The 53,855-nt window shown below is 67.3% G+C and carries 58 protein-coding genes (2 of these 58 cut by a window edge); 29 read left to right on the top strand and 29 right to left on the bottom strand.

Going from position 1 to position 53,855, the window contains the following annotated elements; all coding sequences use genetic code 11:
- Positions 1-863 carry the 5' portion of a TauD/TfdA family dioxygenase gene (locus tag AC1DF3_RS09865; protein ID WP_286531122.1) on the bottom strand. Its footprint begins 265 nt before the window's first position, so only the first 863 of its 1,128 coding nucleotides appear in the window; it begins with the start codon at positions 861-863; its stop codon lies beyond the left edge, outside the window.
- A gap of 127 nt (positions 864-990) precedes the next feature.
- Here AC1DF3_RS09865 and AC1DF3_RS09870 point away from each other — a divergent pair, with 127 nt between their 5' ends.
- Positions 991-1,854: a LysR family transcriptional regulator gene (locus AC1DF3_RS09870; RefSeq protein WP_286531124.1), complete on the top strand. Its 864-nt coding sequence runs from the start codon at positions 991-993 to the stop codon at positions 1,852-1,854.
- Positions 1,855-1,916: 62 nt separating this feature from the next.
- On the opposite strand, the gene AC1DF3_RS09875 is transcribed toward AC1DF3_RS09870, so the two are convergent.
- Entirely contained in the window at positions 1,917-2,222 is a 306-nt protein-coding gene (locus tag AC1DF3_RS09875; protein ID WP_478139524.1) for a hypothetical protein, read from the bottom strand.
- Positions 2,223-2,562: 340 nt separating this feature from the next.
- Between AC1DF3_RS09875 and AC1DF3_RS09880 the strand changes: the two genes are divergently transcribed.
- The gene (locus AC1DF3_RS09880) at positions 2,563-3,147 is read left to right on the top strand and encodes a hypothetical protein (protein ID WP_478139525.1); all 585 of its coding nucleotides are present in this window, start codon (positions 2,563-2,565) and stop codon (positions 3,145-3,147) included.
- 42 nt (positions 3,148-3,189) lie between these two features.
- Here the strand turns inward: AC1DF3_RS09880 and AC1DF3_RS09885 are convergent, their stop codons facing one another.
- Positions 3,190-3,525, bottom strand: coding sequence for a c-type cytochrome (locus tag AC1DF3_RS09885; RefSeq protein WP_286531131.1), 336 nt, complete (start codon positions 3,523-3,525; stop codon positions 3,190-3,192).
- 169 nt (positions 3,526-3,694) lie between these two features.
- Between AC1DF3_RS09885 and AC1DF3_RS09890 the strand changes: the two genes are divergently transcribed.
- Entirely contained in the window at positions 3,695-4,063 is a 369-nt protein-coding gene (locus AC1DF3_RS09890) for a response regulator transcription factor (protein WP_286531133.1), read from the top strand.
- A 21-nt stretch (positions 4,064-4,084) separates the two neighbouring features.
- Here the strand turns inward: AC1DF3_RS09890 and AC1DF3_RS09895 are convergent, their stop codons facing one another.
- From AC1DF3_RS09895 to AC1DF3_RS09905, 3 genes are all read right to left on the bottom strand, one after another.
- Complete coding sequence (locus tag AC1DF3_RS09895) at positions 4,085-5,227, bottom strand: autotransporter outer membrane beta-barrel domain-containing protein (protein ID WP_478139526.1); 1,143 nt, start codon at positions 5,225-5,227, stop codon at positions 4,085-4,087.
- A 158-nt stretch (positions 5,228-5,385) separates the two neighbouring features.
- Positions 5,386-5,829 carry a hypothetical protein gene (locus AC1DF3_RS09900; RefSeq protein ID WP_286531136.1) on the bottom strand — a complete coding sequence of 148 codons (444 nt, stop codon included), beginning with the start codon at positions 5,827-5,829 and terminating at the stop codon, positions 5,386-5,388.
- 64 nt (positions 5,830-5,893) lie between these two features.
- On the bottom strand, positions 5,894-6,484 hold the full coding sequence (locus AC1DF3_RS09905; RefSeq protein ID WP_478139527.1) for an N-acetyltransferase family protein: 591 nt from the start codon (positions 6,482-6,484) through the stop codon (positions 5,894-5,896).
- Positions 6,485-6,700: 216 nt separating this feature from the next.
- Here AC1DF3_RS09905 and AC1DF3_RS09910 point away from each other — a divergent pair, with 216 nt between their 5' ends.
- The 5 genes from AC1DF3_RS09910 to AC1DF3_RS09930 are packed head-to-tail and all read left to right on the top strand — an operon-like array spanning position 6,701 to position 11,333.
- Positions 6,701-7,411 carry a flavin reductase family protein gene (locus tag AC1DF3_RS09910; RefSeq protein WP_478139528.1) on the top strand — a complete coding sequence of 237 codons (711 nt, stop codon included), beginning with the start codon at positions 6,701-6,703 and terminating at the stop codon, positions 7,409-7,411.
- A gap of 29 nt (positions 7,412-7,440) precedes the next feature.
- Positions 7,441-8,643: an alpha/beta fold hydrolase gene (locus AC1DF3_RS09915; RefSeq protein ID WP_478139529.1), complete on the top strand. Its 1,203-nt coding sequence runs from the start codon at positions 7,441-7,443 to the stop codon at positions 8,641-8,643.
- 13 nt (positions 8,644-8,656) lie between these two features.
- A complete protein-coding gene (locus AC1DF3_RS09920) occupies positions 8,657-9,550 on the top strand; it encodes an alpha/beta hydrolase (RefSeq protein ID WP_478139530.1) in 894 nt (297 codons plus the stop codon).
- A 31-nt stretch (positions 9,551-9,581) separates the two neighbouring features.
- Entirely contained in the window at positions 9,582-10,370 is a 789-nt protein-coding gene (locus tag AC1DF3_RS09925; protein WP_301810367.1) for an enoyl-CoA hydratase/isomerase family protein, read from the top strand.
- 51 nt (positions 10,371-10,421) lie between these two features.
- On the top strand, positions 10,422-11,333 hold the full coding sequence (locus tag AC1DF3_RS09930; RefSeq protein ID WP_286531146.1) for a LysR family transcriptional regulator: 912 nt from the start codon (positions 10,422-10,424) through the stop codon (positions 11,331-11,333).
- A gap of 2 nt (positions 11,334-11,335) precedes the next feature.
- On the opposite strand, the gene AC1DF3_RS09935 is transcribed toward AC1DF3_RS09930, so the two are convergent.
- A complete protein-coding gene (locus AC1DF3_RS09935) occupies positions 11,336-12,040 on the bottom strand; it encodes a gamma-glutamylcyclotransferase (protein ID WP_478139531.1) in 705 nt (234 codons plus the stop codon).
- A 109-nt stretch (positions 12,041-12,149) separates the two neighbouring features.
- Entirely contained in the window at positions 12,150-13,109 is a 960-nt protein-coding gene (locus tag AC1DF3_RS09940; protein ID WP_478139532.1) for a GlxA family transcriptional regulator, read from the bottom strand.
- Positions 13,110-13,202: 93 nt separating this feature from the next.
- On the opposite strand from AC1DF3_RS09940, the gene AC1DF3_RS09945 reads away from it, so the two are divergent.
- Entirely contained in the window at positions 13,203-14,030 is an 828-nt protein-coding gene (locus AC1DF3_RS09945) for an SDR family NAD(P)-dependent oxidoreductase (protein ID WP_478139533.1), read from the top strand.
- Between the two features lie 91 nt (positions 14,031-14,121).
- Here AC1DF3_RS09945 and AC1DF3_RS09950 read toward each other — a convergent pair whose 3' ends face one another.
- The 3 genes from AC1DF3_RS09950 to AC1DF3_RS09960 form a co-directional block, all read right to left on the bottom strand.
- Positions 14,122-14,502 carry a helicase SNF2 gene (locus AC1DF3_RS09950; protein WP_478139534.1) on the bottom strand — a complete coding sequence of 127 codons (381 nt, stop codon included), beginning with the start codon at positions 14,500-14,502 and terminating at the stop codon, positions 14,122-14,124.
- Positions 14,503-14,654: 152 nt separating this feature from the next.
- Complete coding sequence (locus tag AC1DF3_RS09955; RefSeq protein ID WP_286531155.1) at positions 14,655-14,783, bottom strand: hypothetical protein; 129 nt, start codon at positions 14,781-14,783, stop codon at positions 14,655-14,657.
- Between the two features lie 163 nt (positions 14,784-14,946).
- Positions 14,947-15,711, bottom strand: coding sequence for a sulfite exporter TauE/SafE family protein (locus AC1DF3_RS09960; protein WP_478139535.1), 765 nt, complete (start codon positions 15,709-15,711; stop codon positions 14,947-14,949).
- A 104-nt stretch (positions 15,712-15,815) separates the two neighbouring features.
- On the opposite strand from AC1DF3_RS09960, the gene pdxR reads away from it, so the two are divergent.
- Both pdxR and AC1DF3_RS09970 read left to right on the top strand, forming a co-directional pair.
- A complete protein-coding gene (gene pdxR, locus AC1DF3_RS09965; protein ID WP_478139536.1) occupies positions 15,816-17,309 on the top strand; it encodes a MocR-like pyridoxine biosynthesis transcription factor PdxR in 1,494 nt (497 codons plus the stop codon).
- A gap of 119 nt (positions 17,310-17,428) precedes the next feature.
- Positions 17,429-17,836: a hypothetical protein gene (locus AC1DF3_RS09970; RefSeq protein ID WP_478139537.1), complete on the top strand. Its 408-nt coding sequence runs from the start codon at positions 17,429-17,431 to the stop codon at positions 17,834-17,836.
- A gap of 38 nt (positions 17,837-17,874) precedes the next feature.
- Here AC1DF3_RS09970 and AC1DF3_RS09975 read toward each other — a convergent pair whose 3' ends face one another.
- Entirely contained in the window at positions 17,875-18,762 is an 888-nt protein-coding gene (locus AC1DF3_RS09975) for a DUF3616 domain-containing protein (protein ID WP_286531164.1), read from the bottom strand.
- Positions 18,763-19,049: 287 nt separating this feature from the next.
- Here AC1DF3_RS09975 and AC1DF3_RS09980 point away from each other — a divergent pair, with 287 nt between their 5' ends.
- The 3 genes from AC1DF3_RS09980 to AC1DF3_RS09990 all read left to right on the top strand — a co-directional run bounded on the left by AC1DF3_RS09980 (position 19,050) and on the right by AC1DF3_RS09990 (position 21,692).
- Entirely contained in the window at positions 19,050-19,469 is a 420-nt protein-coding gene (locus AC1DF3_RS09980; RefSeq protein WP_286531166.1) for an organic hydroperoxide resistance protein, read from the top strand.
- A 10-nt stretch (positions 19,470-19,479) separates the two neighbouring features.
- Positions 19,480-20,286, top strand: a complete 807-nt coding sequence (locus tag AC1DF3_RS09985) for an alpha/beta fold hydrolase (protein ID WP_478139538.1) — start codon at positions 19,480-19,482, stop codon at positions 20,284-20,286.
- A 68-nt stretch (positions 20,287-20,354) separates the two neighbouring features.
- Complete coding sequence (locus AC1DF3_RS09990; protein ID WP_478139539.1) at positions 20,355-21,692, top strand: epoxide hydrolase family protein; 1,338 nt, start codon at positions 20,355-20,357, stop codon at positions 21,690-21,692.
- Between the two features lie 11 nt (positions 21,693-21,703).
- Here the strand turns inward: AC1DF3_RS09990 and AC1DF3_RS09995 are convergent, their stop codons facing one another.
- The 7 genes from AC1DF3_RS09995 to AC1DF3_RS10025 form a co-directional block, all read right to left on the bottom strand.
- A complete protein-coding gene (locus AC1DF3_RS09995; RefSeq protein WP_286531169.1) occupies positions 21,704-22,423 on the bottom strand; it encodes a hypothetical protein in 720 nt (239 codons plus the stop codon).
- A 29-nt stretch (positions 22,424-22,452) separates the two neighbouring features.
- Positions 22,453-23,490 (bottom strand): alpha/beta fold hydrolase, encoded by a 1,038-nt coding sequence (locus tag AC1DF3_RS10000; RefSeq protein WP_478139540.1) that lies wholly within the window; start codon positions 23,488-23,490, stop codon positions 22,453-22,455.
- A 74-nt stretch (positions 23,491-23,564) separates the two neighbouring features.
- Positions 23,565-24,548, bottom strand: a complete 984-nt coding sequence (locus AC1DF3_RS10005; protein WP_478139587.1) for a GlxA family transcriptional regulator — start codon at positions 24,546-24,548, stop codon at positions 23,565-23,567.
- A gap of 42 nt (positions 24,549-24,590) precedes the next feature.
- Positions 24,591-26,006, bottom strand: a complete 1,416-nt coding sequence (locus AC1DF3_RS10010) for a TolC family protein (protein ID WP_478139541.1) — start codon at positions 26,004-26,006, stop codon at positions 24,591-24,593.
- A gap of 19 nt (positions 26,007-26,025) precedes the next feature.
- Positions 26,026-26,928 (bottom strand): efflux RND transporter periplasmic adaptor subunit, encoded by a 903-nt coding sequence (locus AC1DF3_RS10015; RefSeq protein ID WP_301810401.1) that lies wholly within the window; start codon positions 26,926-26,928, stop codon positions 26,026-26,028.
- 7 nt (positions 26,929-26,935) lie between these two features.
- Complete coding sequence (locus AC1DF3_RS10020; protein WP_478139542.1) at positions 26,936-27,166, bottom strand: DUF1656 domain-containing protein; 231 nt, start codon at positions 27,164-27,166, stop codon at positions 26,936-26,938.
- Positions 27,160-29,208 carry an FUSC family protein gene (locus AC1DF3_RS10025; RefSeq protein ID WP_478139543.1) on the bottom strand — a complete coding sequence of 683 codons (2,049 nt, stop codon included), beginning with the start codon at positions 29,206-29,208 and terminating at the stop codon, positions 27,160-27,162. The genes AC1DF3_RS10020 and AC1DF3_RS10025 overlap by 7 nt, the downstream gene beginning before the upstream one ends.
- A gap of 165 nt (positions 29,209-29,373) precedes the next feature.
- Between AC1DF3_RS10025 and AC1DF3_RS10030 the strand changes: the two genes are divergently transcribed.
- Both AC1DF3_RS10030 and AC1DF3_RS10035 read left to right on the top strand, forming a co-directional pair.
- A complete protein-coding gene (locus AC1DF3_RS10030; protein ID WP_478139544.1) occupies positions 29,374-29,706 on the top strand; it encodes a hypothetical protein in 333 nt (110 codons plus the stop codon).
- A 53-nt stretch (positions 29,707-29,759) separates the two neighbouring features.
- A complete protein-coding gene (locus tag AC1DF3_RS10035; protein WP_478139588.1) occupies positions 29,760-30,539 on the top strand; it encodes an enoyl-CoA hydratase-related protein in 780 nt (259 codons plus the stop codon).
- 54 nt (positions 30,540-30,593) lie between these two features.
- Here AC1DF3_RS10035 and AC1DF3_RS10040 read toward each other — a convergent pair whose 3' ends face one another.
- From AC1DF3_RS10040 to AC1DF3_RS10055, 4 genes are all read right to left on the bottom strand, one after another.
- Positions 30,594-31,364 carry an MgtC/SapB family protein gene (locus tag AC1DF3_RS10040; protein WP_478139545.1) on the bottom strand — a complete coding sequence of 257 codons (771 nt, stop codon included), beginning with the start codon at positions 31,362-31,364 and terminating at the stop codon, positions 30,594-30,596.
- Positions 31,365-31,524: 160 nt separating this feature from the next.
- Positions 31,525-32,043, bottom strand: coding sequence for a low affinity iron permease family protein (locus AC1DF3_RS10045; protein ID WP_286531330.1), 519 nt, complete (start codon positions 32,041-32,043; stop codon positions 31,525-31,527).
- Between the two features lie 181 nt (positions 32,044-32,224).
- The gene (locus AC1DF3_RS10050; RefSeq protein WP_478139546.1) at positions 32,225-34,885 is read right to left on the bottom strand and encodes an excinuclease ABC subunit UvrA; all 2,661 of its coding nucleotides are present in this window, start codon (positions 34,883-34,885) and stop codon (positions 32,225-32,227) included.
- A gap of 33 nt (positions 34,886-34,918) precedes the next feature.
- Positions 34,919-35,710 (bottom strand): DUF72 domain-containing protein, encoded by a 792-nt coding sequence (locus tag AC1DF3_RS10055; protein ID WP_478139547.1) that lies wholly within the window; start codon positions 35,708-35,710, stop codon positions 34,919-34,921.
- Positions 35,711-35,823: 113 nt separating this feature from the next.
- Here AC1DF3_RS10055 and AC1DF3_RS10060 point away from each other — a divergent pair, with 113 nt between their 5' ends.
- Positions 35,824-36,777: an extracellular catalytic domain type 1 short-chain-length polyhydroxyalkanoate depolymerase gene (locus AC1DF3_RS10060; RefSeq protein ID WP_478139548.1), complete on the top strand. Its 954-nt coding sequence runs from the start codon at positions 35,824-35,826 to the stop codon at positions 36,775-36,777.
- 52 nt (positions 36,778-36,829) lie between these two features.
- Here the strand turns inward: AC1DF3_RS10060 and AC1DF3_RS10065 are convergent, their stop codons facing one another.
- Positions 36,830-37,324, bottom strand: coding sequence for a hemerythrin domain-containing protein (locus tag AC1DF3_RS10065; RefSeq protein WP_286531193.1), 495 nt, complete (start codon positions 37,322-37,324; stop codon positions 36,830-36,832).
- 221 nt (positions 37,325-37,545) lie between these two features.
- Between AC1DF3_RS10065 and ku the strand changes: the two genes are divergently transcribed.
- A complete protein-coding gene (gene ku / locus AC1DF3_RS10070) occupies positions 37,546-38,448 on the top strand; it encodes a non-homologous end joining protein Ku (RefSeq protein WP_478139549.1) in 903 nt (300 codons plus the stop codon).
- A gap of 12 nt (positions 38,449-38,460) precedes the next feature.
- Here ku and AC1DF3_RS10075 read toward each other — a convergent pair whose 3' ends face one another.
- Both AC1DF3_RS10075 and AC1DF3_RS10080 read right to left on the bottom strand, forming a co-directional pair.
- Positions 38,461-38,661 (bottom strand): hypothetical protein, encoded by a 201-nt coding sequence (locus AC1DF3_RS10075; RefSeq protein ID WP_301810422.1) that lies wholly within the window; start codon positions 38,659-38,661, stop codon positions 38,461-38,463.
- Between the two features lie 180 nt (positions 38,662-38,841).
- Positions 38,842-39,210 carry a hypothetical protein gene (locus AC1DF3_RS10080; RefSeq protein WP_478139550.1) on the bottom strand — a complete coding sequence of 123 codons (369 nt, stop codon included), beginning with the start codon at positions 39,208-39,210 and terminating at the stop codon, positions 38,842-38,844.
- A gap of 241 nt (positions 39,211-39,451) precedes the next feature.
- On the opposite strand from AC1DF3_RS10080, the gene AC1DF3_RS10085 reads away from it, so the two are divergent.
- The 3 genes from AC1DF3_RS10085 (at position 39,452) to AC1DF3_RS10095 (ending at position 43,194) form a co-directional block, all read left to right on the top strand.
- A complete protein-coding gene (locus AC1DF3_RS10085; RefSeq protein WP_478139551.1) occupies positions 39,452-40,879 on the top strand; it encodes a serine/threonine protein kinase in 1,428 nt (475 codons plus the stop codon).
- The gene (locus AC1DF3_RS10090; protein ID WP_478139552.1) at positions 40,870-42,069 is read left to right on the top strand and encodes an OmpA family protein; all 1,200 of its coding nucleotides are present in this window, start codon (positions 40,870-40,872) and stop codon (positions 42,067-42,069) included. The genes AC1DF3_RS10085 and AC1DF3_RS10090 overlap by 10 nt, the downstream gene beginning before the upstream one ends.
- 147 nt (positions 42,070-42,216) lie before the next feature.
- Positions 42,217-43,194 (top strand): ferritin-like domain-containing protein, encoded by a 978-nt coding sequence (locus tag AC1DF3_RS10095; RefSeq protein ID WP_478139553.1) that lies wholly within the window; start codon positions 42,217-42,219, stop codon positions 43,192-43,194.
- 37 nt (positions 43,195-43,231) lie between these two features.
- Here AC1DF3_RS10095 and AC1DF3_RS10100 read toward each other — a convergent pair whose 3' ends face one another.
- Positions 43,232-44,146, bottom strand: coding sequence for a LysR family transcriptional regulator (locus AC1DF3_RS10100; RefSeq protein WP_478139554.1), 915 nt, complete (start codon positions 44,144-44,146; stop codon positions 43,232-43,234).
- 136 nt (positions 44,147-44,282) lie between these two features.
- Between AC1DF3_RS10100 and AC1DF3_RS10105 the strand changes: the two genes are divergently transcribed.
- The 7 genes from AC1DF3_RS10105 to AC1DF3_RS10135 are packed head-to-tail and all read left to right on the top strand — an operon-like array spanning position 44,283 to position 50,908.
- Positions 44,283-45,317, top strand: coding sequence for an SMP-30/gluconolactonase/LRE family protein (locus AC1DF3_RS10105; RefSeq protein WP_478139555.1), 1,035 nt, complete (start codon positions 44,283-44,285; stop codon positions 45,315-45,317).
- Positions 45,314-46,303, top strand: a complete 990-nt coding sequence (locus tag AC1DF3_RS10110) for a fumarylacetoacetate hydrolase family protein (RefSeq protein ID WP_301810441.1) — start codon at positions 45,314-45,316, stop codon at positions 46,301-46,303. The genes AC1DF3_RS10105 and AC1DF3_RS10110 overlap by 4 nt, the downstream gene beginning before the upstream one ends.
- A 12-nt stretch (positions 46,304-46,315) precedes the next feature.
- Entirely contained in the window at positions 46,316-47,101 is a 786-nt protein-coding gene (locus tag AC1DF3_RS10115; RefSeq protein ID WP_286531210.1) for a cyclase family protein, read from the top strand.
- A 3-nt stretch (positions 47,102-47,104) separates the two neighbouring features.
- On the top strand, positions 47,105-47,776 hold the full coding sequence (locus AC1DF3_RS10120; RefSeq protein ID WP_478139556.1) for an NAD-dependent epimerase/dehydratase family protein: 672 nt from the start codon (positions 47,105-47,107) through the stop codon (positions 47,774-47,776).
- A complete protein-coding gene (locus AC1DF3_RS10125; protein ID WP_478139557.1) occupies positions 47,686-48,900 on the top strand; it encodes an alpha/beta hydrolase family protein in 1,215 nt (404 codons plus the stop codon). Before AC1DF3_RS10120 ends, AC1DF3_RS10125 begins: the two co-directional genes overlap by 91 nt.
- Positions 48,897-49,877 (top strand): Bug family tripartite tricarboxylate transporter substrate binding protein, encoded by a 981-nt coding sequence (locus AC1DF3_RS10130; protein WP_478139558.1) that lies wholly within the window; start codon positions 48,897-48,899, stop codon positions 49,875-49,877. Before AC1DF3_RS10125 ends, AC1DF3_RS10130 begins: the two co-directional genes overlap by 4 nt.
- 53 nt (positions 49,878-49,930) lie before the next feature.
- Positions 49,931-50,908, top strand: a complete 978-nt coding sequence (locus AC1DF3_RS10135) for a Bug family tripartite tricarboxylate transporter substrate binding protein (protein WP_286531216.1) — start codon at positions 49,931-49,933, stop codon at positions 50,906-50,908.
- 108 nt (positions 50,909-51,016) lie between these two features.
- Here the strand turns inward: AC1DF3_RS10135 and AC1DF3_RS10140 are convergent, their stop codons facing one another.
- Together AC1DF3_RS10140 and AC1DF3_RS10145 are read right to left on the bottom strand one after the other, a co-directional pair.
- Complete coding sequence (locus AC1DF3_RS10140; protein ID WP_478139559.1) at positions 51,017-53,116, bottom strand: ATP-binding protein; 2,100 nt, start codon at positions 53,114-53,116, stop codon at positions 51,017-51,019.
- Between the two features lie 4 nt (positions 53,117-53,120).
- Entirely contained in the window at positions 53,121-53,480 is a 360-nt protein-coding gene (locus tag AC1DF3_RS10145; protein ID WP_478139560.1) for a hypothetical protein, read from the bottom strand.
- A gap of 158 nt (positions 53,481-53,638) precedes the next feature.
- On the opposite strand from AC1DF3_RS10145, the gene AC1DF3_RS10150 reads away from it, so the two are divergent.
- On the top strand, positions 53,639-53,855 hold the beginning of the coding sequence (locus tag AC1DF3_RS10150) for a response regulator (protein WP_286531222.1). Its footprint extends 518 nt past the window's final position; only the first 217 of its 735 coding nucleotides appear in the window; it begins with the start codon at positions 53,639-53,641; its stop codon lies beyond the right edge, outside the window.

The following is a 53,855-nucleotide window of genomic DNA, read 5'->3' on the forward strand; positions in this document are numbered from 1 at the left end:
TTGGTGCGCGAATGGAGGGTGACGTAGTTGTTCAAGAGTTGCAGGTCGCCGCGTTCCAGTTCCATCGAATAGCAGAGCCTGTCGCTTGGCATGAGTTCGTCGAGCAGGTCCAGGGCCTCGATCTGTGCCTGCGTCAGGCGTGGCACTTCCTCGAAGTCGCGCTGGGCCGCATCGGAGTTCTTGCGGTTGGTGCGGGCGCAGAAATGGATCGGGTCGTCACCGAAGATCGGACAGCTGTAGAAGGGCAGCTGCGCCGGGTCCTGCGTGCCCTGGTAGCTGTGGAACCAGGGTTGCTGCAGCACCGGAATCAGGTCGGGGCGTAGCCGCTGCACTTCGTCGCGCAGCGCGATCGAGCTGATCACCTTGCTGGTGCCCCCGCTCTTGGCGGTGCGACGGCACAGCAGCGCGACCACGTCGCAGGAGTCCTGGTGGAAATCCAGGCCGGCATTGGTGTTGTAGCCGCGCCCCCCCTTGATCTTGTAATTGCCGCCTGCGTCGCGCACGTCATTGATGATCTCGCTGGCGCGGTTCTGCGTGCGGCCCACGCCCATATACAGCCCCATGCCCCAGTAGGCCAGGCGAGTCTGCGCCTCGGTCCACCGCTGTACCGGAAATCCCTTGAGCAGGCACATGCCCCAGCGTTCCTGGGTCGTGTCGATGGCGCGCTTGAGAACTGCCCGCGACGCATCGGGCAAGGGGAAATCTTCCTGATTCATTTCCAGCAGGCCCTTGCCGGTGCCCTGGGCGTGGGCCAGCGCTGCATCGAAGCCCGCCACTTCCTCGGCGGTCATGCGGATGATCCATGACGTGTCGTGGCGAACGTCCTCGGCCAGCCATGGCCGGACTTGGAAGGGGGTGCTCATTGCGCTTCTGTCCTTTCGGGTTGGTGCAGAGCCGGCGCGACGCGCGGCCACTCGATGAAGATCAGTCTAGGCTTGCAAGCGATCAATAAAAAGCGATGATCCTTGAATCCCAACGTCAGAAACTTTGATGAAGATCGAGACTTTCTCAACGCTGGACGCCGTGATCCGCAGTGGCAGCTTTGCGGGCGCAGCCGTGCAGATGAACCTCACGCCCAGCGCGGTGAGCATGCAGATGAAACAGTTGGAGCAGTACTTGGGCGTCGCACTTTTCGACCGGTCGGGCGCACAGGTGCGCCCGCTGGTCACCGCCTTCGACGTGGCATCGGCAATGCGCGAAGGGCTGCTGCGGCTCGAGGAACTGCGGCGCCGTCCGTCCATGGCCATCGAAGGTGTGGTGCGGCTGGGCATCATCGAGTCGCTGCTGCCTTCCCTGCTGCCCGGCACGCTGTCTTCGTTGCGGGGGCGGCACCCGCGTCTTGCGGTGCGACCGCAGCGTGGCCGAAGTGCGTCGCTGATTGCCGACGTCAAGGCAGGGCAGCTCGATGCGGCTGTGGTGGCCATGCCTGCCAAGGGCGGCAGCGATCGCCTGAGATGGTGGCCGCTGGCGCGCCGCGACCTGATACTGATAGCGCCACCCGATTCCACCGAGTCCAGCCCGACGGCATTGCTGCGCCGCTACGACTGGATCCGATATGACAGAAACACGGTCACCGGCGCCATGGCGGCACGGCACGTTCTTTCGCTCGTGCCGGACAAGCGCGGCGCGCTGGAACTGGATTCGGCGCCCGCCATCATCGCGATGGTCAGCGGCGGGCTGGGCGTGGCGATCATCCACATGCTCGACGAATCCCTGCGCAAGGCCTACCCCGTGCGGCAGGTGTCGCTGGGAAGAAGCGCCCCGAGCCTGATCCTTACTTTGGTGAGCCGCAAGTCGAGCGAGGACGACAGGGCCTTGGTGGCGCTGCGCGAGGCGCTGGCAGAGCAGTTGTGACGCGCCGTCGGGCGCTCAAGCAGACGAGTGGGTCCTGACGACGAGAGATGACGCCCGCACGTCTACGGTCCTGCCCGCCTGTAGGTCCCACGAGGCAGGCATGGGCTGGAGCCGGTCACCACCAGCTTCGTGAAGCCGAAGTCCGACCGGACCGTGTAGTCCTTGCCCTTGTGCGCATCGCCCGGCTGCGTGCGGTGGCTGAACTTCTTGCCCGGACATCGGCTGGACAGGAACTCGTTGCCCGAGTGCCCTCCGGCGCGCCACGTGATCGTGGTGCTGCCGTTGACATAGGTGCCCTCGAAGTCATCGAAGGCCACGGCACAGGAACTCCAGCCGCCCGCGAGGACCATCGCGGCAAGGATCGGCATCTTCCGGCGCAAGCGGTACGTTGACATAGGGCGCGTGGTGAGTGGGTTGAATTCTATGGCGGGCCCCGCCCAGTTCGCGGGACTGTGACCCTGCCATCAACACGTACGTGGTTCTAGGTGGCCGCAGGGATGGCGGGGCGGGTGCTCTTTCCAAAATTGACCTGTCGCGATGCTGCCGCGCAGGAGATTCCCATGCGCCTCATGTCTCCGGTCCTCGGTACCGCCACTGTTGTGCTCTCCGCCATGGCGACGCCCCTGCCGGCCCAGAACCTGCCCGCCATTCCAGCGCCGCAGACGCAAGGCCCTGCAACCTTCAGCCCGGAAGGACTATCCCCTGTCCTTGCTGTTCGCCACCGCCAGCGGTGAGTACATGCCTTTGGTCAACCTCGCGATCAAGGATGCCAAGGGCGCCAGCGCACTGACGGTTCCGTCGACCGGGCCGATCTGCCTGATCTCTAGGGCCGGCCGGATAGCGGCATCGCGCCGCGGGGCCGAGGTCCGCACAACCGATTGCCCCGGAGGGCAATTCGCCTTGCACCAAGGTGCAATATCGCGATGCGATCTTCGCGTGGAAGATGGAAAAAAATGGTCCTGTTGCGGTCGGATCCCGGACGCAATCCCTTTCTCGATGGCATCCGCGAGGCTCTTGGAAGCATTGGAAGATCTGGCCGCCTGCCTGCGGGTGGCGGCCCGCTGCTCGCCCGCTGATTTCCCGAAATGGAGCGATGCTCCCCCGAATCACTTTGCGGAGATCGAAAGATTGTGGTCCGACATCCGGCCACGGCTGCGGCGCGACCTGGCGGCAGCCGACGAGGTGAACGAAGGTCTCGGCGCGATGATTTCGGCTTTCGAGACCGGCGATGCGGTCAGGGTGCGAGAAATCGCCGAGGCGATGTCCCGCATGGATCTGGTCGGGCTGCGATGACGAGGAATCGCGAGACGGCAGGCGATGGGTCCGCCCGGGACCTCACTTGCGGCTGAGGATCCACGTCGCGAGCGTGCGGGCGTCCGCCTCGGAGATCTGGGGATTCGCGGGCATCGGCACCGGACCCCATACGCCTGAGCCGCCTTTTTGAATGACCGCGATCAGCGCATCCACCGCTTTCGGGTTGTCGCCCCCGTATTTGGCAGCGATGGCATCGAAGGAGGGACCCACCAGCTTCTGGGTCTGGGAATGACAGGACATGCAGGCGAATTTGCTCGCGAGGGCCTGTTCCGCAGGCCCCGCACGAGCGGGTGCCGGCCGCAGTCCGCCGGTCAAGGCAATCGAGATGGCGATCGCAAGGGCAGGTGCCTGATTCATGCTTCACATTGGATCGCGGAATCGCCGCCAATGGTGCGTGTCCGTCCACGTACGTGGTCCTGCGTGCTCGCCGGGATGGTCGCTTCGCCTGGATGGCGGCACCATCGGACACCGGTTCGGTGCAAGCCCGGAACCGGCACCCTCAATGCCTCGGGGAGACGCCGAAGCCATGTCCACCACCGTCCACGTCCTCGGATTCAAGCAGGATGAGCGCGCGTGGATCGAATCGGCACTGGCACGCATCGCCGATGCGGTGGAGTTCGTGGACGACGGCGAGGAGTTCCTCGCCCGGCCGCCCAGTGGTCCGGGGCGGTGCCTGATCGCGTCGGCCGATGTCGACGAGGCCGCGACGCTCGGGCTGGTGCGCGCACTGAGGCAACGCGGTGTGGATTTGCCCGTGATCGTCCTGGGTCCGCACTCCGCGTTCCGCACGGCCGTCGACATCGCGCGGCTGGAGGCGACGGACTTTCTGGAGCGGCCGGTCAGCGTGCGCGAGTTGCGGGCCGCCGTGCGCCGCATGCGATCGGACACCTCCTAGCGCACAGTTCGTCAACCCCACTCACCACGCGTACTTCATGCCCCCGCGCACTGTCCATGCCTGGTAGGACTGGTTGCCCCACTGCCATCCGACGTCGCCCCAGCCGGCCCAGCCCGGCTTGAAATCGACATTGACGCCCGCCTTGACCTCATAGCGGCTGCCCGGGTACATGTCGCGCACCGAGAACTGGTTGACCGTGAGCTCTTCGCCGGTGTTGTCGTACCACCAGTTGAACGCCGCATAGGGCCGCACGCCCCAGCCCCAATCGGGGGAGGAGGTGCTGCGCAGCCGCAGTCCGAGCCTGGACGTGTAGGCGCTGCGATGGGAGCCCTTGACGGCGAGGCCAGTCGGTTCGAGGGCGACATACGAATGGTTGTGCAGATAGATGATCTGGCCCTGTGGTTCGAGCACCCAGTTGCCGGATGCTCCCAATGGCATGGCATAGCCGCCTTCGGCAGAGAACATGCTGATGTGCGAGTCGTAGCCCGTGCGGTCGAAGGGAAGGCCGGTATCGACCGTGTTGCTGAAGCCGGCGTACTGGCCCCACACGTCCGTGTACCAGCCGAGCCGGCTCCGGTCGTTCTGGTACCAGGTGCCGTACATGCCGATCGCGCCGCCTGAGAAGTCGCCGCGCGCCTGGATCGGATTGCCGAGGGCGTTGGCGTCCGTGCGCCCGCTGGCATAGCCGGCCATGGCGCCGAGGTGCAGGCGGTCCGCACCGCCGAAAAGCGACCATTTCGCGACGTCCGCGCCACCCTGCAGGACCCAGCCCCTGCTGTCGGTGTCGAACCGGCCGTCGGCGCTGGTCGAACTCATCCCCTGGCCACCGGCGCGGATCCAGGCGTTGCCCGGGCTGAGTTGCAGCGGGTCGCCCCACCGATCCTGCAGGCTGTGCACGAAGGCGAAGCTCGTCATTCGCTGAATGCCCATGTAGGCGCCGGTTTGCGGCCGAGCGAGGGCGGCGATGCTGGCGCCGGGATTGCAGAGGGTCGTGGCGCCGGCAGGTGCCGGGCTGCATTGGGCGAAGGCGCCGCAACTGCCTGCACAGAGGGCGGCGGCGGCCGATATGCGTGTGCAGGCCCGGGCAAGGTGCGTCCCCGGCCCACCAGCCGGCCGCCGGGCCGGAGCGCCTCTGCCGGGCACTCGTCGAGACGCACATCCCATGGCCGAACCCTCCTTCGGACAGGCCCGGCGATCTGGATTGCCGGACGGCTCGAGGGATTGTGCGCGGGTCTGCCGGAGCCGTCACTTACCGGCAAGCGGAATGTGGCGTTCCGTCAACTATTGCTGGTTTTGAGGTTTCGACCGCAGGCCGTCACCCTTCACCGAGGCGCGCTCTTTTGAGCCTCCGCCCGCACCTGGGCTGCATTGGGCAGGGTCGACACGACCTTGCTGTTCACCCGCGACCCGCTGGTCACGTTCTGATCGGGGGCGGCGGCAGCGGCCTCGGCCTGGGCCCGAACCACGGCGGGGTCGGCCGTCGAGGTGAAGGGATCGGCGCCGCGCGAGCCGCGTGTCACGTTCTGATTGGGCGCGCGCGCGGTGTCGACGGCCTGCTGCTGCACCGCCGCGGGATCGGCCACCGAGTTGAACGGTTCGGCGCCGCGCGACCCGCGGGTGACGTTCTGGTTGGGCGCGTGGGCGGCAGCGATCGCCTCGGCTTGCACGTCGGCGCGGCTGCGGCCGGCCTGGGCATGCACCGAGCTTGCGAGCATCCACGCAATGGCCGTGGTCGAGACGATCTTGATGATGGGCGAGGCTTTCATGTGTCGATTTCCTTGGATCGTTGCAGCGGCTGATGTGCCGGCTTCGACCGCGATGCTATGGGCCTCACATTGCGCGACGATGACGAACCGGCCCTGCCTGCAGATCCAGGCGCAAGTTGGTGATGATCGCGAGCCCGGGCTCCTTGGAGAGCGTGAAGCCGAATCGCCGGGCGAGCGCCAGCATGCCCCTGTTCTCCGACAAGGTGCTCCCGACCAGCCGCCTGATGCCCGACTGCCGGGCCAGATCGATCAATGCCGTGAGCAGACGCCCGCCGAGCCCCTGGCCCTGCCAGTCGTCGGCGATCACGATGGCGATCTCGGCCTCTTCGTCGGCGCCCTCGATGACGTAGCGCGCAACCCCCACCTGCCGTTCCAGGCCATCGACGAAGACCGTCGCGACCATGGCTCCCTCACGCGATCGATCGATGTCGGTCCAGCGCCGGAGCTCTTCGTCCGACGGCTTTCTCGCCGACATCAGGCGTTGGTAGGCAGTGCGTGGTGAGAGCCCATCCACGAATGCGCGTTCGCGTTCGAAATCTTCCGGCTCGATCGGCCGGACATGGATGCCGCGCCACCCTTCGATGGCTCCCGCATGGAAGCCGGGAAGCCGGGACTCGATACGGGCGCCGGATGCGAGAGGACTCAGGGGGGACATGGTGGCTTGCTCCGATGGGCTGGGGTGTCTCGAATCTAGTCGTCGGGTTCTTTCAGAAAAAGGCGGTCCGGGGCAATGCGGTTTTGCGGTGGCTGAAAAAGTCGCCTCGCGTTCCTGCGCTCTATTGACGCGGCTGAAAAAGCGTTTTGTGCCGCGTGGCCTTACCGATCCGCAGCCGGCTTTCTACAGTCACGCCTCCTCAACCGGGAAGCCCTCATGATCATCGACGCCTCGACCCTCGACCCGACCTCGGCCTACAAGCTGCTGATCGGCTCCATCCTGCCCCGCGCGATCGGCTGGGTCAGCACGCAATCCCGCGAGGGCGTGGCGAATCTCGCCCCGATCTCCTTCTTCACCGCCGTCGGCCGCAAGCCGCCGATGGTCTCGCTGTCGCTCCAGCCGCGCTCGGACGGCGTGACGCTCAAGGACACCTTCTTCAACATTCGGGACACCGGCGAGTTCGTGGTCAACATGGTCACGCTGCCGCAGGCGCACGCCATGCACAGGTCGGCCTTCGAATTCGACTCGAACACCGACGAGTTCGCTGCGGTCGGACTGGAGAAGGAAGCCTCCGTGGCGGTCAGGCCGCCGCGCGTCAAGGGCGCACCCATCGCACTGGAATGCAGGCTCGACCGGCTCATCCCGATGGGCGACCTGGGGGACCACGTGGTCTTCGGCGAGGTGGTCCGCTTCCACATCCGCGACGACGTCTATCTCAAGGGCGGACGCATCGATACCGGCGCGCTGCAGGCCGTGGGCCGCCTGGCGGCCGAGTACACGCTGGTGCACAACGCCTTCACGACCCCGCTCGACGAACAGCTGCTGGCGTCGCTTCGCGGGCAGCGGGCAGGGCGCCTCGACGGCCATGCCGACGGCTATTCGCCGATCGACAGCAAGGAATGGTCCGCCTCCGGCGCGACGCGCTGAAACCCGAACAGATGACACAGGAGAATCGAATGACCGCATCCCATCCCTCTCTTCCAGACGAAGCTCGCGCCGGCGCGCCGGGTCCGACACTGGTCTTCGTGCACGGATTCCTCGACGGCGCCGCCGCCTGGGACGAGGTGGTCGCCGAACTCGGCGAGCGCGCGGCAGATGCGCTGTGTGTCGAGCTTCCGGGCATGGGCCTGCGGGTGGCCGAGTCCGGACCGTACAGCCTCGACGGTTTCGCGGAAGACGTCACCAGGCAGGTCCGCGCGCTCGCCCGCCCGGTGGTGCTCGTCGGCCAGAGCATGGGCGCGCAGGTTGCGGAACTGGCGGCAGGCCTGCTCGGGTCGCAGGTCTGCGCGCTGGTGCTGCTGACCCCGGTGCCGCTCGTGGGCACCGACCTTCCCGACGAGGCCATGAAACCCTTCCATGCACTGGGTGGCGATCCCGATGCCCAGCGCGGCTTGCGGCGCCAACTGGGCGTCCGGCTCGATGACGAGAAGCTGGAAAAGCTGGGGCGGCTCGGCGACCCGGTCGCGGCGGCCTCGGTCGGCGTCTTCGCCGACCTGTGGAACCAGGGCCATGCGCTGGGGGCCCAGGCCAGCCGGCATCACGGACCGGCGTTGATCGTCCGGGGTGAACTCGATCCGTTCGTCACCGCCGAAGTGGTCGCGCAGGCGGTGCTGCCGCGCTTCGAGGCGCCCACGGTGGCGTCCATCGGCGAAGCGGGCCACTGGCCGCACGTCGAGCAGCCCAAGGCCTTCGCTGGGGTGCTGGCCGAGTTTCTCCGGGCGCTGGACGCCCGGCCGACCGCGGCGCCCTCGCAAGGCTGGACCCGCGCGTTCGCGCAGAAGTCCTCCACGGCGTTCGCCGAGGCCTTCGCGAGCGACATCGTGCTCGAGGCCAGTGTGCTTGCCCATCCGGTCGTCGGCGCCGAGCAGGTCAAGACCGTCATGGGCGCCGCCAGCACGATCTACGAGGCGCTGGCCTTCACCCAGCAATCGACCAGCGGCCCGCGCACCTACCTCGAATGGGAGGCGCAGGCCTTCGGGGGCGAGAAGCTCTCGGGCGTGACGATCCTCACCCGCGACGACGAGGGAAAGATCGTCCGGGCCGCCATCCACCACAGGCCGTTGGGAAGCGCCCTGAAATTCTCGGCCGAACTCGGCCGCCGGGTGCAGGGCCAGGTGGCGGCCAGCCACTTCTTCGGCGCGGCCCACCCCAAGGACTGAACAGGAGATCGACATGGTGAAACGTACAGATGTGGAATTCGAGGTCGACGGCGGCGTCAAGCTGCGCGGCTGGCTCTTCGTGCCGCCGGGCGAAGGCCGGCGTCCCGCCATCACGATGGCCCACGGCTATGCCGGCGTGAAGGAGCACGGCATCGAGCCGTTCGCCAGGGCATTCGCCGAAGCAGGCTTCGTCGTGCTGCTGCATGACCACCGCGGCTTCGGCGCGAGCGAAGGCGTGCCGCGGCAGGACGTCGATCCATGGCGGCAGGTTGCCGACTGGCGAAGGGCCATCAGCTATCTGGAGAGCCTCGAAGTCGTCGACCCGAAGCGCATCGGGCTCTGGGGCACGAGCTATGCCGGCGGGCACGCGATCGTGCTGGGCGCGACCGAGCGCCGCCTGCGCTGCGTCGTGGCGCAGGTGCCGACCATCAGCGGCTTCGAGCAGGGCCTGCGCCGCATAGCGCCGGAGAACATCCACCTCATCGAGGAGATGTTCGCAGAGGACGACCGCGCGCAACTGCGCGGAGAACCGCCGCGCCGGCAGGCCATCGTGAGCGCCGGTCCGGCCATTCCCGCCGCTTACCGCGCCAGCGACGCGATCGACTTCTACCTGCAGCCGGTGCCCGAAGGCGCCTGGGAGAACAACGTGACGGTGCGATCCACTCGCGCCGCGCGGATGTACGAGCCCGGCCACTGGATCGCACGCGTCTCGCCGACGCCGCTGCTGATGGTGGTGGCGACACGCGACACCATCACGCTGACCGACCTCGAACTCGCCGCCTACGAGCGCGCGCTGCAGCCCAAGCGGCTGGTGACGATCGAGGGCGGTCACTTCGACCCCTATCTGGGCGGCTTCAAGGCTTCCAGCACGGCGGCCGTCGAATGGTTCAGGCAGCACCTGAGCTGAGTTTGCCCATTGACCCTACAGAGGACCCGCCATGCCCCACCTGACTGTCGCCTTCGACGAAAACCTGGCCACCATCGTGCTCGACCGGCCGCCCCAGAACCGCATCGACGACCAGATGATCGACGAGCTGGCCGCCGCCGTGACGGCCATCGAACGCAGTGAGGCCCGCGCGGTGCTGGTGCGCAGCGAGGGCGAGAACTTCTCGTTCGGCGGCGACATCATGAGCTGGCCGGGCGCCAGCGTTCGCGAACTGCGCAGCCGTTTCGAGCACTACCTGTCGGTCTTCAACCGCTTCGAGCGGCTGCCGATGCCCGTCATCGCGGCGGTGCAGGGCCTCTGCTTCGGCGGCGGGCTCGAGCTGGCGGTTCGAGCGGACATGATCTTCGCGGGCGAGTCGGCGACCTTCGGCCATCCGGAACAGTCGCTCGGCATCGTGACCGTGCTCGGCGGCATCTACCGGGTCGCCGAACGTGCCGGCCGCTCGCGGGCCTCCGAATGGGCGATGACCTCGGAGCGGGTGCCCGCGGCCACGATGGAGCGCTTCGGCGTGGTCAATCGCGTGGTGGCGGACGCCGATCTGCTGAAGGAAACGCGTGAGTTCGCGCGCAAGGTCTCGGTGGGGCCCACGCGTGCCTACGCCGCGCACAAGGCGCTGCTGCGGGCCTGGGCGGTGGGCGGCGTCGCCTCGGCGGACGACGCCATGTTCGACATCGCCATGCCGCTGTTCGAGACCGACGATGTCCAGCGCGGGCTGAAGTCGGCGGTCGATGCGCTGAAGGCCGGCAAGCCGCGCCCGGTGCTGGCGTTCAACGGCCGCTGAAGTCCGCGATCGATCTATGATGGCCCTCCGTCTCAACGGAGGAGCCTCAGCATGGACCGCATCGCCGCGATGAATGCCTTCGTCCGGGTGGTGGAGGCAGGCTCCTTCACCAAGGCCGCGGACACGCTCGACGTCCCGAACGCCACGGTGACCCGGCTGATCCAGGGTCTCGAGGAAGACCTGAAGGTGCGGCTGCTGCACCGCACGACCCGCTCCGTGACTGTCACCCCCGAAGGCGCGATCTACTACGAAAGGGTCGTGCGCCTGCTGGCGGATCTCGCCGACATCGAATCCTCCGCGCGCCTGTCGCAGGGCAAGCCCTCGGGCAAGGTGCGCGTCGAGACGGCCGCCGCCATCGGAGCGATGGTCATCGTGCCCGCCATGGCCGACTTCCAGCGCCAGTACCCGGACGTCGAAGTGGAGCTCGGTGTCGGCAACCGGCGCGCCGACGTCGTCGCCGAAGGCGTCGACTGCGCCATCCGTGCCGGGGAGGTCAGCGAGCAGCTGATGGTGGCGCGGCGGATCGGCGTCTTCCGGTTCGTCACCTGCGCCACACCGGCCTTCCTGGAGCTGCACGGCGCGCCGACAACGCCGGAAGAACTGCGCGAGCGGCCGGCTGTCGGGATGATGTCCGCGCGCAGCACCCGCGCGCTGCCGTTTCGCTTTTCCGCCGGCGACGCCGCGACCGACCTGGTGCTCGATCACAAGCTCGTCGTGAACGACACCAACTCCTACGTCGCCGCCGGATTGGCGAGCCTTGGCATCATCCAGGCGCCGAGCTATGCGGTGGGTCCGGCGATCAAGGCCGGGCAGCTCGTGCCGCTGCTCGAAGACTGGTGCACGCCGGCGATTCCGGTGCATGTGCTCTACGCCCCGAACCGCTACCTGAGCGCCAAGGTGCGGGTGTTCATCGACTGGACCGTCGCGCTCTTCGAACGCAACGACGACCTGCGGCTGCGTTGAGATCAGGCCGCGCCTGAATCCCCGAGCAGGATCGCCGCCTGCAGCCGCTCCATGCCGGCGTCGCGGATGCCCAGCCTTTCGAGCGTCCGCAGCGTCGCATCGAAGTACGCGCGCGAGCTGCCGATCGCGCCGTTGCCGGTGCGGATCAGCCGCGCGACGTCGGGGATCGGATGCCCTCCGATATAGCGCTCGTGCCGTCGGTCGACGACGAAGGTCAGGGCCCGAATCGCGCCTGTGCTGTTCCTGGCCGGCACCCAGTGGGCGTCGTAGGTGCCGGCGAACATTTCCCGTCGCCAGAGCAGCCGCAGCTCGGTGCGCACCTTCGCCGCGTCGATGCGGTAGAGGACCCCGCGGCAGGCGCCGCCCCTGTCCAGGCCCAGCATGGCACCGGGCGCCTGCTGCGATCCGCGCCCCAGCAAAGTGCGGATGCAGAAGCTGCGGTGCCAGCCTTGCACGCGCCCGATGCTGGCATGCGCTGCATCCATGGCCGGGTTCCACATGAGCGAACCGTAGCCGAAGACGTGCAGGTCCGCGCCCGGGTCGTGGGCGCCGAGCGCGGCTTCGAGCGTCTGCTCCATTTCGGCGTCGGTCCTGATCCTGACGCCTGCCGGCGCATTGGCCCGCAGCGACTCGATCATCGAACCGGTGACCAGCCGTTCGCGCGTCAGCAGGTGATCGGCGTCGAAGGGAATCGGGATGCTGTCCATGCGAGATGACGTGGCGTGTTCGTTCACGGCACTCTACCGATAGGAGCGATGCCGAGACAGCGCGCGCGGCTCAAAGCGCCATTGCGGAATCGACAACAATCGCTGCACCTCAGGCGGCCGTCGAGGTGGCGGTGTGGCGCGCACGCGCTGCTCGCTTGAGGGCTTGCGGCGGCTGCCCGAAGAGGCGCAGGAATGCCCGTCGCATGCGTTCGGGGTCGGAGAAGCCGGTCTTGCTCGCGATGCGTTCGATGCTCAATGTGTCGGCCTCGACCAGGATGCGGGCCGTTGCCGCGCGCAAGCGCTCGACGGCGCGCGCGGGCGATTGCCCGGTGCTCTGCCGGAACTCGCGGCTGAAGTGGCGCGGGCTCATGTGCGCGGTGTGGGCCAGCGTCTCGACCGACAGGTCCTTGTGCAGGTGATCCTTGGCGTAGGTCAATGCCGCCTGGATGCGGTCCGACTGCGACTCGAGCTCCGACAGCATCGAGAACTGCGATTGCCCGCCGGCCCGGCGATGGTGCACGACGAGCTTCTTCGCCACGGCGCGCGAAACGTCGACGCCCAGGTCTTCCTCGACGAGCGCGATCGCGAGGTCGATGCAGGCGGTCATGCCGGCCGAGGTCCAGACCGTGCCGTCGCGCACGAAGATGCGGTCTTCTTCGACACGCAAGGACGGGAACTGGCGCTGGAGTTCTCTCGCAAAGCACCAATGGGTGGTGACGCGCCGCGCGTGGAGCAGGCCGGCGTTGGCCAAGACGAATGCGCCGGTGCAGATGCTCGTCATGCGCCGCGTCGGCTCGATCGCGCGCGCAAGCAAGCGCAGGAGCTTCGGCGATGACGTCGGCACCACGGTGGCCCCTGTCACGAGCAGCGTGTCGTAGGCGCCCGGGTCCAGCGCGATCGTCTGGACCGCGGCGCCGAGCGAGCTCTTGACGGCGCCGCCGGACTCGGAGACGACATCGATCTCGTAGGCCGGATCGGCCACTTCGAGGTTGGCCATCTCGAAGACCGAGGCCGCCGCCATGTCGAGGATCTGGAAGCCGGGAAAGACGACGAGTCCGATGCGTTTCATGTTGGCTTAAAACGAGGGAAGTTTGTCATTCAGGACAGACCTTACATCGCTATCTTCGAACCTGTCAATCCACCCGACTCGAAAGGACTCCAGATGAAACCGACCGACCACTCCAAGCCCATCGCACTGGTGACGGGCGCCTCCAGCGGCATCGGCGCGATCTATGCCGACAGGCTTGCCAAGCGGGGCCATGACCTGATCCTCGTGGCGCGCGATGTCGCCAAGCTGAGCGCGCTCGCCGAGCGCATCCGATCCGAATCGGGCCGCCATGTCGAGCTGCTGCCCGCCGACCTGACGGCCAAAGACGACCTGCGGCGGGTCGAACAGCGGCTGCTGTCAGACGACCGCATCGAACTGCTGGTCAACAACGCGGGCGTGGGCGCCACCAGCGCGCTCATCGACTCGGACCCCGATCGGCTCGAGGACATGATCCAGCTCAACGTGACGGCGCTGGCGCGGCTCACCCGCGCCGTTGCCGTGGGCATGGCGCGCCGGGGAAAGGGCGCGATCATCAACATCGCGTCGATCGTGGCGGTGGCGCCCGAACTGCTCAATGGCACCTACGGCGGCAGCAAGGCCTTCGTGCTCGCCTTCACGCAATCGCTGCACCATGAGCTGGGTCCGAGGGGAATTCGTGTCCAGGCCGTGCTGCCGGGGGCGACCAGCACCGACTTCTGGAACGTTGCCGGCACACCGGTGGAACACCTTCCCGGCGAGATCGTGATGCGTGCCGAGGAGATGGTCGATGCGGCGCTCGCCGGCTTCGATCAGGGGGAACTGGCGACCATTCCTTCGCTGCCCGACCTCGGCGAATGGGAGCGCTTCGATGCGGCTCGCAAGGCGCTGGGTCCGAACCTGTCGCGCTCCCATGCCGCGCAGCGCTACCAGGCCGCGACCGCTCACGTTCTGGAGGCCGCATGATCCCGCTCGCCAGGAGCGCGTGAGCTTCCGTCTTCCCAAAAGAAAACGCCGTCTGCGAGAACCGCAGACGGCGTTTGTACGTGGGGCCGATTTACAGGGGCAGCTGCTGGCCATGCGCGGCAGCAAATGCCTGGGCGCGCACGGCGGAGCGATCGACCGCGCCCGAAGACACGGAGGTGACGCCCTGGCCGTAGCCCTCAGCGTACGGATTCGCGCTGTGGGCGGCGGCGACCGCAGTGCTGCGGACGGCACCGCGACCGGTCAGGCCGGTCGGAGCGGCTGCCACGCGCGAGGAGACGGCTTCGGCATAGGGGTTGTCGCTGTGTGCGGCAACCACGGCCTGGCCACGCACATCGGCGCGCGCGTTGGCAGAGACGGACGCTTGAACGCCCTCGTAGGTTTCGGCCTGGGCGCCGATGGCGGCAAGGAGAGAGACTGCGGCGGCAGCGATGATCTTGGTGGTGGTGTTCATTTCAGGTCCTTCAAAAGCTTGGGTGGATCAGGACAGTGAACGACCGCCCTGTGGGGAGAAGTTTGCGGCAGAACGCGGCAAAGAAAACCCCTTGATCCCGCACTGGTCCGTTGATGAACTCGAAACAATCGATGCGTGCGTTCTCTGCGGGGCTACGCGAGGAGCAAGGCAACGCCGAACGCGATTCCCGCCATCGAGAACGTCGCCAGCAGACAGGGAAGAATGAAGAGAGCGGCGCCCAAGTCCCCGTGGTGCGCTTCAATGGATTTCCATAGTTTCATTGCTGTCTCCTTGCGGTTCCTGGGAACCTTCGAGATCACTCTAGGCCTGGGCGGCCTCGTTTTCCAGTGGACGCTTTGAAATGGACTTTTCGTCGGCCAGGAACAATGAACGATTCGATGGAATGAGTGGTCGCCGCGGCACGAAAGCCGGCGTTCGAGCATCTCAGGCGAGATAGCCAGAAACGCCATCCCACAGAAGCTTCAGAGCCGTGAGGATCAACAGGCTGTAGGAGGCCCGGTACATCTGGCGCTGATCCAGCTTTTCATGCAGTCGCCAGCCCAGCCAGACACCTGAAGGGATGGCAAGCAAGCAGATTCCCATCAGGATCCAGACCTGTCCTGTCGGACGGGCCAGCAGCAACCACGGCACGGCCTTCAGGATGTTTCCCACCGTGAAGAACATGCTGGTCGTCCCGGCATAGAGTTGCTTGCTCAGGCCCAGCGGCAACAGGTACATGGCCAGCGGCGGCCCGCCCGAATGCGCCACCATGGTCGTGATGCCGGACGAGAGGCCGGCGGCCACGGCCTTGGGCGACGAACGCGGCCGCACCTTCACCTGACCCCCGCTCTTGAACCAGAGAGCGACGAAAGTCAGGGTGATGGCCGCCATCACGATGGCGATGGCGCGGTGGTCCAGAAAGCGAAACAACGCATAGCCGATGCCGATGCCGATGCCCGCCACCAGCCCCGGCACCAGCAACTTCAGGTCCGGCCTGGACCAGGTGGAGGGCTTCCAGTAGCGCAGGCTGAACAGGTCCATGGCGATGAACAGCGGAGCAAGCAGGCCGCCGGCCTTCACCGGGTCCATCACCAAGGAGAGCAGTGGGATCCCGACGATGGCAAAGCCGCCGCCGAAGGCGCCCTTCATGAAGCAGATCAGGAAGACGCCCGCGAAGGTGACGAGGATGGTGGTAGCGCTCAGGTCCATGGTGCTGTGTGCCGGTCGGTGCGGTGCGGGCTGTTCGGTGTGCTTGAAGCCCGAATATCCGGCCTGGGCGGCACAATGGGAAGTGCCAGTTCCTGGGTTTCTTCATGGGCCAGTTTTCACAGCCACCCCTTGCCGGCGCGCGCGGCGCCGAGCGTCGCATCTACCGCATGCTGCGTGCGCAGATCGAGGAGGGCGTGCTCGCTCAGGGCACCAGGCTCGCATCGACGCGGGCCCTGGCGGCCGAACTGGCCGTTTCGCGCACCACGGTCACGGCCGCCTACGAGCAACTGGCCGCCGAGGGTTTTGTCCAGACGTCGGCCGGCAAGGCCGCGCGGGTAGCCAGCGCCATCGGCGCGGGGAGCAGACGAGAGCATGCGAGATCGACGCGGAAAGAAGATGCGGCGCCGACGCTCTCACTCTACGGCCAGCGGGTCGCGGCCCTGCAGCCCTACAGCATGTCGTCGCCGCTGGCCCGCATCGACTTCCGGTACGGCGCGGTGGCTTCGCGTGATTTTCCGGCGCTGGGTTGGCAGCGTGCCTACCGGAGCGAACTGCTGCAGCGCCAGGAGAGTCGCCACGACAGTCAGCCCGAGGGCGAAGAGCGCCTGCGCAGTGCGCTGCACGGCTACCTGCGCCGCGCGCGTGGCCTGGCCTGCACGGTGGACCAGATCCTCATCGTGCACGGGTCGCAGCAGGGCCTGGACCTGTGCGCCCGGCTGCTGCTGAATCCGGGTGACGCCTTCGTCTTCGAAGATCCGGGCTATCGGATGGCGCGCTACTGCTTCGAGGCCACGGGCGCGCAGGCCTTGCCGGTGCCCGTCGATGCGTGCGGCCTGGACACGGCGAGCCTTCCGACCGACGGCCGCGCGCGCCTGGCCTTCGTGACGCCGTCGCACCAGTTCCCGATGGGCGCTGTGCTGCCCATCACGCGCCGGCTTGAACTGCTGCAATGGGCAAGCCGCCACGGCGCGTGGATCATCGAGGACGACTACGGCGGGGAATTCCGCTACGGCCAGCGACCCATCGACGCGCTGCAATCCATGGACACCGACAGCCGCGTCATCTATGCCGGCAGCTTCTCCAAGGCCCTTTCGCCGCAGTTGCGCCTGGGCTATCTGGTGCTCCCGCGAGAACTGAGGCGGGTCTTTGGAGAAGCCAAGCGACTGACGGACCGCCACTCGGCCCGCTGGGAGCAGAACGTGCTGGCCGCGCTGATCGAGGAAGGCGCGTATGAGCGCCATGTTCGTCGTCTGCGGCGCGAGAACGAAAAGCGCCGCAAGGCGCTGCTGATGGCTGTCGAAGAGCAGCTTGCGGGTCGCGGGCAACTGATCGGCACCGCCGCAGGCCTGCATGGCGTGCTCATGCTGCCCGCACTGAGCGCCCGGGACGAACCGGCGCTGCAGGCGGCCGCGCTGGCGCGTGGGCTTGGCGTCTATCCACTGTCGCCGCTTTTTGCCGAACCTGAGACTCGAACGCGCAGGCGACCCGCCGGTCTCATTCTTGGCTATGCCGGCCTGACGGTGCCTGAGATCCATGAAGGCGTCGGCATTCTGGCCGCAGTGATTCGTCAGTGCCTGGCTCTGCCGCCAACGCGGTGACTATTCCGAAAGCGTGAAAAACGGATTGCGGCAAAGCGGCTTTTTCTCTCGCGGTGCCTCTCCTACAGTGCGTTTGTCGTCTTGCGAGACGCAACCCGTCAAACCTCCGAGGAGCCACCATGCACCCCCTGCGCAAACTACGCGAATCCGGTAGCGCCACACCCGCCCAGGTGAGCACGCTGCTGGCCGAGAACGTCGTATTCAACAGCCCGATCCTGGTCCGCCCGATCGAGGGGCGGGAACCCGTCGCAGCGATCTTTGCCCAGTCGAGCTCCACGCGCGGCAGCGGCACCTACACAGCGGAGGTCAAGCTCGATGACCGCACCACCTTCTTGCGCTGGGAAGGGACCATCGAAGGCCGCAAGCTCGAGAGCCTGGAGGTCATCGTGGACGACGAGCGAGGACTGATCGTGGAGCGCACGATTGCGCTGCGTCCGTATCCGGCGCTGAAGCTGTTCCGCGACGCCATGTACGCATCGCTCAAGGACAAGCTGCCGCCCGATGTGTGGGACTACCCGACGCCTTAGCCGCGTCGTTCCTGCCGACTCCCCGGACAGGCACAGCATCAAGACGCAGGCTGCAGTTGATCGAGGCCAATCCAAAGATAGTTCGCTGGCCGTCGGGCCTTGCGGTCACCGTCATCGCTGACCATGATGATTCCCGCAGCCCTGTCAATGACTGCCGGGCTCACCCCCTCGACGCGCGCCAGGTCCTTCAGGCCCGGAACCACGAGGCGGCCCACAGCGTTGCTTCGCCAGCCATTCCAGAGCCAGAGAGAGAACTGGCCAGGCGCGCGGGAAACGGGTCCGCCGATGACCAGGTACTGTCCCAGTGCGGGAAGGAAAGACAAGGCGCGGATGCCATGGCCATCGAGGTCCAGTTCGTCGAGTTGGGGCGAAAGGCGGGGCTCTTCCCCCGCCTCGAAGATCGCCGCCGGATTGACGATCGCGGCAATGATCGCGCGGCCTTCATGCAGCGGGCTGCGAAATCCGATCAACAAATGATGCTCGATCGGATCGAATTCCAACGCTTCGATGTTGAGACCGCCAGCGGCTTTGACCTCCCGGATCCCGGCGGCTGAGGCCAGCACAGGATGCTGCTTCGTCAGGGCTTCCTTCAATCCTCGAACGACCCTCGGTGCGACGACCCGATTCCCCTCGACCCGGAAGCGCACCAGTCGCTCGCGCGATTTCTTCGCGTGGCCCTCGTCGTCACGAGAATGCGAGGTGATGGCGTAGAAGAAGCCCGCTCGATCCAAGGCAAGGCCCTCAAGATCGTCCAGTTTCCAAAAGTCACTGAAGAGCTGGAGCAGGGTGGCGGTGAGCGCAACGCTGTGGACATTGCCTGCGTCGATCGTGACCAGAGTGAATGGATGGTTCTTCTCGTCTTCGACCACAAGAAGACGCCCATCCGGCAATTGCCGGATCGCAGACGGCTCGTAGACGCCGGTCAAGGGTCGGAAATGCGGTGGTTCGAAGTTGGCCACCGGGCATTGTCTACCCATAGGTCGGCTCCCCACAAACACGCGGCGCTCGGAATTCCAATCGGCTCTCCCAGCATCACGATGTCTGAAAAGGGGGGGAATACGGCATTTGAAAGTCGGCGAGGACACCTATCTTCGAAATGCGAATGCTTGGTGGGATCGACGGGTACAGGCATTGACCAGGTCCCGTCGAAAACCGACCTGCACTGAATCGCTGCGAATGACTCCCAATCTCCCATCCATCTGAAGGAATGATCATGATCAATGAGATCGACAAGGTTCTCTACACCGCCAAGACCCACACCACGGGCGGACGCGATGGCGCTGGAAAGTCCAGCGACGGCGCTCTCGATGTGAAGCTGAGCAGCCCAGGCAGCAACAGGCCGGGCACCAACCCGGAGCAGCTGTTTGCCGTCGGGTGGTCGGCTTGCTTCATGGGTGCCATCGGCCTGGCGGCAAAGGCGCGGAGCATTGCCTTGCCCGCGGATGTCGCTGTCGATGCCGAAGTTGACCTTGGCATCACTGATGGCATCTTTTCGCTCCGGGCGCGACTCGACGTCCACGTGCCGGGATTGAATCGCCCGCTGGTGGAGGCCTTGGTCCGCGAGGCGCATCAGACCTGCCCCTACTCGAGAGCGACCCGCGGCAACCTCGACGTGACCTTCAACATCATCTGAGGGGGCTGTCATGAACACACCCACGACCGCGCTTCGAACCCTGCAGAACGCCTGCCTCGCGCTTCTGTTCGTCGCCGCCGCCTTGCTCCATCCGGCCGCGCACGCGGCAGCGCCATCGCCAGTACCGACCATCGTCCTCGTCCATGGCGCCTTCGCCGAGTCCCTGAGCTGGGAAGCCGTCATCGAGCGGCTGCTGGCGAAGGGCTACCCCGTCGTGGCCGTGGCCAATCCCTTGCGCGGGCTGCGAAGCGATTCGGCCTACGTGGCCAATCTGGTGGACACCATCCCCGGGCCCGTCGTCATGGTGGGCCACTCGTACGGCGGTGCCGTGATCTCGAACGCCGCCGAAGGCAAGGCCAACGTCAAGGGCCTCGTGTTCGTGGCCGCGTTCGCGCCGGAAAGCGGCGAGGCGCTCGGTGAACTGGGGGCACGGTTCCCCGGCAGCACGCTGGGCTCGGCGCTGGTTCCGGTGGCCCTGCCCGGTGGCGGCAAGGATCTCTACGTCCAGCAAGCCAAGTACCGCGAGCAGGTTGCAGCGGACGTTCCCGAGCGCGTCGCGGCCCTGCTCGCGGCCACGCAAAGACCCGTCGCCGAGGCTGCGTTCGCCGACACGGCCGGCGCCCCTGCGTGGAAGGCTCTGCCGTCGAGGTTCATCTACGGCACGGCCGACAAGGCCATCGCGCCGCCACTGCTCGCGTTCATGGCGCGACGCGCGGGCTCGAAGCACACCGTTGCGGTTCCGGGCGCGTCGCACGCCGTTCTGGCCTCTCACCCCGACGAGGTCGCCGCGTTGATCGAAGAAGCTGCCGCCGATTGAAAAAGACGGCGCTGCGCTCAGCGCAGCGCCAGCTTCCCACTTGATCTTCAAATTGAAAGCCCATCCCCATGAATTCCCTCGAAAAAACACAGTCCTCGCCGCTGTCGCGGCGTCACTTTCTTGCCGGATCGACGGCCGCGCTTCTGACCAGTCCCTCGGCGTTCGCCCTGGCGCAATCCCGCCCCGATGAAGTCGCCGCGGCGCCCGTTGCGGGTCTCGTCGGCGACGATGCCCGGATCCGCCCCTTCGCCTTCCACGCACCGCAGTCCGAGCTCACCGACCTGCGCCGCCGGATCGCCTCGACGAGATGGCCTTCGCGGGAACTGGTGACGGACGCGTCGCAAGGCGTGCAACTCGCAACGATGCGCGAACTCGCGCGAACATGGCAGACGGACTACGACTGGCGCAAGTTCGAGTCGAGGCTGAACAGATGGCCCCAGTTCATGACGACGATTGACGGGGTGGACATTCATTTCATCCACGTTCATTCGAAACATCCCGACGCGCTGCCGGTGATCGTCACGCACGGTTGGCCCGGTTCGATCGTCGAGCAGCTGAAGATCATCGATCCGCTGACCGATCCGACGGCGCATGGCGGCACGGCATCGGATGCGTTCGACATCGTGATTCCGTCGTTGCCGGGGCATGGATTCTCGGGAAAACCCACGACTCTCGGCTGGGACCCCATCCGCGTCGCGCGCGCATGGGTGGTTCTGATGGAGCGCCTTGGCTACACGCGCTACGTGGCACAAGGTGGCGACTGGGGCAATGCAGTCACCGAGCAGATGGCCTTGCTGAGGCCTCCCGGGCTGGTCGGCATCCACACCAACATGCCTGCGACGATCCCCGACGAGATCGCCAAGGCGCTGCAGTCCGGCGGACCGGCGCCGACCGGCCTCGCGGCCGACGAGAAGTACGCCTACGAACAGCTCGACTTCTTCTACAAGAATGGTCTGTCCTACGCCCAGGAGATGAGCAAGCGTCCCCAGACCCTCTACGGGATCGACGATTCCCCCATCGGGCTCGCCGCCTGGATGCTCGACCACGACGCCCGCAGCTACGCGCTCATCTCGCGTGTCTTCGCCGGTCGGCCCGAGGGGCTCACGCGCACCGACATCCTCGACAACGTCACGCTGTACTGGCTGACGAACACGGGCGTGTCTTCGGCTCGTCTCTACTGGGAAAGCAAGCTGGCCTTCTTCGCACCGAAGGGCGTCGCCATCCCTGTCGCGGTCAGCGCCTTTCCCGACGAGATCTACACGGCGCCGCGCAGCTGGACCGAGCGGGCGTATCCCAAGCTCGTCCATTACGGCAGGCTCGACAAGGGCGGGCACTTCGCAGCGTGGGAGCAACCGGAGGTCTTCGCTGCGGAGCTGCGCTCGGGGTTCAGATCGTTGCGCGGTTGAACCCGGTCGATTCAATCGAGGCGGATGTTGCTGATGTCGATGAACACCATTTCGGCGTCGAGCATCGGCCGCCCTTGGTCGTCTCTCATGTACGCGCGCCGCCGGGTCGGGAACTTGATACCGGCGGATTCCTGTATTTGGTCAACGTACTGCGCTGCTGCAAACCCGCCGGCGACATCGACCCGGTAGTCATGCCGCCGCAGCAGGCCGTCATCTCCAAAATAGAACTCTTGCGTGGTGCTGTGACTGGCGATCGCGGCCGGAAAGGTCGCGCGCAGTCCGCGCCAGCTTTCCTTGCCTTCCTGCCAGGGTTCGATGTCTTCGACGACGAATCCGGGCATGGCAAGGGCAAACGGCGACGTGAGATAGATCCACAACGCGTAGCCGTTGAAGTAGGCGCGCTGCAACGGGTCCCAGGGTGTCGCCAGCGCGTGGCCGGCGAAGGACGAGCGCGGGTCGCAGCGCTCGGCGACCACGGTGCCGTCCAGCTTTTCGATGGCGACGCGATCGGCTGTGAATCTGGTGCGCTGGTCAGGCGCCCCGAAGGGCGCAAGCGATGCCTGCTGCACGTGCAGCGAGACGGTCATTTCTCGCGGCGTCGGGTCCTGGGGCATGCCCTTGCGGATGAACAGCTGCCCGCCACTGACGATCGTGGCCCGGACACTGTTGAAACTGTGCCAACGGTCGAGTCCGCCATGGGCGTCCACGGCCTCTGACAAGAGCTTGTTCATGGCTTTGCTCCTTGCTTGGATGAAAAGTCTCAAAGACGGGTCACGTCGAGCACGGCCGCCGCGAAGGCTTCAGGTGCCTCCTGGGGCAGGTTGTGTCCGATGCCGCCGCTGACGAGCCGGTGCTCGTAAGGCCCCGAGAACTTCTTCGCGTAGGCGCTGGGCTCGGGATGCGGCGCACCGTTTGCATCGCCCTCCAGGGTGATCGTCGGTACCGCGATGACGGGAGCCTGCGCCAGCCGGGCCTCGAGGTCGCGAAACCTCGCCTCGCCATCGGCGAGGCCGATGCGCCACCGATAGTTGTCGATCACGATGCTGACGTGGTCCGGGTTGTCGAAGGCGGCCGCGCTGCGTTCGAAGGTCGCGGGATCGAAGCCCCACTTCGGAGACGCGGTCTGCCAGATCAGCTTGGCGAACTCCTTGCGATTCCGCTCGTAGCCCAGCCGGCCCCGTTCGGTGGCGAAGTAGTACTGGTACCACCACTGCGCTTCAGCCTGCGGTGACAAGGGAATTTGGCCGGCCTGCTGGCTGCCGATCAGATAGCCGCTGACGGAGACCAGCGCGGTGACCCGTTGGGGCCAAAGCGCCGCCACGATGCAGGCCGTTCGCGCGCCCCAGTCGCAGCCGGCAAGCGTCGCCTTCTCGATCTTCAGTGCGTCCATCAGGGCGATGACATCGGCTGCCAGCGCGCTCTGCTGACCATTGCGAGGGGTCTTGTCCGAAAGAAACCGGGTCCCACCGTACCCGCGCAGGTACGGAACGATCACCCGGTGGCCGGCCGCGGCCAGCAAGGGGGCGACGTCGGCGTACGTATGGATGTCGTAGGGCCAGCCATGCAGAAGAATCACAGGCGCGCCGTTGGCCGGGTCGATTTCGAAGTACTCGATGTCGAGGACGCCGGCGACGATGTGTTTCAGCGGCTGGAGGCGCTTCAGCGGCGATGCCTGCTGTCTGCCGGGCGAACCCGCGGCTTGGGCGAAAGCGGTCCCGGTGGCGAGCCGGGTGGCGACGATTCCGATTGCCGTGGCTCCCAGGAATGAGCGTCTGGGCAGGGAAGGGGTGTCTGACATCGTGAAAGTCCTGTCGAAACTGTGAGGAGAGATTTCTGGATCCAGGATGGCGTCGATGTCGTCCGGACCCGTATTCATGTCACGGCGTGAGCGCCAGAAAACCGGCCCTCGGCGCGCACGGCAACGCTTTGCCTGGTCATCCTGCGCATGCTTTGCGGTGGTTGGCCCAGCGATCGAACGAAGGCCCGGCGCATTCGCTCGGGGTCCCCGAAGCCCGCCTCCTCGGCGATGACTCCGAGACTCAGATTGCCCGCGTCGATCATCACGCGGGCCGCCTCCACGCGCAGGTTCTCGATGGCGTGCGCGGGCGATTGCCCGGTTTCGGACTTGAAGGTCCGGCTGAACTGGCGCGGGCTCAGATGGGCGACTTCGGCGAGATCCTCGACAGACAGCGGCTTGCGCAGATTGGCGCGCGCGTGCGCCAGGGTCTGCTGGATGCGATCGGATTTCGGTTCCAGTTCGAGCAAGGCCGAGAACTGGGACTGCCCACCTGCGCGGCGGTGATACACGACGAGCTTCTTCGCAACCAGGCGGGCGACGTCGACCCCCAGATCGTCTTCCACGAGGGCGAGCATCAGGTCGATGCCTGCGGTCATGCCCGCGGACGTCCACACCGGGCCGTCGTGGACGAAGATGCGGTCCGCCTGCAGCTTGACCCGTGGATGGCGCTGCTCGAGTTCGTTGGCGAATGCCCAGTGCGTGGTGGCCAGGCGCCCGTCGAGCAAGCCGGCGTCGGCGAGGCCGAATGCGCCTGTGCAGATGCTCGCGATGCGCCGCGCACTGTGCTGGCGAGACCCGAGGAAGAGACGCAGCTTGTCCGATGTCAGCTGAGGGGCCAATGATCCGGTCATCACGATGGTGTCGAACTGCGTCGAATCGAGGGGCGTCGACGCGACCTGCACCCCCGACGAACTCTCGACCAGGCCACCCTCTTCGGACAGCAATGCGACCTGGTAGAACGGCTGCTCCAGGGACGCGTTGGCAAGTTCGAAGGCAGCGATCGCCGCCAGATCCAGGATCTGGAAGCCGGGGAAGATGAGGATGGCGACGCGTTTCATGATGTGCCGGCGTGAAGAAGCTGTGCTGTCGAACATGCGCGATCAACGTGGACGCCCGCTATCTTCCCAACCACCCCCGAGCGCAAGAAACACGTTGACCTGGTCCGACGCCAGCTTGCTGTCGGCGGCCGCGACGGATTGCTCGACGACGGTCAGCGTGCGCGTCGCATCCAGGACGGGCAGGAAGCCTTGTCTGCCGAGGGCAAACAGCTGTTGCGTGTCTTCGGCCGCACGGCTCGCCTTCTCGCGGGCCGCCTCGAGCAGGGCGCGCCGCTCCAGGTCGCGGGCGTAGGTCTCCAGTGCACTCTCTGCTTCCTTCAACGCGTTCAGCACGGTGCCGTCGAAGCGGGCGAAGGCAATCTGCTGGTCGGCATCCGCCGCGCGGATTCGGGCCTGGATGCGAGACCGATCGGGAAACTGCCAGCTGATCAGCGGCCCCAGCGAGAACTTCAAGGTGTCGGTATCGAGGAAGTTCTTGTTGAGCCCGACCGAGCCGATCGATGCGCCCAACGTGATCTTCGGGTAGAGATCGGCGGTGGCGACGCCAATGCGCGCAGTGGCCGAATGCAGTTCGTACTCGCTGCGCCGGATGTCGGGGCGGCGACGCAGCAGGCCGGCGCCGTCTCCCACCGGAATCGGCCGCGCCAGATGCGGTTCTTGATCACACGACTGCACCGCACGCGGGAAGTCTTCGGGCGCGTGGCCGGTCAGCACCGCGAGCCGGTAGAGCGCCACCCGCTTCTGTGCGTTCAGGACCGGAAGGGTCGCGCGCACCTGGTCGGTCTGGGCCGACGCGCGGGTGACGTCCAGCGTGCTGCCCCGGCCGGTCCGGAACAAGGTCCGGGTCAGTTCGGTGCTTTTCTCCTGCAGGGCCACCGAACGCTCTGCCACCGCGATCTCGCGTCCGAACGAGCAGACGTCGAGGAAGGCACGGGTGGTCTCGGCGACGACCGTCACCCGTGTGGTGTCGTAGGCCGCGCGTGCGGCACCCGTGTCTGCGTTCGCCGACTCGATGGTCCGCGCGATCTGGCCGAACAGGTCGACCTGGTAAGACACGCCGGCGCCCAGGCCGTAGACGAAGTTGTTCGACAGAGGCTTGCCGGGCCTGAGTTCTTCCTCTGCCGAACGGCGCCCATAGGTGGTCGTGGCCAGCAGGGTGGTGGTCGGGTTCTTGGCAGGGTCGGCGTAGTCCAGGCCGGCGAGGGCGCGTTCGATGTTCCCCGCCGCGGCGCGGAGGTCGGTGTTGGCGACCAGGGCTTCCTGCACCAGCCCGTCCAGCGTGGCGCTTTCGTAGAGTCGCCACCAGTCTCCGGGGACGGGCTCGGGATCGAAGGCGGCATTGCCTGCGCCGAGGAACGGCCCGTTCGCGACCTGGCTGTTGGCGACCGCGCCGGCCGGACGTTCGTAGTTCGGCCCTACGGCGGCACAGGCCGTCAGCACGGCGGCGGCGACGAGCATGAAGAATCGACGGATCATTTCAGTACCCCTTGGCCACGCTGACGTCCTTGCCGCGCGGCGCCTCGACCACCTCGACGGTCGCGGTGCGGCCCATGATCAGGCGCGCATCCGGCGGTACGTGGTCCAGCTGCACCCGCACCGGTATGCGCTGTGCGAGCCGGACCCAGTTGAAGGTCGGATTCACGTTGGCGAGCAGGTTCGAGCTGCCGCTTCGCTCCCGGTCCTCGATGCCGGCCGCGATGCTGTCGACATGGCCATCGAGCCATTGGGTCTCACCGATCATGCGCACGCGCACCGGAGCGCCGACCCGGATGCGGCCGAGCTTGGTCTCCTCGAAGTAGCCCTGCACGTGCAGCGAGTCCTGGTCGACCAGCGCGAAGACCGGGCGGCCCGCCGTCGCGTAGGCGCCCGGGCGCAGGTCGAGGTTGGTCACCCAGCCATCGACCGGGGCCTTGACTTCGGTGCGGGCCAGGTTGAGACGCGCAGTGTCCAGCGTCGACGCGGCCTGCTGCAGGTTCGCCCTGAGCTGATCCACCTTGCTGCTGCCTTGCTCCCGGGACTCGGCAGGCACCAGGTCGCCGAGCGCGATGTTCCGACGGTTCTCGCGCCGGGCCTGATCGATCTGCACGCGCAACCCCTGCACCGTGGCCTCGGCCTGCTCGACTGCGAGCTGATGACGCGCGCGGTCGATGGTGAACAACACATCGCCCCGGTGCACCGCCTGGTTGTCGTGGACGGCGACCCTTTCGACCAGGCCCGACACATCGGGTGCGATCTGGATCACGTCCGCGCGCACCCGGCCGTCGCGCGTCCAGGGCGCCTCGCGGTAGTGGTCCCATGCAAGATGACCGACGAGGATGGCGGCGGCCACGATGGCCAGCGTCAGCACGACGCGGCCGATGGTTTGGAGCGAGGTTTTCATGTCGATTTCATCCCAGGAAGGCAAGCAGCCGGAGGTCTGGCGTACTCGCGGCGAAGGCGACGCCGCCCCACAGGAGCGTGAACAGCGCCAGGTCGACCAGCGCCGGGTGCCATACCAGTCGATACGCGCCGATGCGCGCCAGGACCTTGCGCAACGCAAGCAGCAACGCGCCGGCGATCACCGCTGAAGCCAGCCCCACGTTGACGAGGATTCCGAACAGGCTGATTTCGGCTAGCACGGCGCGCGCTCCAGGTCGTCGAGGGGCGGCGCCTCGGGAAACAAGCCTCGACGAAGGCCCGTCGCCGCGGCCAGGCCCCTGAGGCGCAATGCCCCGCCGCCAAGGGCGAGAAACTGCCGGAGGGTGTTGTCCAGCGCAGCAAGCAGGGCGCTTGACGGCTGTGCCGGACCTTTGCGCGCCTGGCTGGCGAAATGCGCCGAGAGCTGCCGCATCAGCGCGTCGACGGCCGGTGCGAAGGGGGCGCCTTCGGATCCGCCCGCGAGCTCGCGCAGCGTCGCCGTATTGACGCCGAGCCGCAGGTCGTTGAGCGCATCCGCGTGGCCCAGCCCCGAGGCTCCGCCCACGCGCGCGAGGCGCGGAATCAGCAGGCCGACGCGGTCGAGCATTCGGCTGGCCAATGCGTCCGCACCGGGCGGCGTTCGCCCTGCGGCCAGCGCCGCGAGATCGCGCCATCCTGCGCGCAGGATGCGGGTCGCGCTGGTCTCGGCGCTCACGACACGCATGAGCGAAGTCACCAGGAGCGCGATGAGGCTGCCGGCCACTGCGCCGATGGCGATGTTCATGAAGCTGTCGAAGTCGGCACGCAGCGAGGGCTGGAGTGCCAGCAGCGTCTGCGAGATGAGGGCGAAACCCAGGGCGCGCAACCAGTGCTGCGGTGTGGCCAGGAACAGCGCGGTGCCGAAGTAGAGCGGCGACAGGGCCAGCGCGAAGGCACCGAAGCCGTCGACCGCCGGAAGGATCGCAAAGACATAGAGTGCGGCGACGGGCGCGGCGATCAGCGACCAGGCGACCATCAGCTTCTGCATCGGGCGGGGATCGTCGACGAAGGCGAAGACGGAAGAGCCGGCGGCCGCCAGGCCGATCATCGTCGCGCCCTGCGCCCAGCCGACGGTGATCGCCGCAGCCCCCGCGATGGCCACCGCCACACCGGCCGCCAAGCCGGCGTAGGCGGCCAGACCATGGTCGACGTGCAGTTGCCGCCGGCCCTGTGCGTCGGCGAGCCGCTGCGTCAGCGGGTCCTGCTCGCGGACCGAGTCGCGAATGAAGGGCATGAGATGAAGACAGTCGTTCCAGGCTTCCGCGAGTTCGGCCAGGCGCTGGACCGCGCTTGCCGCCAGCATCTCGGTCCACGCCGGCAGGGTGCCAGGCGCCGGCAGCGCCTGCTGTCCTGCGGCGGCCAGCCGGCCGACACGGTCCTGGTCGCCCTGCGTGGCCTGGTCGATCCATTGCCGGACTTCCGCCACGTGCTGCGCCAATGCGGGCGGCATGGCGTTGCCGATGGCGCCGAGCCGATCCTCGACGGCGGACATCAAGGGCAGCAAGGCGACCAGGCGCGCTTCGAGCGCCGACATGATGCGGCTGTCCGCCGCGCCCGCATCCGCATCGAAGCGCTGGCCGTTGGCGAGTTGGTGCAACTCCGTGAGGTCGGCGGCAACCCGCCGGCGGGCTGCCTTTTCTGCGGGCGTCGACCCCTCGGGCGACAGTGCGGCGGTCATCCAGGCGCGTGCGTCAGCCAGGATCGCGCCCAGCCTGGCGTCCATCTGGGACTTGAGCGAACGGGGAAACAGCAGGCTGTGCACCAGCGCTGCGCTGCACGCGCCGATGACGATTTCCTCGATGCGCGCGACGCCGATGTCGAAGAGTTGCGAGACGTCGCTGATCAGCGGCAGGCCCACCAGGGCGACGGTGTAGCCGGCCAGCAGGAAGGCATAGCTGCGGGGGCTGCGGTCCAGCAGCGAGACGTAGATGCACAGCCCCACCCAGGCCCCGACGGCAGCGATCATCAGCCCGGGCGTCTGGACCAGCGTGGGCAGGATCAGCATCGAGGCGATGATCCCGAACACCGTGCCCGCGGAGCGGTACAGCGCGCGGGAGACGACGGAGCCGGAGGCAGCGCCCAAGGGTTGGCTCACGATGAACACGGTCAACGATGCCCATCCGGGGTTCGGCAGCCCGGCGCTGAAGGCGACATACAGGGCCAACAGCGCCGCCAGGGTGCAATTGGTCGCGTAGATCACGCCGCGGGTGTTGAAAGCGCTCATGGCGAGGATGGATCGTGAATGCCGGGGCGATGGCACCGGCTGCTCGTAGCGTAGGGCTGCAGATCGAGATTCGGAAGCCTGCGCGGTACAGAACGTTATTGCGCCGGCTGCAATAAATGTGCGGGTCGGGCGCGGCCGCATTGTTTCGCTGTGAGCAATAGCGCATTGACCGCGACCGTCTTTGTTCGCGATGCGACGGTGACTACATTGGGCGCATCGACCTTCAACCGGGAGATGGCAGTGACCGAAACAACCTCCACCCTCCGTCCGAACACCCGCACCGCGCATGCCGCTCATGCCAGCCGATTCGAGTTGTGGTTCCGCTCCCTCTTCAACCAGGGGCGCGGCTTCGCTTTCGCGTGTGACGCCGAAGGCCGGGTGAGCATCGAAGGACTCTCGGAGCGCGGCCGCCGCAACTATCTCTTCGCCAGGGCGATGGTCGGCCGCGAGTTCGCGACCCCGAGCGTTCGCACGGCCACGATTTCTCTTCACTCTTGATCAAGCAAATACGCATGAAGCATGAACATCGATACGCGGAGCACCATAAGAACATGACTGATCACGTAACCGTCGATACCGCCCAGGGCGTTCTGACCATCACTCTGGCTCGGCCCGAGAAGATGAATGCAATCACCAATGCGATGTACGGCGCCATGGCAGATGCCGTCGCTGGCGCTGAAGGGAATTCTGCCGTTCGAGTTGTTCTGATTCGAGGCGAAGGCGCCACGTTCACCGCTGGAAATGATCTGGGCGAATTCGCCGCAGAGGCAAGCGGCGAGACCTCACCGCAGGAGCGCCACGTCGTCCGATTCCTTCGCGCTCTCGCAGGCTGCTCCTTGCCGGTGGTGGCCGCGGTGAACGGACGCGCCGTGGGCGTGGGGACGACCCTGCTGCTCCACTGCGATCTCGTTCTGCTCGCCGAGGATGCCCTTCTGTCCACGCCGTTCGTCAACCTTGCCCTCGTGCCGGAGGCTGGGTCGAGCTTGCTCCTTCCTGCTCGCATCGGGCACGTTCGCGCATTCCAGATGTTTGCGCTGGGCAAGCCCATTTCCGCTGCGCAAGCCCTGGCCTGGGGCATCGCCAACCAGGTGGTGCCGACGGCGGAGCTTCATGAGGAGGCTCGGCAAATTGCGCAGGCGCTGGCCAGGCAGGCTGCCGGATCCTTGATGGCCACGAAAGGCCTGATGCGCCATGCAGAAGCCACCGCAGCGGCGCAGATGGAAAAGGAAACCGCACAGTTCACCGAGCGGCTCAAGAGCCCCGAGGCGCATGAAGCGTTCGCCGCATTTGCGCAGAAGCGGGCGCCTGATTTCTCGCGGCTTGCACGGTAGCGGCGGCGCCGCTTCGCTCCCCGATCGGTGTCGCGACGCCGGGATCGCGAGCGTTCATGCCCGGCTCGAGTGCGTCAAGGTGAATCCCTCGACATGCGCGAGTTGGGACAGCTCGTCCCCTATGGTGCTCAGGGCGCTGGTTCGCGCGCTCGAGCTCGCGAAGATCAGGCACTGGATTTCGAATTGGGTGCCGTCGAAACTGATGGCGACGCTCTCGGGAGGGATCTGAAGTCCGCGCTTGACCAGGAAGTGATGGACCTCCTCGGGACTCGGTTTGTGTCCCTTGCTGAATCGAAATGTCCCTGTCATCGCCGCGTGGGCGGGCAGGCGCTGCTCGATCCGCGGCACGACGGCCGTGCAGATCACGAACAGCGCCGTCAATCCAATGGCCGGCACGTAGAACCCCACCCCCACCAGGATGCCGATCGCAGAAGAACCCCAGATGGATGCCGCGGTCGTCAGTCCACGCACGTTGTGACCGCTCTTGACAATCAGGCCCGCGCCCAGAAACCCGATGCCCGTGAGGACGGCGCCGATGACCTTCGTCGGATCGGCCGCGATCGGGATGGTCTCGCTCCCCCAGTACCACATCGTCGGGTAGCCGGCCAGCAAGGTGACCGCGCAGGAGGTGGCGCAGACCAGGCAATAGACCTGGCTGCCCGCGGCGCGCCCGCTGAAATAGCGCTCGTAGCCGACAAACCACCCGAGCATCAGGGCAGCGGCCATGTTGAAGACCATCCACATGCCCACACCATGCCAGCTGTTGATCACGCCAAGTTGGAACACGTCGCCTCCTGTCGCATGAAGGCAGCGGACCAGGGTCATTCATCTGCGGGCCTGTCGTCGAGCGAGATTGCTTCGCGAACAGACCAGCCGACTCTAGGAAATCCACTGCCGATCGACAAGGCGATGAAGCGCAAAAAGCTATTTCGACTGCCTCAATAGCGGCGCAGTCGGCCGCGTGCCCAGGGCCCTTCCGGCAGGCTCAAGACGTCTCGACAAGACCCTCGGCTGGGGCAGTTCGCGGGTGATGCGCGCCAGCGCGACGATCGGTAGGCATTCCTTCTTCATCGATGGAATGCGTTTCCTTTCCTCTTCCACCATCCTTGGCACGAGCGGCCAGGCGAACGTAGAACTCCGCGACCTCCCGCAAGTCCTGTTCGTCCAGGTCTTCGATGCCGATCATGCGATTGCTCGCCTGCTTGCTCGCCGCCAGGAGCTCGTTGAGCTTCAGGTGCAATGCGATGCTGTCCTTGTTCTGGCTTTGCTGAATCATGAACACCATCAGGAACGTGACGATGGTGGTGCCCGTGTTGATGACGAGCTGCCAGTTCTCCGAGTAGTCGAACAAGTGCCCGACCGCGGCCCAGACAACGACGGAGGCCAGGGCAAGCGCAAACGCCACAGGCGACCCGGCCCATCGGGTGACCCGCGAAGCGAAGCGGTCGAAGGCGGTAAAGAGGACGGAACGGCTGGCGTACGCCGACGTATTGGTCGTCGGCATCGAGCCCAGCGAGTCGTCCGGCGTCTCTGTCAGTTCTGGGGGCACGGCACTCTCCTTTCCAGGTTCCCGTCACGAAGCCATGAGCTTCATGGCGCCTTGGAAGTACGCGTGTCGGCAGCTTGTTGCCAACAACGTAGGCGCGCGCCCCACCGTCGCATCGGTGCACCGCCAAAAGCGCCGATCAGGGCAATCTCGGCGCGTGGATCGACCGGGCGCCCACCAAGGACGCGAGGTAGCGCCCCGTGAGGCTTCCCGCCGCAGCCGCCACGCCTGCCGGCGTCCCGGACACCACGATGCGTCCGCCTTCGTGACCGGCACCCGGTCCCATGTCGATGACCCAATCGCATCCCGCCACCACGCGCATGTCGTGCTCGACCAGGACCACCGTGTTGCCCGCGTCGACCAGGCCGTTGAGTTGCACCATGAGCTTGTCGACATCGGCGGGGTGAAGTCCGGTGGTGGGCTCGTCGAGCACATAGAGCCCGTTGCCGCGTTGGGCGCGCTGCAGTTCGGCGGCGAGCTTGATGCGTTGGGCCTCGCCGCCCGAGAGCTCCGTGGCGGGCTGGCCCAGGCGCAGGTACCCGAGGCCGATGGCCTGCAGGAACAGCAGCGGGCGTTCGACCACGGGCTCGCCGTCGAAGAACCGGACGGCCTCGTCGACGGTCATCCCGAGCACGTCGGCGATGTTTTTCCCGCGCCAGCGGATGGCCAGCGTCTTCTCGTTGTAGCGTGCGCCGTGGCAAGTCGGGCAGGGCGCGTAAACGCTGGGCATGAACAGCAGTTCGACGCTGACGAAGCCCTCGCCCTCGCAGGTGTCGCAGCGCCCCTTGGCCACGTTGAACGAGAAGCGGCCGGCGTCGAATCGCCGCGCCCGCGCCGCGGGGGTCGCGGCGAACAGCTTGCGAACATGATCGAAGAGTCCCGTATAGGTCGCGAGGTTCGACCGTGGCGTGCGGCCGATCGGCTTCTGGTCGACGTGCACCAGCCGCCGCAGCGATTCCGCGCCGCTGGCGATATGGCCCCTGACCCGGTCCTTGGTTGTCGATTCGAGGCCGGCTTCGTCGTCGTCCTGCGGCAGCTCGTGACCCAGGTGCGTCGAAATGATTTCCGTCAGCGCGCGCGTGACCAGGCTCGACTTGCCGGAGCCCGAGACACCAGTGACCCCCGTGAGAACACCGAGCGGGAACTCGACTTCGAGGTGGTCCAGGTTGTTGCAGCTCACATGCGAAAGCGCGAGCCAGCCGTGCGGCTCTCGCGGCCTTCGGGCCGGCAACGCGTCGGTTTCGAACAGGTAGCGCGCCGTGTGCGACCCCTCGATCGCGCGCAGGCCTTCGGGCGGGCCGCTGAACAGGATCCGGCCCCCATGTTCTCCGGCGTCGGGCCCGACATCGACGATCCAGTCCGCGCGCCGCATGATGCCGAGATCGTGCTCCACGACGAACAGCGAGTTCCCGGCGCTCTTGAGGCGGACCAGTGCGGCCAGTAGGGCTTCGCCGTCGGCCGGGTGCAAGCCGGCGGACGGCTCGTCGAGGACGTAGACCACGCCGAAGAGGTTGGAACGGATCTGGGTGGCCAGCCGCAATCTCTGGAGCTCCCCGGGTGACAGCGTCGGCGCGATGCGGTCGAGCGAGAGATAGCCGAGCCCGAGGTCGAGCAGCGTGGCGACACGTTCGAGGACGTCGTGGGCGATACGTTGGGCCGCGATTCTCTTTTCTTCCGAAAGGGCCGGCGTCCGGCGCACATCGGGGGCGGCAAGATGGGCCGACCCGCCGGCCGCCACGCGCCTGGCCGTGTCGCGCCTGGCTGCGGCACGGGTCAGGACCGTCGCATCGGTGGCTTTCGAGAAGAAGCCGCTTGCTGCGGGCTCCAGCACTCGCGCCAGGTCCGCGAGGGGCATGGCCGACAGCGCGCCGATGTCGTGGCCGGCAAAGGTCACGGACAGCGACTCGCGCTTCAGTCGCCGCCCTTTGCAGTCCGGACAAATGCTGGGCGCCATGAAGCGCGCCACGCGCTTCTTCATGAGTTCGCTGCGGGTGGTCGCAAAGGTGTGGAGCACGTACCTGCGCGCGCCGGTGAACGTGCCCTGGTAGCTCGGCTCCATCCTGCTGCGCAATGCGGCCCGAGTCTCGGCCGGCGTGAAGCCGGCGTAGACGGGAACGGTTGGCTGTTCCTCGGTGAACAGGATCCAGTTGCGCACCTTCTTGGGCAGGTCACGCCACGGCGTGTCGACGTCGTGGCCCAGCGTCACGAGGATGTCGCGCAGGTTCTGCCCATGCCATGCCGGCGGCCATGCGGCGACGGCGCGCTGGCGGATGGTGAGCGAGTCGTCCGGCACCATCGAGCGTTCCGTCACCTCGTAGGTCAGACCGAGTCCGTGACAGGTGGGGCACGCGCCCTGCACCGTGTTGGGCGAGAAATCTTCCGCGAACAGCATCGGCTGGCGCGGCGGATAGGTGCCGGCTCGGGAATAGAGCATGCGCAGCGAACTGGAGATCGTCGTCACGCTGCCGACGGACGAGCGGCTGCCGGGTGTGCCGCGTTGCTGCTGCAATGCCACGGCTGGTGGCAGTCCCGTGATCGAATCGAAGTCCGGCGCGCCGGCCTGGTCGATCAAGCGGCGCGCGTAGGGCGCTACCGATTCGAGGTAGCGCCGCTGCGCTTCCGCATAGAGCGTCCCGAAGGCGAGGGAGGATTTTCCCGAGCCGGATACGCCGCTGAACACGACCAGCGCATCTCGCGGCACGTCGACGTCCACGCTCTTCAAATTGTGTTCACGCGCGCCGCGCACACGGACGAAAGAATCCCGACGTGCGTCCAAATCGCCGACTTGGGGTTTGTTCATGATGCGAATCTGCTGGCAGCCTGCTGGGGCTGTTCAAGAAAGAGCCGGATTCGGAGGCTGCTCCAAGGCGGCTTTGAGCCGAAGCGCGTCCCCCACCGCCGCGCCACCGGCGGTGTTGTCGAAGATACACCAGCAGTGCCTGGCGGCGCTCGCGGCCTCGCGCAGGCGCAACGCGAGCGCTGCCAGCAGGGCATCGTCGTATCGGGACCAGTACACCCGGGGCGAGCCATGAAGCCGGAGATAGATGGTTTCGTGCCATCCGCCAGGGGCGACGCCCGGATCGTGGCGAACGGGGTCGGCCAGCACGCGCGCGAACTCGAATCTCGCCAGCAGGGCGTCCGCCTCGGGCGTGAACCAGCTTGCGTGGCGTGGCTCGACCGCGACCGCGCCGTCGAATCGTCGGCGCATCCGGCTCGCGAAACGATCGACAAGCCGTGCTTCGAAGGCGAGGCTGGGCGGCAGCTGCACGAGCAGCCATCGCAGCTTCGCGCCCAGCCCTTGCGCTTCATCGAGAAATGCTTCGAAGAGCGGCAGTGCGGCGGAGGCCAGTCGCGAGTCGTGGGTGACAGTCTTGGGAACCTTCACGCTGAAAGCAAAGGTGGCGGGCGTGCTGGACGACCAGCGCTCGTAGGTCTGTCGGCGGTGCGGCCTGTGGAACGAGCTGTTGATCTCGACGGCATTGAAGCGGGTGGCATAGCGCGCCAGCTGTGATTCGGCTGCGTCGAAACGGTCGCGGACAGCGCCGGGCAGGCTCCAGCCGGCGCAGCCGATGTGCACGACGCCCTCCGCATCCGCATGCATCCGGGGTTCGACGGGTTCGATCATGAGGCGCCTTCGGCATCCTGGATGGCCGGTCCTTCGTCGAGGCACGCCGCGGCGCATGCGCCTACCCGTGTCGGCGACATGAGATCACCGGGCGCCGCCGCGCATCTGGCCCGATGGCTTCCATGCAAAGAGATTTCCTGGCGTTCAATCCCTTCGTTGCCTGGTTCGACTCGGCCTTCGAGTTGGGCGCGTCGTTCATCGCACCCGCGCCCGGGGGGACGTCCGTCTTTTCTCCGATGACCGAGCGGCAGGATGGCCATGGCCTCTTCGTCCCGGCCAGCGCTCCCCGAACCGGAGCGCCCATGGTGGTGATGCTCCATGGCGCGGGGCAGGACCCGGAAGACTTCGCCGCCGGAACGGCGATGAACACTGCCGCCGAGCGAGACGGTTTCGTCGTTCTCTATCCTGCCCAGAGTCCGCGCCAGAACGCGCATCGCTGCTGGAACTGGTTCGATGTTGCCCATCAGACACGCGCCAGTGGCGAGCCCGCCCGAATCGCTGCGCTGACGCTGGAAGTCGCGCGGGACCGGCAGATCGATCCCGATCGCATCTACGTCGCGGGCCTGTCCGCTGGCGGCGCCATGGCGGCCTTGCTTGGTGAACTGTTTCCTGATGTCTTCGCCGCGGTCGGCGTTCACTCGGGCCTGCCTGCGCGCGCGGCGCGCGATCTCTCCTCGGGCCTGGCTGCGATGCGGGGCAACGCGCGCGCCGACGTTGCGCCGAGCCGGGTCCCGACGATCGTCTTTCACGGCGACAAGGATATGGTGGTCAGTCCGTTGAACGGGGTGCAGGTCATCGAGGCATCCGTTGGAAGGGGCTGCGCGAGCAAGTCTGTGGAGCAACTCGGTTCCGACGGCCGGCGCGTCACACGTGTCGACTATCTCGGCACGGACGGCTGCGTGTGCGGCGAGCACTGGACGCTGCATGAAGCGGGTCATGCATGGTCCGGAGGCGACAAGGCCGGATCCTGCGCCGATCCACTCGGCCCTGCCGCCAGCGAAGAAATGCTCCGATTCTTCAGGTCGCATCGGCGGACGCGCGCACGGCGCGTCCGGGCAGGTCGCTGAGGCTGGAAGGGCGTTGGCCCGGGCCAATCGCCCCACTCCCTTTCGCCTCGTCTCAGGCGGTCGATCCTGCGAGCTCAGACATGAGCTCTTCCTTGCGGATCTCCAGCTGCTCGCGCAGGGCCACCAGGTCAAGGCCGCGTGCTGCTCGGGCCTTGACAAACATTTCATTGCGTTCCTCCTTGACATGGTGGTCGATGTACTCGCCGAGCACGATGACCTTGGCATCGAACATGTCATCGACATCCGCAGCCTCCTCGATCTGGGCGATCAGGTCCTTGGCGCTGGCATGCTCCACCTCGGCCTCGTCGAGCAGGTCGGTCTCCTTGATGGCTTCGCGAAGAGCAGGGTAGAAGATTTCTTCTTCGATCTGGGCATGGACTGTCAGCTCCATGCAAATTTCATTGGCGAGTTCGCGCTTCTTTTGTGGTGCGCCAGCGGCCTTCGACTTGGTGAGTTCCTCGTAGGCCTTGAACATCTTCTTCACCTTGCGATGGTCGGCATCCAGCAGCGAGCATGCATCGGGTTCGGCGCGTTTGGTGGTGGGCATCTATGGCTCCGGTTGGGTTGCGGGGAAAGGTACCGTGCGGCCCGGCCAGGATGGCGCACGTAGGATTTGGCCGCAGGTTCTTGACGGAGCTACCGAGCGGGAGGCCGATGTGCCTGAGTCGGTTGCCAAGGTTGACAGGAACAGCCGCCAAGCGCCTACGCGGCTTCGTCCACCTGGGGGCCAGACTGGCGATCAGCGATTGCATGACAAGGACGACCACCATGGCCACTGGCAGCAGAACACTCTGGAAGGGCGCCATCAGCTTCGGCTTGGTGCACATCCCGGTCGGACTCCACACGGCGACGACCGAGCAGGGCGTGGACTTCGACTGGCTCGACAAGCGCAGCATGGACCCGGTGGGTTACAGGCGCATCAACAAGAAGACGGGCAAGGAGATCGCCAAGGAGAACATCGTCAAAGGGGTCGAGTACGAGGACGGCAAGTACGTGGTCATCTCGCCCGAAGAGATCGCAGCCGCATACCCCCGCACGATGCAGACCATCGAGATTCAGCGCTTCATCGAGGCGAACGAGATTCCTTTCGTGTATCTCGAACGCCCGTACTACGTTGCCCCGATCAACAAGGGGCAAAAAGTGTATGCGCTGTTGCGCGAGACGCTCGTGAAGACCGGCAAGGTGGGACTGGCCAAGGTGGTCATCGCCACCAGGCAGCACCTCGCCGTGCTCGTGCCCTCTGGCGCTGCGCTGGTGCTGAACCTCCTGCGCTCGGGCGACGAGGTGAAATCGCTTGCGGGGCTCGACCTGCCCGCCGAGGGCGTCAAGGGCGCGAAGCTCACTCCGGCCGAGATGAAGATGGCCGAGCAACTTGTCGGCGAGATGACCGGTCGGTGGGAACCGCAGGACTTCAAGGACGAGTTCAAGCACGAGGTGATGAAGATCGTCGACAAGAAGGTCAAGGCGGGCGACACGGAGACGGTGATTCAGCCCGAAGAAGAGCCCGCTCAGGAGAACGCGAACGTGATCGACCTCACGGCGCTGCTGCAGCGCAGTCTGAAGGGCGCCAAGAGCGCTCCCAGGTCGGAGCCGGCGAAGAAGTCCAAGGCCCGGACCCGCGCCAAGACGGCGGCCAAGGCCCCCGCGAAAGCGACGCGCAAGGCCGCGTGACCTCGGTTCCTGCTACTTCTTGTCGCCCCGGGCCGCGATGTGCTCGACGTACAGTGCCGCCACGGCGTCGGACCATTCCTCGATGGCCTGGCGCCGCGCCGAGGGTCCGTCCCGCCTGCGGGGCAGCACGGGCGTCGGACGAACCGGCGGGAAATCCGGAACGGTCGTGCCTGCCCTGCGCAGGATGGCTTCTTTTTGGTCGATGGTGAGCATGTCTGTGCAACTCCAGCTGACGGCTGCCTTCGCGGGAAGCGCGGCTTCTGACGGCATGCTTGCATTGGCGCGCAAAGCGCACGCGAACGGGGTGCGCGGCCTTCGTCAGTGCGCGTCGGTCCGGACGACGCGTGCTTGCAGGCGGAAGGGCCGCGAAGGGGCGTCAGTAGCGGGCAGCGATCATTTCGCCGGGCTCGGCTTGCGAGGCACGTACACGGTCCTGGTGTAGTCCTCCTGGCCTGCCGGGTCCGGCGTGGGTGCCACTGGCGCGACGAAGTTGGCGAAGACCTCGTCGTCGAAGGACTGCTGCCGCCTGATCGGGGCGGCCGCGTGCCGCTCCTTCGACGAAGCGCGCAGGCGCGCGAGATCGGTCCTGAGTTCTTCGAGCGAGCGCATGTTGCCGGCAGCGGCACCGGCCTGGGGCGGCTCGACCTCCTGACCAGTGCGGGGAGCCTGCGCCGGCGTCGAGGCGGGCGCGCTTGAAGAAGACAGGCGGTCCATCCATGAACGAAACGCGCAGCCCCAATGGGCGAGAAATCGAGAAAACATGTGTCGCCTGAGAGTCTGCTGGTGGGATGTGGAATATGCGGCCGCAGGCACGCGGAAGTTTTCGGTTGAAAGCTGCAGCGCGGGTCGGACCAGTCCTACACGGCGCCATTCGTCGCCGCCGCGCGCCCAAAGGAGCCCCGAACTTCGACTCATTCGTGCGATATGCACGCATGGATGGCGTCATGCCGTGCCAGACTCGTGGACACGGTGCGCGGTCTTGCGCCACGGTCGAGACTCCTCAATGAAAACCCAATCGATGGCGGCAGAGAAGACCGTTCCCTACATCAGACCCGCCAATGCGGCCGACAGCGCGCCCAACGATTCACATGCCGGCTACCTGGGCGCGATCCATGCGCTGCCCGAGGGCACCGAGATCGAGGGGTTCCGGATCCTGCGTCAGATCGGCGAAGGCGGATTCGGCATCGTCTACCTGGCCTGGGATCTCGCGCTCGAGCGCCATGTGGCGATCAAGGAATACATGCCGTCCTCGCTGGCGGTGCGCGGCGCCGTGTCGCTCGAGGTGTCGATGCGGTCCGAGCAGCACCGCGAGACCTTCGCCGCAGGCTTGAAGAGCTTCATCAATGAAGCACGGCTGCTCGCCCGCTTCGATCACCCGGCGCTCGTGAAGGTGCTCCGATACTGGGCGGCCAACGGCACGGCCTACATGGCGATGCCGTACTACGAAGGCCCGACCCTCAAGACGGCGCTGGCGCAACTTGGAACGCGACCACCCGAATCGCTGTTGCGCGAATGGCTTCACCCGCTGCTCGACGCGCTGAGCGTGATGCATCGAGAGCAGTGCTATCACCGGGACATCTCGCCCGACAACATCCTCCTCACCGCCGCCGGTCCGCTGCTGCTCGACTTCGGCGCCGCGCGCCATGTGATCAACGACCGGACACAGGTGCTGACCACGATGCTCAAACCGGGCTTCGCGCCGGTCGAGCAGTACGGCGGAACCATGCTGCAAGGCGCCTGGACCGATCTCTATGCGCTGGCGGGCGTGCTTCACTACGCCATCACCGGCCGGCCGCCGATCGCCTCGGTGGTGCGGGTGGTCAAGGATCCGGTGCAGCCGCTCGCGCTGACCCATGCAGGACGCTACAGCCCTGCCTTTCTGCATGCCATCGATGCGGCACTGGCGGTTCGCCCGGAGTCGAGGCCGCAGGATGTGGCCGAGTTCCAGGCGCTCCTCGATGCCGAGCCGAAGCAGGGCGCCTCGCGCCGCCCTTCCACACGGCACGCGCTGATCTCGCTCCTGGTGTGCGCCGCCGCCGGAGGAGCCTTGTGGTTGGGCGGGCGGGCGTCCAACGTTGCCGGGCCAGTTCCTTCTGAAGTCCCTGTTGTCATCGAGCGGGGGCCGGTAGATCCGGTCGCGCCTTCCACGCCGGCACCCGTCCCGGTCGTCGATGCGCCGGCCGCGACGCCAGACCCGCAACCGCCGGCGCGTGCCGCAACGCGCAAGGCTGCGCCGGCCCTGTCCACCCGGGGGGCCGCGGACACGATCAGGGATTCCGAGAAAAACCGCACAGTTTCCGAGGACCAGCCCACTGCTGCGTCCTACACCCCGTCGGGCCGACCACCTAGATGCAGCGATCTCGTTTTGAAGTCTTCTCTGGAACCACTCAATCCCGAAGAAGCTGCATTTCTGAAGTCCCGATGCAAATAGACCGCCGCGCGAATTTCCATGAACATTTCCTCCGTCTGCTCTTCGGCGCCTTCCTATCGATCGGCCTGACCGGTTGCGCCACGCCACAACGCAGCGACCCGCCACAACCCTTCGACCAGGCGGTCGCCACGGTGACCGATGCCCTGCTGAAGCAGGCCGGGCCCAGCCAGGGCTTGCTGCCATTCGGACCGGCGCAGCCGAACAAGCAGGTCATCGTGCTCGATCCGACGCTCGACGCCGGAAGCGGCCAGCAGACCGCCGGTACGCAGCGTCTGGACCGCGGCATCGCTGCCCACGCGGCCGTGAACTTCAAGCAGATCGAGACGCTCGCATTCAAGGCAGCGAACCTTCCGCGTGCCCAGTACCTTCTTGCCGGCACGCTGGCGCGCGAAGACGCCGGCCTGCGCATCAGCCTCGCCCTGGTGGACCTGAAGGACAGCACCGTGGCCGCCCAGGCCTCCACGCTGGCGCGGACGAACGATGTCGACATGACTCCGCTGGCTTACGACCGCGACAGTCCAGTGCTGTTGAAGGACGAGGTTGTCGAGGGCCTGGTGCGGACCAGCCGCGCGGCCCGCGGCGAGAAGGCCGATGCGGTCTATCTCGCGCACATGGCGACCGGCACCGTGATCCACGACGCCAACCAGCTCTACAACGCGGGTCAGTACCGCGAGGCGCTCGCCCAGTACCGCCGTGCCTCGGCGACACCGGGCGGTGACCAGATCCGGGTGCTCAACGGCATCTACCTCACGACCCTCAAGCTCGGGCAGTCGGCGGAGGCCGAGGACGCATTCGGACGCGTGGCGGCCTACGGGATCGCGCACAACCAGCTCGGGGTGAAGTTTCTCTTCAACCCCGGCACGACCGCCTTCTGGTCGGACCCCAAGGTCACGAGCGCATACCGCATGTGGCTGCGACAGATCGCCAGGCAGGGCGGCAGCTCCCGGGTCTGCATGGCCATCATCGGCCACTCGAGCAAGACCGGGCCCGAAGAGGTGAACGATTCGCTGTCGCTGCGGCGCGCGCAGTACATCAGGCAACGGCTGGTCGCGGAATCCGCCCAGCTGGCCGACCGGACGCGGGCCGAGGGCCAGGGCTCGCGCCACAACCTGGTCGGCAGCGGCACCGACGACGTGGTGAACGCCCTCGACCGGCGCGTCGAGTTCTCCATCGTCGAGTGCGGCGCCTAGCGCGCGCGGGTCGTCGAGGTCTTGGCTGACAACCACTCCACGCTTGCGATGACCTGCAAGCGCCCGCCGCCTGCCTACGGTGCTCCTCGAAGCGCTTCGACGGAGCGCTCCCAACCCTGCCCGATGCGGGCAATACAAGGAGATGACATGGCAACAGATGACGGCCAACTCGGCAATGGCGTTCCCAATCGAGACCCGATCACCGGCGCACCCGGCGCCCATCCCGTGGGCACCGGCCTTGGCGCGGCGGGCGGCGGCCTGGCCGGCGCAGCAGCCGGCTCGCTCGCAGGTCCGATCGGGACGGTGGTGGGCCTGGTGGCCGGTGCCGTCGTCGGCGGGCTGGGCGGCAAGGCCGCGGCCGAAGGCGTCAACCCGACCGCCGAGGATGCGTATTGGCGGGAGAACCACGGCCGCCAGCCCTACGTGGCTGTGGACCGAAGCTACGACGACTACGCGCCGGCCTACGAGATGGGCTGGTCCGGCCGCAGCACCCGCGGCACCGATTTCGAAACCGCAGAGCCGCTGCTCGCGTCCGAATGGGAAACCAGGCGTGGCGCGTCGGACCTCGCATGGGCGGATGCCCGGCCGGCGACCCGGGCCGCCTGGGAGCGCGCCGACGAGGTCTACTACGCGAAGCAGGCCAATGGCAGCGACATCGTGAGCCACGAAGACCTGTCGAACGACGACGTGGTCGACATCCTGAACGACCTGCTGGAGAACGCGCGCGACGGCGAATACGGATTCAAGACCTGTGCCGAGCAAGTCGAGAGCGCAGCAGCCAAGCAGCTCTTCGCCAGCCGCGCCGAAGGCTGCCGGCAGGCGGGCGAGGAGTTGGTGCAACTCGTGCGTGCCTACGGCGGCGAACCGGCGTCTGGAGGCACCGCGGCCGGTGCGATGCATCGGGGTTGGGTGCAAGTCAAGGGAAGCGTCGGTGCAGACAACGAGCTGTCGATTCTCGAGTCCTGCGAGCGCGGCGAGGACAGCGCGGTGGCCCGCTATCGGAAGGCCCTGAAGCAGAGCCTGCCGGCCGATGTGCGCGTCGTCGTTCAGCGGCAGGCCGATGGTGCGCAGCGCAACCACGACCAGATCCGCGACCTGAGAAACGCGGCACGCGCGCGCGGCTGAGCGCCCGCTGCGTGGGTGTGCGCTCGGTCGTATCGCTTCAGATCGCGGGCATGACCTCGGCCAGCGCGACGATCTGCTCTCGAACCCAGCGCACACCCGGATCGTCCTCGCGATAGCGGTGCCATTGCAGGACCTCGGTCAACCGAGGCGTCTCGAGCGGCGGCTCGAACAGGGCCAGCGGCATCGACTGGACAAATTGCTTTGCCAGCCTTGTCTGGACGGTTGCGATGCGGCGCGTACCGACGACGAAGCGCGGGATCAGCAGGAAGCCGTGCGCCACCACCTCGACACGCCGCGTGTTGCCGTGCTGGTTGGCATACCACTGCTCGAACCACGGGTTGTCCCCCTGCTCGGCCTGGTACACGACGTGGCCGAGCGACCTGTACTGTTCGAGCGTCAAGCCGTCACGCAGGTCGGCATTCTGCTGGCAGGCGATGACGTGGTAGGTGTCGTCGAAGAGGATGGCCTGCGGGTGCTCCGGCAGTGTCAGGTGCGCGGGCGTGACCAGGAAATCGGCGCGGCCCTGGTCCAGGTCCTGCGCCATTTCGCTGTGGGTCGGCCGCACATCGAAGCTCAGGCGCGGCGCCATCTGCGCGATGCGGCGCAGCACCTCGGCGAGCAGCACCTGGGTCACATAGTCGGAAGCGATGACTCGGAAATGCCGCTCGGCCGTCGCCGGTTCGAACTCGGGCTTCACGCCCAGCGTGGCATCCACCTGCAGCAGGATCCTGCGCACTGGTTCGGCCAGGCTTTCCGCCCGCGGCGTCAGTTGCATGCTCCGGCCCATCGGCACCAGCAGGGGGTCCTCGAAGTAGTCGCGCAGGCGCGCCAGCACGCCGCTCATCGCGGACTGCGTGAGGTGCACGCGCTCGGCCGCGCGCGTCACGTTGCTTTCGCTGAGCAGGGCGTCGAGCGCGATCAGCAGGTTCAGGTCGATGCGTTGAGAGCGCATGCGGGGAGTCTCCTCGGGATCCCGGAGATCTTAGGCCAGTGCGAGGTATCCGCCCGCGCGATGCCTGCCATCGGAAGATTCGGTTGGTGCGAACCCGGGTGTCGCGCCTATGCTGCGCGCACTTTTGCGAAGCAGCATGACCAAGAACAATCCTCTTCTAGGCTGGCAGGTCGATCGGGCTGCGATCCGCCACGTCGGCCACGGGCTCCAGCGCCCCGAGTGCGTGCTGGCCGAGCGCGATGGCACCCTCTGGGCCGCGGATGCGCGCGGCGGCGTGATGCGCATCGCGCCCGACGGCAGCCAGCGGCTCGTCGCGCCGGCCGCGCCAGATGACGACGCGGCGGCGGACTTCGGCAAGCGCTACGTGCTGAGCCAGGGATCGCTGCCCAACGGCCTCGCGTTCCTGCCCGACGGCGACATCCTCATCGCCAACTGGGGCAGCGATTCGGTCGAGGTCATGAGCCGGGAAGGCAAGGTGCGCCGCCTCTTCGACCGCATCGACGGCCAGCCGATCGGCAAGGCCAACTTCGTGCTGAGGGACCGGCGCGGCCGCCTCTGGCTGACCGTCACGACCCGCATGCAGCCCTGGACCGATTCGATCAACGCCCGCGCGCGCGACGGTTACATCGCGTGCGTCGACGAGCGCGGCGTGCGCATCGTGGCCGACGGCCTCGAGGGCACCAACGAGGTCCGCATGGACGCCGACGAGGCGTGGCTCTATGTGGTGGAAAGCAACGCCCGCCGCATCTCGCGGCTCAAGGTGCGCGATGACGGCGAGCTTGGCGCACGCGAGACCTACGGCCCGGACCGCCTGCCGGGCTTTCCCGACGGCTTTGCCTTCGACGCCTTCGGCAACCTCTGGGTCACCCTGGTGATGAGCGACCGGCTGGTGGCGATCACGCCCGAGGGGAACTTGCTGACCTTGCTCGACGACGGCAACCCGGAGGCGACGCGCGCGCTCGACGCCCACTACGAGTCCCGCACGCTGACGCCCGAGATCATGGCCGCCGCCCGCGGAAGCCTCGCGCCGTGGATGGCCAGCCTGACCTTCGGCGGCCCGGACCTCCGGACCGTCTACCTCGGCAGCCTGCGCGGCACGACCCTGCCCAGCTTTCGCTCGCCGGTGGCGGGGCTGGCTCCCGTCCATTGGAACGAAGAGATACCCGCATGAAACTCGCCACCCTCAAGAATGGCCGCAAGGACGGCCGCCTGGTCGTGGTCTCGCGCGATCTGCAGCGCGCCGTCGCCGCGGACGACATCGCGCCGTCGATGCTCGATGCGATCGAGCGCTGGAGCGACACCGCGCCGCACCTGGCGGCACGCTACGAGGCCCTGAACGCCGGCACCGCCGCGGGCGCCTTCGACTTCGATCCCGCGGCCGCCGCAGCACCATTGCCGCGCGCGCCCCAGTGGTGCGATGGCTCGGCCTTCCTGAACCATGGCCGCCTGATGGAGAAGGCCTTCAACATCGATCCCATCCCGGACAGCGACAAGGTGCCCCTGATGTACCAAGGCGGCTCCGACGACCTGCTCGGGCCGCACGACGACCTCCCGCTGCCCGACGTCGCCCATGGCATCGACTTCGAGGGCGAGTTCGGTGTCGTCGTCGACAGCGTGCCGATGGGCTGCTCGGCCACCGCGGCCCGCAGCCGCATCCTGCTGCTGGTCCAGATCAACGACGTCAGCCTGCGTGCCTTCGGGCCGCGCGAGATGCGCACCGGCTTCGGCTTCTTCCAGGCCAAGCCTTCGTCCAGCTTCGCGCCGGTGGCGGTGACGCCGGACGAGATCGGCGATGCCTGGAAGGATTCGCGTGTGCACCTGGACCTCGCGGTCGACTACAACGGTCGCTGGTTCGGCGAGCCCAACGGGCGCGAGATGAACTTCGGCTTCGATGAACTCATCGCGCACGCAGCCGTCACGCGGCGCCTGTCGGCCGGCACCCTCATCGGCTCGGGCACCGTCTCCAACGCAGGCGGCGCAAAGGGCTCGGCCTGCATCGCCGAGCGTCGCGCGATCGAGCTGATCGAGCAAGGGGCGAGCGCGACGCCGTTCATGCGTTTCGGCGACCGCGTCCGCATGGAGGCGCGCTGGAACGACCGGCCGGTCTTCGGCGCGATCGACCAGCGCATCGTGCAGGCGCCGCCGGCGCAGGCCTGAGGGGAGACCGCCATGCCGCGCTTTGTCGACCTGTCGATCTATCTCGAGAACGATGTGCTCTCGGACCCGCCGCCGCTGGCGCCGAGGATCACCTACCAGAAGCACGGTGACACGCTGCCCGAGTTCATGCAGATGATCCCCGGCACCAGGGCCGAGGACTATCCGGACGGCGAAGCGGCGGCCGCGGAGTGGGTGAGCCTGTCCACGCACAACGGCACGCACCTCGATGCGCCCTACCATTTTCACTCGACCCAGGACGCCAAGCTGGGCGGCAGCCGGCCGTCGATCACCATCGACCAGGTGCCGCTCGACTGGTGCTTCAGGCCGGGCGTGAAGCTCGACTTCCGAAGCTTTCCCGACGGCTATGTCGCGACCGCGAAGGATGTCGAGGCCGAGCTGCAGCGCATCGGCCATGCGCTTCGCCCGATGGACATCGTGGTCGTCAACACGCGCGCCGGCGAGCGCTACGGCCACGGCGACTATGTCTCGGCCGGCTGCGGCATGGGCTACGAGGCCACGATGTACCTGCTCGAGCGCGGCGTGCGCCTGACCGGCACCGACGCGTGGAGCTGGGACGCCCCGTTCGCCTACACGGCCCGGCGCATCGCCGAGACCGGCGACACATCGCTGATCTGGGAAGGGCACAAGGCCGGCCGCGACATCGGCTACTGCCACCTCGAGAAGCTGCACAACCTCGAAGCCCTGCCGGGCGACGGCTTCACCGTCTGCTGCTTCCCGCACAAGATCCGCGGCGCCTCCGCTGGCTGGACACGGGCCGTGGCCATCTTCGAGGACTGACGGATGAAGGTGCTCGTGACCGGCGCGGGGGGCTTCATCGGTGCGCAGCTGGTGGGGCTGCTGCAGTCCGAAGGAAGGGTCGGGGGCCGTGCGATCGAGACGCTGGTCGGCCTGGACCACCGGCTGCGGCAGGGCCAGGGCGGCGTCCTCGCGATCGAAGGCGAGCTCGCGGGCCCGGAGGTTCGGCAGCGCATCGCGGCACTCGCGCCGGACCTCTGCTTTCACCTCGCCGCGGTGCCCGGTGGCGCCACTGGTCCCGATGCGACGGCGTGGTGGATGCCGGCCCGCCGCTGCGCGCAGAACCTGGTGCACGCCGCAGCCATGGCGGTGGAGGACCGTGAGGCCCGGGGTCGCGCATGGCCGCTGCCGGTGCTGCGGCTGTCGATCGCGCAGGTCGTGCGAACGCTCTCGCAGGTCCATGGCGTCGAGGGCGAGCGGCTCGTGCGCTACGCGCCACAGGCGGCGGTCGAGGCCGTCTTCGGCCGCTATCCCGCGCTCGAAGACGGCGCCGCGCGCTCGACCCTGGCTTCCGCGACCCAGCCGCCGACGGCCCGGCGTGGGCCTGACACAAAAACAGGAGACACATGTTCAAGTACTTTCCCACCCACTACGTCTGGAATCTCTCGGTCGACCTGGCGATCGAGATGGGCGCGCGCATCGGCGAGATCGAGGTGATGTGCGCGCCGCTGCAGGAGGCCGCCCGCCAACCCGATGCAGCCGCCTCGCTCGCCTTCCGCGAGAGCTGGGAACGCATGGCCGACCGGCTCGCCGAGCTCGCGCGCGAGGACGAGGCCAGGGGACGCCTGATCTCGGCGGGCGACAAGCTGGGACGGGCCGCCACCTACCTGATCACCGCGGAGCGGCTGCAGGCCCACCGTGCGCCAGGGCGCGCGGCGCTCTACCGCCGCTTCCTGGAGACCTTCGCACGCGGCGTGCGGCTCGCGGGCGAGAACTGCGAGCGGGTCGAGATTCCGTATGGCGAGGCGCACATCGCCGGCCTCTACGTGCGCGCCGAGGGCCTGCCGCCCGGCAGCCGCGCCCCGGTGCTGGTCCAGGTCAACGGGCTCGACTCGACCAAGGAGATGAAGTACCGCGTCGGCCTGCCCCGCTGGCTGGCGCAGCGCGGGGTCGCCTCGCTCGTCATAGACCAGCCGGGATCGGGCGAGGCCCTGCGCCTGCATGGCCTGACGGCGCTGGTCGAGTCGGAACGCTGGGCGGCGCCGGTCGTCGACTGGCTCGAGCGGCGCGCGGACATCGACCCGCGCCGCATCGGCCTGGAGGGCGTGTCGCTCGGGGGCTATTTCTGCCCGCGCGCCGTCGCCTTCGAGCCGCGCTTCGCCTGCGGCGTGGTGTGGGGCGCCAACCATGACTGGCGCGACGTGCAGCGCCAGCGGCTCGCGCGCGAAGGCAGCCTGCCGGTTCCTCACTACTGGGAACACGTACGCTGGGTCTGGGGCGCGAAGGACCAGGAAGAGTTCCTGCGCATCGCCGAGCGCGTCCATCTCGATGGCGTGGTGGAGCGGATCCGCGTGCCTTTCCTCGTGACGCACGGCCAGAAGGATTCGCAGATTCCGCTGCACTGGGCGCAGCGCACCTACGACCAGCTGGTCAACAGTCCCGCGCGCGAGCTGAAGGTGTTCACCGAGCGCGAGGGTGGCGTGCAGCACTCGAGCTTCGACAACTCGGCCAACGCGGGCGCCTGGATCGCAGACTGGGTCGCCGAGACCCTCGGCGGACACACCGCGATGCACGCGACAACGGCCGTTTCGACGCCATCCCCCACGGAGACCACCGAATGACGAATCGCAGAACTTTCGTGGCCGCCGCCCTCGCGGCGCTCGGGCCCCTGGCCGCCACCCGAAGCGCGTGGGCGGCCGATGCCTTCCCCCAGCGTCCCATCAAGCTGCTCGTGCCCAATCCGCCCGGCGGTCCCTCGGACATCGTCGCCCGTTTCCTCGCCGAATCGATGCGCGCCGAGCTGGGCCAGCCGCTGGTGATCGACAACCGCCCAGGCGCCTCGGGTTTGATCGGCACGGCGGTGGTCGCGAATGCGCCGCCCGACGGTTACACGGTGCTGGTGACCTCGCGTTCGAACCACATCGTTGCGCCGCTGGTGCAGCAGGGCGCGCAGGTGGATCCGGTTCGTGACCTGGCGCCGGTGGGCCTGGCCTTGCGCGCCGTCGGCATCCTGGCGACGCCGGCCAAGTCGCCCTGGCGCACGCTGCGCGAGTTCACCGCGCAGGCCAAGGCGCAGCCCGGCAAGCTGTTCTACGGCAGTGCGGGCATCGGCGCGACCAACCACATCGCCATCGAGCAGTTCAAGGTGCTGGCCGGCATCGACCTGGTCCACGTCCCCTACAAGGGATCGGGGCCGCTGATCACCGGGCTGATGGGCGGCGAGGTGCAGCTGGCGCTGCTGGACTTCTCCTCGGCGCAGGCGGGCCTGAAGGGCGGCACCCTCGTGCCTCTGGCGCAGACCGGATCGCGCCGCCTGAGTTCCATGGCCGAGGTGCCCACGCTGGCCGAATCCGGCTTCCCGCGCTTCGACCCTTCGTTCTGGATCGGGCTGGCGGTGCCGCGGGCGACTCCGGCACCGGTGATCGCGCGCCTGAACAAGGCGCTCGACATGGCGCTCGCCGACACGCAGATGAAGGCGCGGGCGCAGGTCAACGGCTGGGAGCTGATCGGCGGTGCGCCCACGGCGCTCGAGGCCACCATCCGACAGGACATGGCGGACTTCCCGCCGCTGGTGCGGCGGCTCGACCTGAAGGCCTGAATGCCGTGCACCGTTCCACGATTTCGCAACAGAGACAAGCAAAGAGGCAAGAGATGACATCGACCAGGATCTCGCGACGCACCGCGATCGGCATGGCAGGCGTGTGGATGGCTGCCGTCACGGGCGCCGCGCGCGCCCAGGCGCCGTACCCCTCGCGCCCCGTGAAGCTCATCGTCCCGTTTCCCGCCGGCACGTCACCCGACGTGATCGCGCGGCTTTGGGGTGACGAGTTCGCGCGGGCCACCGGCCAGCCGGTGGTGGTGGAGAACCGGTCCGGCGCCAGCACCATCATCGCGGCGCAGGCCGCGGCCAATGCGCCCGCCGACGGCTACACGCTGCTCTGGACCGTGAACAACACCTTCTCCATCAACCCCTACGTCTACAAGAAGCTGCCGTACAAGGCCGAGGACTTCGTGCCTGTGACGCGGATCCTGTCCGTCCCCTATGTGCTGGTCATCTCCAACGAGTCCAGGATCCGGTCGCTGCAGGACCTGGTGCGCGAGGCCAAGGCCCGGCCCGACGCGATGACGTATGCGAGCGCCGGCATCGGGCAGGGCACCCACGTGGCGATGGCCCGGTGGCTCAACCAGGCCGGCCTCTCGATGACGCACGTGCCCTACAAGGACTACTTCCTGCCGGACGTGATCGCGCAGCGCGTCGATATCGCACTCGACGCCAGCACGGGCGCCATTCCGCAGGTGAAGGCGGGCAAGGTGCGCGCGCTGGGCGTCACGAGCCCGCAGCGCATCGAGGCCCTGCCCGACGTGCCGGCGATCGCCGAGGCGTTCCCGGGCTTCGTGGGGGACTCGTGGCACGGCATCTTCGCGCCCAGGGGAACGCCGCCGCAGGTGCTGGAGGCCTTGCTGGCGCAGTCCCAGCGCATCGTCTCCGGCGCCGATTTCCGGGCCAAGCTGAAGGGCTATGGCCTGACGCCGGTAGGCGAGCCGCCGGAGGCCTTCCAGCGCTTCCTCGACGAGGACGCCCGGGCCTGGGCCAAGGTGGTCAAGGACAATCGGATCGCCGCGGAGTAGGGGCCTGCAGCACGTGGCTTCCTCGATGTGCACCTCCGCGACGCGCGACTGCGCTTCGTGGCGCGCCGGCCCGGCGTCGGCGCTGACCTCGTCCTTGCGCGTCGTGCATCACCTGCAACCGAGCGTCCGCGCCAGCGTTTCGGCCAGTTCCTGCAGGCCGAGCGGCTTGCGAAGGAGGGCGACCACGCCGGCATCGCGCGCACGTTGCTCCAGTGCCGCGCCAACATTGCCGCTGACCAGGATCACCGGCAAACCGGGGCGCAGCGCAAGCAGCCGCCTGGCGAGTTCGCTGCCCGGCAGGCCCGGCAGCATTTCGTCGGTGAGCACGGCGTCGAATCGTTGCGGGTCGGCCTCGAAGGCCTCCAGTGCGCGTTCGCTCGAGTCGAAGCCGACCGGCTCGTAGCCCAGCTCGGCCAGCAGCTCCTCGGCCAGCTCGACCAGCGGACGCTCGTCGTCGACCACCATCACGACCTGGCCGGCGCCGCGCGGCCAGGTCGGCTCCGGCCGCAGCGGCGGCGCTTCGGATTCGCCCGACACCGGCAGCCAGACCGTGACCTGCGTGCCGCGGCCGAGCTCGGTCGCGATGTCGATCGCGCCGCCCAGATCGGCCACGATGCCGTGCACCATCGAGAGCCCCAGCCCGGTGCCTTCGCCGACTTTCTTGGTCGTGAAGAAAGGATCGAAGGCGCGCTGGAGGACGTCGGCCGACATGCCGTGCCCGGTGTCCGAGACCGTCAGCCGAACGCAGGGTCCGGCCGGGCGTTCGCCGTGCAGCGCAGGTCGGGCCGCCTCGGATTGCATTCGTTCGAGCCGCACCTCGATCCGGCCGGCATCGCCAATCGCCTGGGCGGCGTTGGTGCACAGATTCATGACCACCTGGTGCAACTGGGTGCCGTCTCCCAGCACGGCTGCGGTGCCGGCCTCCAGCCGGGCATCGATGCCGATCGCCTCGGGCAGGGTGGGACGCAGCATCGCGAGGGCTTCCTCGACCACGGCCTGGATCGGGACCGGGACGCGCTCCGCGACCCCGCTGCGGCTGAAGTCCAGGATGCGGCGCACCAGCACGCGGGCCCGTGCGCCGCCCTGCATCACGCGGTCGATGTAGCGCCGCATGTCGCTGCCGGGCGCAGCGTGCTGCTGGGCCATCTCGCCGAAACCGAGGATCGCGCCGAGGATGTTGTTGAAGTCGTGGGCGATGCCGCCGGCCAGGGTGCCGAGCGACTCCAGCCGCTGGGCCTTCTGGAGCCGGGCCTGGAGCGCGGCCTTCTCGGCTTCGCCGGCCTCGAGCCGCCGCAACTGGCGCAGCAGGCCGGCGATGGTCAGCACCACCAGCGCCGTGAGCAGCAGCGTGCGGATGATGGCGCTGCGCATCTCGTCGTGCCAGGGACGCAAGGCGTGGTCTTCGTCGCGGGTGAGGGTCAGGGTCAGCGGCCGCTTGCCGACGCCCACCGCCGCGACCAGCTTGGCCCGGCCGTCGACCGGACTGACCGAGCGGTCGATCAGCGGCGCGCCCTTGAAGGCCGTCAGCTCGGGGTAGCGCCGATTGGCGTCCATTCCGGTCGCTTCGGGTTGCCGCACCACCAGCGTGCCGTCGTCGAGTGTCAGGATCAGCGCGCCGCCTTCGCCCAGATCGATCGCCGAATAGGCGGCCTGAATCTCCTGCAGCGTGACGATGGCGGTGACCACGCCGTCGAAGATGCCGCCCTGCGTGTTCAGTCGCCGCGACACCACCAGCGCCGGTTGCCGATCGGTCCGCGTGACCACGGGTTCGTTGATGAAGAGACCGCCCGCCGAGCCCTCGCGCTGGCTTTGGAAGTACGGCCGATCGGAGACATCGGCCAGCGCCTCGCCGGTGACCCGCGACCGGTGGCGCTGCATGCCCTGGGCGTCGACCAGGGTCAGCACGCTGACTTGCGACACCCCGACCACGCGCGACGCCAGCGCCGTGGCGACGGCGTCCGCAGGCAGGTCGCGGCCGGTGGTCTCCCACCATTCGCCGGTGTCGCGCAGCAGGACGTCGACGGCCTGCAGGGTTCTGGCGCCTTGTTCGGCCAGTGCCTTGGCCAGGTTGCCGAGTTCGCGCTCGTTCGCGATCGTGATCTGCTGGTGCAGCCGCCAGCCATCGTAGATCGCCGAGCCGGCGAAGGCCGCGACCAGGACCACGCCCGCTGCAATGATCCGCTGCCTCAGGCGCTCGCCCGACGTCATGCGGCTAGAGGGCGGCCGCCACGGCGCCGAGCAGTTCTTCTCGAGAGCAAGGCTTGGCCAGCAGCCGGCTGACGCCCAGTGACTGGGCGATGTCCGAATCGCGCCCCAGGCTGCGGCCGAGCCGGGTCGAGATACCGATCACGGACGCATGCGGATAGGCCGCATGCACGGCCTGCAGCGCCGCGGCCGTCCCTGGCCCCGGCGCCCGTGGGTGCGGCAGGTCGAGGATGACCAGTTCGACCTGGTCGTCGGGAGCGGGGTCGTGCCGCGGCGGCGAGCGGACCTCGTGTCCCTCGCCGGCCAGCCATTCGGAGATCAGCATGCGCATCGCGCTATCTTCCTCGATAACCATGATCTTCGACATGAATTCAGTCCTGTCCGTTGCCGGGATGTCGTGGCACCCCCTGGGACCGATTGGCGCCGATGCCGGTGCCGGGGCAATGTCAGATCCGGGGCCGGAGATTTCATTTGTAATCGACCCGTAGGCCTGCGTAGGATCAATTGAATTACGCTTCGAACGACATGAACACAGCCTCCCCCCACATCCTCGTCGTCGATGACGATCCGGCTCTGCGAGAGCTGCTGTCGGCCTACCTGTCGGAGAACGACTTCCAGGTCACCGCCGTGGCGACCGGCGCCGAGATGAACGCGGTGCTGCAGGACAGCGTGATCGACCTGGTCATGCTCGACCTGCGGCTGGGCGGCGAGGACGGCATGCAGCTGGCCCGCGGCCTGCGCG

The organism is Variovorax sp. 10N432, assembly GCF_056394465.1.

Coding starts and splice junctions, on each gene's coding strand:
- AC1DF3_RS09870 (WP_286531124.1), top strand. CDS start 991: ATGAAGATCGAGACTTTCTCAACGCTGGACGCCGTGATCCGCAGTGGC.
- AC1DF3_RS09875 (WP_478139524.1), bottom strand. CDS start 2,222: ATGCCGATCCTTGCCGCGATGGTCCTCGCGGGCGGCTGGAGTTCCTGT.
- AC1DF3_RS09885 (WP_286531131.1), bottom strand. CDS start 3,525: ATGAATCAGGCACCTGCCCTTGCGATCGCCATCTCGATTGCCTTGACC.
- AC1DF3_RS09890 (WP_286531133.1), top strand. CDS start 3,695: ATGTCCACCACCGTCCACGTCCTCGGATTCAAGCAGGATGAGCGCGCG.
- AC1DF3_RS09895 (WP_478139526.1), bottom strand. CDS start 5,227: ATGGGATGTGCGTCTCGACGAGTGCCCGGCAGAGGCGCTCCGGCCCGG.
- AC1DF3_RS09900 (WP_286531136.1), bottom strand. CDS start 5,829: ATGAAAGCCTCGCCCATCATCAAGATCGTCTCGACCACGGCCATTGCG.
- AC1DF3_RS09905 (WP_478139527.1), bottom strand. CDS start 6,484: ATGTCCCCCCTGAGTCCTCTCGCATCCGGCGCCCGTATCGAGTCCCGG.
- AC1DF3_RS09910 (WP_478139528.1), top strand. CDS start 6,701: ATGATCATCGACGCCTCGACCCTCGACCCGACCTCGGCCTACAAGCTG.
- AC1DF3_RS09915 (WP_478139529.1), top strand. CDS start 7,441: ATGACCGCATCCCATCCCTCTCTTCCAGACGAAGCTCGCGCCGGCGCG.
- AC1DF3_RS09920 (WP_478139530.1), top strand. CDS start 8,657: ATGGTGAAACGTACAGATGTGGAATTCGAGGTCGACGGCGGCGTCAAG.
- AC1DF3_RS09925 (WP_301810367.1), top strand. CDS start 9,582: ATGCCCCACCTGACTGTCGCCTTCGACGAAAACCTGGCCACCATCGTG.
- AC1DF3_RS09930 (WP_286531146.1), top strand. CDS start 10,422: ATGGACCGCATCGCCGCGATGAATGCCTTCGTCCGGGTGGTGGAGGCA.
- AC1DF3_RS09935 (WP_478139531.1), bottom strand. CDS start 12,040: ATGGACAGCATCCCGATTCCCTTCGACGCCGATCACCTGCTGACGCGC.
- AC1DF3_RS09940 (WP_478139532.1), bottom strand. CDS start 13,109: ATGAAACGCATCGGACTCGTCGTCTTTCCCGGCTTCCAGATCCTCGAC.
- AC1DF3_RS09945 (WP_478139533.1), top strand. CDS start 13,203: ATGAAACCGACCGACCACTCCAAGCCCATCGCACTGGTGACGGGCGCC.
- AC1DF3_RS09950 (WP_478139534.1), bottom strand. CDS start 14,502: ATGAACACCACCACCAAGATCATCGCTGCCGCCGCAGTCTCTCTCCTT.
- AC1DF3_RS09955 (WP_286531155.1), bottom strand. CDS start 14,783: ATGAAACTATGGAAATCCATTGAAGCGCACCACGGGGACTTGGGCGCC.
- AC1DF3_RS09960 (WP_478139535.1), bottom strand. CDS start 15,711: ATGGACCTGAGCGCTACCACCATCCTCGTCACCTTCGCGGGCGTCTTC.
- pdxR (WP_478139536.1), top strand. CDS start 15,816: ATGGGCCAGTTTTCACAGCCACCCCTTGCCGGCGCGCGCGGCGCCGAG.
- AC1DF3_RS09970 (WP_478139537.1), top strand. CDS start 17,429: ATGCACCCCCTGCGCAAACTACGCGAATCCGGTAGCGCCACACCCGCC.
- AC1DF3_RS09980 (WP_286531166.1), top strand. CDS start 19,050: ATGATCAATGAGATCGACAAGGTTCTCTACACCGCCAAGACCCACACC.
- AC1DF3_RS09985 (WP_478139538.1), top strand. CDS start 19,480: ATGAACACACCCACGACCGCGCTTCGAACCCTGCAGAACGCCTGCCTC.
- AC1DF3_RS09990 (WP_478139539.1), top strand. CDS start 20,355: ATGAATTCCCTCGAAAAAACACAGTCCTCGCCGCTGTCGCGGCGTCAC.
- AC1DF3_RS09995 (WP_286531169.1), bottom strand. CDS start 22,423: ATGAACAAGCTCTTGTCAGAGGCCGTGGACGCCCATGGCGGACTCGAC.
- AC1DF3_RS10000 (WP_478139540.1), bottom strand. CDS start 23,490: ATGTCAGACACCCCTTCCCTGCCCAGACGCTCATTCCTGGGAGCCACG.
- AC1DF3_RS10005 (WP_478139587.1), bottom strand. CDS start 24,548: ATGAAACGCGTCGCCATCCTCATCTTCCCCGGCTTCCAGATCCTGGAT.
- AC1DF3_RS10010 (WP_478139541.1), bottom strand. CDS start 26,006: ATGCTCGTCGCCGCCGCCGTGCTGACGGCCTGTGCCGCCGTAGGGCCG.
- AC1DF3_RS10015 (WP_301810401.1), bottom strand. CDS start 26,928: ATGAAAACCTCGCTCCAAACCATCGGCCGCGTCGTGCTGACGCTGGCC.
- AC1DF3_RS10025 (WP_478139543.1), bottom strand. CDS start 29,208: ATGAGCGCTTTCAACACCCGCGGCGTGATCTACGCGACCAATTGCACC.
- AC1DF3_RS10035 (WP_478139588.1), top strand. CDS start 29,760: ATGACTGATCACGTAACCGTCGATACCGCCCAGGGCGTTCTGACCATC.
- AC1DF3_RS10040 (WP_478139545.1), bottom strand. CDS start 31,364: ATGACCCTGGTCCGCTGCCTTCATGCGACAGGAGGCGACGTGTTCCAA.
- AC1DF3_RS10045 (WP_286531330.1), bottom strand. CDS start 32,043: ATGCCGACGACCAATACGTCGGCGTACGCCAGCCGTTCCGTCCTCTTT.
- AC1DF3_RS10050 (WP_478139546.1), bottom strand. CDS start 34,885: ATGAACAAACCCCAAGTCGGCGATTTGGACGCACGTCGGGATTCTTTC.
- AC1DF3_RS10055 (WP_478139547.1), bottom strand. CDS start 35,710: ATGATCGAACCCGTCGAACCCCGGATGCATGCGGATGCGGAGGGCGTC.
- AC1DF3_RS10060 (WP_478139548.1), top strand. CDS start 35,824: ATGGCTTCCATGCAAAGAGATTTCCTGGCGTTCAATCCCTTCGTTGCC.
- AC1DF3_RS10065 (WP_286531193.1), bottom strand. CDS start 37,324: ATGCCCACCACCAAACGCGCCGAACCCGATGCATGCTCGCTGCTGGAT.
- ku (WP_478139549.1), top strand. CDS start 37,546: ATGGCCACTGGCAGCAGAACACTCTGGAAGGGCGCCATCAGCTTCGGC.
- AC1DF3_RS10075 (WP_301810422.1), bottom strand. CDS start 38,661: ATGCTCACCATCGACCAAAAAGAAGCCATCCTGCGCAGGGCAGGCACG.
- AC1DF3_RS10080 (WP_478139550.1), bottom strand. CDS start 39,210: ATGTTTTCTCGATTTCTCGCCCATTGGGGCTGCGCGTTTCGTTCATGG.
- AC1DF3_RS10085 (WP_478139551.1), top strand. CDS start 39,452: ATGAAAACCCAATCGATGGCGGCAGAGAAGACCGTTCCCTACATCAGA.
- AC1DF3_RS10090 (WP_478139552.1), top strand. CDS start 40,870: ATGCAAATAGACCGCCGCGCGAATTTCCATGAACATTTCCTCCGTCTG.
- AC1DF3_RS10095 (WP_478139553.1), top strand. CDS start 42,217: ATGGCAACAGATGACGGCCAACTCGGCAATGGCGTTCCCAATCGAGAC.
- AC1DF3_RS10100 (WP_478139554.1), bottom strand. CDS start 44,146: ATGCGCTCTCAACGCATCGACCTGAACCTGCTGATCGCGCTCGACGCC.
- AC1DF3_RS10105 (WP_478139555.1), top strand. CDS start 44,283: ATGACCAAGAACAATCCTCTTCTAGGCTGGCAGGTCGATCGGGCTGCG.
- AC1DF3_RS10110 (WP_301810441.1), top strand. CDS start 45,314: ATGAAACTCGCCACCCTCAAGAATGGCCGCAAGGACGGCCGCCTGGTC.
- AC1DF3_RS10115 (WP_286531210.1), top strand. CDS start 46,316: ATGCCGCGCTTTGTCGACCTGTCGATCTATCTCGAGAACGATGTGCTC.
- AC1DF3_RS10120 (WP_478139556.1), top strand. CDS start 47,105: ATGAAGGTGCTCGTGACCGGCGCGGGGGGCTTCATCGGTGCGCAGCTG.
- AC1DF3_RS10125 (WP_478139557.1), top strand. CDS start 47,686: ATGTTCAAGTACTTTCCCACCCACTACGTCTGGAATCTCTCGGTCGAC.
- AC1DF3_RS10130 (WP_478139558.1), top strand. CDS start 48,897: ATGACGAATCGCAGAACTTTCGTGGCCGCCGCCCTCGCGGCGCTCGGG.
- AC1DF3_RS10135 (WP_286531216.1), top strand. CDS start 49,931: ATGACATCGACCAGGATCTCGCGACGCACCGCGATCGGCATGGCAGGC.
- AC1DF3_RS10140 (WP_478139559.1), bottom strand. CDS start 53,116: ATGACGTCGGGCGAGCGCCTGAGGCAGCGGATCATTGCAGCGGGCGTG.
- AC1DF3_RS10145 (WP_478139560.1), bottom strand. CDS start 53,480: ATGTCGAAGATCATGGTTATCGAGGAAGATAGCGCGATGCGCATGCTG.